Below are 57,671 nucleotides of genomic sequence, written 5' to 3' on the forward strand. Positions count from 1 at the left end.
CGCCACCTATGAGGTGACGGACAGTCAGATCGGTGCGGCCCTCAAGCAAGCCCCGGAAGTGCTGCGGGTGCTGCGGGACACCGACTGGTCCGACCTGGAGATGGTCCGCGACCTCGCGGGCCGGGACGACAGCGTCGGCGACCGCGCGACGCGACTGCTCGACAACGTACGGCGGGCCGCGAACGCCCATGAGGAGGACGAGTCGCTGATCCCCGTGCTGGGCTCGCTGCAGGAGTCCGCCGTGGCCCTGATGAGGGAGGCCACCCGGCTCGCCCAGGCCGCCCGGCCCGTCGAGCCCGCCCCGCGCGCCGAGCCGACCGCGGAGGACGTACGTCTCACCGAGCACGGCACACCTCCGGTGGCCGCAGGTGCGGGCGCATCCTCGAGCGCCACGTCCGTGGAGCCGGTCCGGAACCCGAGCCACGACCCGGTGACGCGGGACCCACGGCTGCTCTTCTCGGCCGAGCCGGCCGTCGCCGCTGCCGCGTACGTCGTCGAACCCACCCGGCTCGAGGCCACGCTGGCCGCGACCGTCGACGGGCTCAGCGGTGAGATCCGCCGCTTCCTGGCCGCGAACCCCGGCACCCGTGTTCAGGTCACCTGGCGGGCCGTCGAAAACGCTCCGGACGGGCTCGCCACGGAGGAGTCCAATGCAGACAGCGACGACGAGACGGGGACCGGACACTGATGGCACAACTGCCGCAGGTGGGTCGGCGCACCGTCGAGGCGCTGCTCGACCGGCACGCCAAGAAACTGGCCGACCACAGCCTCATGCTGGTCCACGGGCGGTACGCGGCCGGCTCGGCCACCACCTTCACCGCTGAAGTCGGCAAGCAGACCCGGCGCGTCACCGTACGCGACGAGTCCTCCGTCCTCGGCATCCTCGCCACCTGGCACAGCCACCGCGACGAGGCCGCGCCAGGCGACCTGCTGGTCGTCACGACCGGCGTCGACGACGACCAGCTCGGCTGGGACGTGCGAGGACACGCGGTGCACCGGCGCACCCTCACCGTCGAGAAAGCCGAGATCGTGATGCAGCGGTTCGGGGCGACGGGGTTGGACGTGCGCATGTACCGCGAGGACTGGCTGCTCCAGGCCCTCGTCGACGCCGAACCCACCGGACAGGGATGGCCGCGCATCGCAGGCGTGCTCACCCGGGACGCCGCGCTGCGCGCCCTGGTCGTCGAGCGCCTCGGCCTCGATCACCCGGACGTCTCGCCCAACTCGACGGTGGAACCCGCCGTCGACGCCGACGCGCTGCTCGCCTGGTCGCGCACCCCGGCAGGACCCCGGCGCTTCGCCGAACTCGCCGACACCGAACGCGCGGAGCTGAAGAAGTGGCTCGGCGAGGTCGCCGGTCCCGCCGTGTCCGTCCTGCTCTCCCTCGCCGAGACCGGGCGAGGACACGACGCCATGGCACTCGGCCTGCTCGGCGCCGCGCTGCGCGACCCGGGGGCAGGCCCCGACGTGGTCCTGGCCGTCGGTGGGCTGTTCGGCCAGGCAGGGCCCCGCAGAGGCGAACTCGGCGCCTTCACCGATGCGGTGGAGGGCACTCTCCTGCGCTGGATCGGCGAGGCCACGGGGTCCGTCGACGCACGGCACAAGGTCTTCGCCGTGCTGCAGCGCGCCGACGAACTCGCCCACGACGCCGGGCTCACCGGGGGCCTCGTCGGTAGCCGCTTCCTCCCGTCCAGCTTCGCCGCCCAGCTCTCCACCGTCGTCGAGGCCGCCCGCACGTCGCCCGCCCAGGGCGAGGCCGCGCTCGCCGATCTGGCCGGGCACGCGCTGGTGGGACTCTTCCGCGACCGCGTGCGCGTCGCGGAGATGGCCGTGCGCCTCGCACGGTGGCTGCGTCAGGGAGCGCCCGCCGTGACTTCCGTGGCCGCGGGCGTGCGCGAGCACGCCGCCGAGTGGGGATGGGCCGACCGGGCACTCTCCGTACTCTGGGCCGGCGACCCAGGCGGCGACCCGGCCGCCGCGCAGAGCCTGCGCGAGCTCTACGAGGACGGGCGGGCACAGCGCGACCACCTGGACGAGCAGTTCGCCCGGTACCTGGCCAAGTGGGTCCCGAACGCCACGGCCCAACAGCCCGGAGGCTGCCTGGTCGTCGAGAACGTCCTCGACACCGTCGTACGTCCCCTGACAACCAGCGGGGCGCCCCTGGTGATCGTCCTCGACGGAATGAGCAGCGCCGTCGCCGCGCAACTCGGCGAAGAGGCCGAACGCGAAGGCTGGCGGGAGATCGTGCCGCGGCCCGCCGCAGGCGAACGGCCCACACGCCTCGCAGCCGTCTCCATGCTGCCCTCGGTCACCCGGACAAGCCGGGCGTCCCTGCTCACCGGTACGGCGGTCCAGGGAGGGCAATCCACGGAAGCCTCCGGATTCGCCGCGTTCTGGAAGAAGCGGCGCAAGGACGCGGCCCTCTTCCACAAGGCCTCGATAGGGGGCGACGCCGGCCACTTCCTCGCCCAGGAACTGACCGCCGCACTCGCCTCCGACGCGGTCGTCGGCGTCGTCCTCAACACCATCGACGACGCCCTCGATTCCGGCCAGCAGGGACAGCGCACTGTGTGGTCCCTCGGCGACATCACCTACCTGCGCGAAATGCTGGCCGCCGCCCGCAGCTACGCACGTCCCGTCGTACTCGTCGCCGACCACGGCCACATCATCGACCGCGGTCGCGGCGAAGCGACCCCTGCCGCCGACGGTGGCGGATCGGCGCGCTGGCAGCCGGGCAGCCATGCCGACGAGGGCGAAGTGGTCCTGAGCGGACCCCGCGTCCTCGAAGGGAACGGCAGCATCACCACGCCATGGCGCGAGGACATCCGCTACGCCGCACGCCGCGCCGGCTACCACGGTGGTGCTGCCCTCGCCGAGGTCACCGTTCCCGTCCTCGTCCTTGTTCCCTCGACGGAGCTCGCCCCGCGCGACTGGGAACCGCTGCCCCGCGAACAGGCCGCGCCCTCCTGGTGGCAGGCCACCGCCGCCGGCCTTGTGGAGGCGGGAGAACCGGAGCAGGAGAACACCACGCAGCCCAAGCGCAGGCAGGCGAAGCCCGCCCGCCAGCAGGGCGAGGGCCTGTTCGGCAACGAGGACGTCATGGGGCCCGAGCCGGCGCCGGAGACACCCACCGCGCCTGCCACCCTCGGCGGACGCGTGGTCGCGAGCGAGGTGTACGAGGCGCAGAAGGAGTACGTCCGTAAGGCGCCCGAGAGCAAGGTCGTCGCAGCAGTCATCGACGCGCTCGCCGCTGCCGGGGGCACCATGTCGCCGGCCGCCCTGGCCGCCGCGATCTCGGCGACCGGCCGGGTGCGACGTAACATCGAGGGCTTCGTCGCCACCGTGCAGCGCCTGCTCAATGTCGAGGGATACCCGGTACTGGGCTTCGTCGACGCCGGGCACGCCGTGAAACTCGACATCGCTCTGCTCCGGGACCAGTTCCTGTCCAACAAGGAGACACCATGACCGCGGCGGCTTCGGCCAGCGCCGTCCGGCTGCGCGAGGTGATCGACGCACTGCGGCGCGGCACGGTCCCACAGTCAGGTCTCGACCTGCTCGCCGTGGGCCTCGGCCGGTTCGAGGCCGCGCTCGACGACGACCTGGCCGCCACCGCACGAGGCGGCGCGGCCTTCCACGCCATCCGTGGCGAGTATGGATCCGGCAAGACCTTCTTCGCACGGTGGCTCGCGGAACGGGCCAAACGGTCCGGGCTGGCCACCGCCGAGGTTCAGATCTCAGAAACCGAAACCCCCCTGCACAGGCTGGAGACGGTCTACCGGAGGCTCACCGAACGCCTGACGACCGCCACGCACCAGCCCAGCGCCCTACGGCCGGTCATCGACTCCTGGTTCTACACCCTGGAGGAGGAGGTCCTCGACGCCGGTGAGACGGACGAGGACGACGAGGCGTCGCTCGCCGCCGCCGTCGATGTGCTGATGGAACGCAGACTCGCCGACGTCGCCAGGACCACCCCCGCCTTCGCCGCCGCACTGCGGGGCTACCGACGGGCCGTGACCGCCGGGGACGGGGCGACCGCCGAAGCGCTCATCGCCTGGCTCGGCGGCCAGAAGTCGGTCGCGGCCTCCGCCCGCCGCAGCGCGGGCGTCCGCGGCGACCTCGACCACTTCGCGGCCCTCGGTTTCCTGCAAGGGCTGCTCACCGTGCTCCGCGACTGCGGCCACCCCGGTCTCCTCCTCGTCCTCGACGAGATCGAGACCCTGCAACGGGTTCGCGGCGACGTCCGTGAGAAGGGCCTCAACGCACTGAGGCAACTCCTGGACGAAATCGACGCGGGCCGCTTCCCGGGGCTCTTCCTGGTCATCACGGGAACTCCGGCGTTCTACGAGGGCCAGCAGGGCGCGCAGCGGCTGCCACCGCTCGCCCAACGCCTCGCCACCGACTTCACGACCGACCCGCGCTTCGACTCCCCGCGCGCGGTCCAACTGCGACTGGCGGGCTTCGACCTGCCGCAGCTCGGCGAACTCGGCCGTACCGTACGGGACTTGTACGTGCAGATCGCCCACAGCCCGGGGCGCGTCGCCGACCGGGTCGACGACACGTACCTGATGGAGCTGGCCGAGGCCGTCACCGGCGGACTCGGCGGAAACGTCGGCATCGCGCCCCGCGTGTTCCTGCGCAAGCTGGTCGCCGACGTCCTCGACCGGGTCGACGAGTTCGACGACTTCGACCCGCGCAAGCACTACGCACTCACCGTCACCGCCTCCGAACTCACCGAAACCGAGCGCAACGCGGCCGCGGCCGGGGCCGGCGACGCAGGCGCCATCGAACTGGAGCTGCCGTGAGCGCCGGGAATCTGGATCCGGCGCTCATTCACCACATCGTCAACACCCTGGGCTGGCGGAGCCTGCGCACGCTCCAGGAAGAAGCCGTCACCCCGCTGGTCTGCGGAGACGACGCCATCCTGCTCGCGCCCACCGCAGGCGGCAAGACCGAGGCGGCTGCCTTTCCGCTGCTGACCCGGATGATCGGCGAACGGTGGAGCGGCACCTCCGTGCTCTACGTCTGCCCGCTGAAGGCCCTGCTCAACAACCTGCTGCCGAGGCTGGAGACCTACACTTCCTGGCTCGGTCGCAGCGCGGCCCTGTGGCACGGGGACACCACGGCCGGTGCCCGCAAACGGATCCTCTCCGCTCGGCCCGATGTACTGCTCACCACACCGGAATCGCTCGAAGCAATGCTGGTGAGCGTCAACGTCGACCACACCTCGTTCTTCTCGGGACTGCAGGCCGTTGTCGTCGACGAGGTGCATGCCTTCGCCGGAGACGACAGGGGCTGGCATCTCCTCGCCGTACTGGAAAGACTGCAGCGCGTAGCGGGCCGCCCGGTTCAGAGGGTCGGCCTGTCGGCGACTGTCGGCAACCCGGACGCACTGCTCGAATGGCTACAGGGCTCGGGGGCGGCCAAACGGCCGGGGCAGGTGATCGCTCCGCACCTTGCCGAGCCCACACCCGCGACAACCAGTGCCGCAACGTCCGTACCGCCGGGAGACATCCAGCTCGACCATGTCGGCTCGCTCGACAACGCGGCCACCGTCATCGCCGCCCTGCACCGCGGTGAGAAGCGGCTCGTCTTCTGCGAATCACGGCGATTTGTCGAGGAGCTGGGAGAGAAGCTGCGGGCGAAGGGTGTAACGACGTTCCTCTCCCACGCCTCGCTGTCGCTCGACGAACGCAGGCGCGCCGAAGCGGCCTTCGCCGAGGCCCGTGACTGCGTCATCATCTCCACAAGCACCCTGGAACTCGGGATCGACGTCGGTGACCTGGACCGCGTCATCCAGATTGACGCACCCGCCTCGGTCGCCTCTTTCCTCCAACGCCTCGGCCGCTCCGGACGACGCGAGGGAACCGCACGCAACTGCCTCTTCCTCGCGCTCGACGAGGACGGGTTGCTGGAGGCCGCGGGGCTGCTTCTGCCATGGTCGCAGGGCTGGGTGGAGCCCGTCGTGGCACCGCCTGAGCCACGGCACATCGTCGCCCAGCAACTCCTTGCCCTGTGTCTGCAGGAGCATCGTGTCGGTGAGCACCTATGGCAGGAATGGTGGAACGGACTCGGCCCGTTCGGCACGTCCGCCGAACCGATCGTGCGCCACCTTGTCGACTCGGGGTACCTGGAGCGGGACGGCGGCATGCTGTTCATCGGCCCGGAAGCCGAACGACGCTTCGGGCACCGCCACTTCATGAACCTCACCGCCGTGTTCACTGCGCCACCGCAGTTCACCGTCCTGCAGGGGCGCTCCGAGATCGGCCGCACAGACCCCAGCCTGCTCACCGAACGGGTCGACGGCCCGCGACGTCTGCTGCTGGCCGGGCGGAGCTGGCAGGTCACCTACATCGACTGGCGTCGCAGGCGTTGCTTCGTCGAACCCGTCGACGGTGGCGGCAAGGCGAAGTGGAGCGGGGCCGGGTTCGGCCTGGCCGGGTCCTACGAACTCACTCGCGCGGAACGCCGGGTCCTCCTGGGCGAGGAGCCGCCCGTCAACCTGACGCAGAGGGCGAGCAACGCACTGCGGAAGGCACGCGAGGAGTACATCGAGCGGGTTCACCCCGGCGGCACTTTGATCATCCGTGATGCGGGCGGCCACCTGCGCTGGTGGACCTGGGCCGGGCACCGCACGAACGCCACGCTCGCCGCGACCCTCGACGAGATCACCGTCCCGGCGCAGCACATCAACGACCGCTGGATCCGCCTCCGGGAGGACGTGACCGCGCGCAGCTGGAGCGAGGCGACGAGAGACGCGACGGACCGCCTGTGCCTCCCGTCCGTTGATGAACGGGCACTGCGCGGCATGAAGTTCAGCGAGGCCCTTCCACCACGCCTCGCCGAGGCGACGTTGGCGGCCCGCCTGGCCGATACGGAATCCGCCGCTGCTGTGCTTGCCGAGCCCGTGCGCTTCCTCTCGTACGACCGCTGACATCATAGTTTCGCTTCGGCTTTGCACTATATGACCCTCCGGCTGAGCGTCAAGCTTGGCGTAGTGACGCTCGTTTGACGCTTTCGGCTGTCCGAGGCTTATGGCGAGTGCTGTAAAAGGGTTCTTGACCTGCGAATTCGCTTCAGGAGGGTTGGCCGACACCTTTCCGATGACGCATCATGTGGAGTGTGTCGCCATCCTCGAGCCGGTGGCAAAGGGTGTCTGACCTGCTGTTTTAGTCGAAGTCGTACACCGTGAAGTCAGTCACCGGGCGGTAGCCGATCCGCTGGTACAGGCTGTTGCTGGTGGGGTTGGACAGGTCCGTGAACAGCAGCACCTCCGTTGCGCCCGCCGCCAGTGCCGCCCGGCTCACCTCGATCGTCGCGGCGCCCGCGTAGCCGTGGCCGCGCAGGTGGGCCGGGGTGTAGACGGGGGTCACCCGGATCTGGCCGGCGACCATCGGGGTGACGCCCGCCATGGAGACGGCTGTGCCGTCCGGGGTTTCCCAGAACGTGACGCGTCCGTGGGCGATGCGCGTGTCCGCCCATGAGCCGCTGTCCTCTGCGGGAGTTCCTCCGATGTCGGCGACGAACTCGCGTTTCCAGCGCATGAGTTGCTCGCGGTCCTGCTCACCCGCGATTCGACCTCGGCCCTCCGGGAACCGCTCCGGTGGTGTGAGCCTGCCGAGTCGGTACAGGCGCTCCCGCTTGTGGAGCGTCGGTGTCGCGCCGGTGTGCCGCTGCCAAGCCTCGGCGAAGGCGGTGGCGGTGTCGTGGTCCGCCATGACGCCGGGGAGGGGGCGGCCCAGGCCGGCGAGGTGGGCGGCGAGGGTGTCGGCCTCCTCGGGAGTGAGGGGGGTCGGATTCAGACGCTGGGGCGGGGTGCGGAAGAAGGTCGCCCGGACCTGGCCCGCCCGCTCCAGCAGGCCGAGGACGGGGGCTTTGGCGCCGTACGCGTCCGACCCGCGCGTGCGTAGCGTCTCGGTCACCGTCAGTGGGAGGGTATGCAGGGCGGGGCGCGAGTGCAGGAAGTCTCCTGCGCGGGCTAGGAATTGGTCGACGTCATCGGTGAGGTGCCAGGCATCCGGGCGCATGCCTCATGATTCCGCGCGTTCACGGACTGCGCCCGTGGGTTTCCGGCGGTGGCGATGTTGGAGTCGCCGACGTCTTCCGTCCGCGTCCCGCTCCGGTTGGTGGCCGGTGCGGGGCGTGGACCAAGGGATCGCCGTGGCGCGGCAAAAGGCTCGCCGTGTCACAGAGAGTGGTGGACGGCCACCGCCAACTGGGCGTCGATGGCCTCCAGCGTCCAGAGGTGGCCGTCGCCGATGGGGTAGTTCGGGGCCCGGTGATTGTGGGTCGCGTTCTGGGCGGCCCTGGAGATGCCGTCCCAGTTGTTCTCGAGCTGGATGCCCGTCACGTCGATGCCGCTGCCGCTCGACCCGTTGCTGCTGATCCTCGACGACGTTCCCGGGTACCACTTGGAGCTGCCCCTGATCGCCTGGCTGATGCGGTAGGAGATGAAGTCGAAGCGGGCGCCCTCGGCGAGGGCCTGGGTGAGGATCAGCAGGGAGCGCGCCTCGTTCCGGCCGGCTGACGTGCTGTTGGGGCTGCCCAGGTCACTGATCGCGCCCTGGATGGTGCCCATGGAGATGCCCAGGCTGTCCCGGCCGACACCTGCGGCCCTCTCCATGTCGTTGTAGTTGACCCACTCGAGGTTCCGGGTGCGCGCACCGGCATAGGTCTCCGGCCCTGTGCGCAGCCGCCCGTACGTGTCCGTGCTGTCATTGCGCCAGCCGACGACGTACAGGTTCCTCGCGTTGATCACCAGGGTGACCTGGCTGTTGCCCATGGCCAGGGTGACCGGGAAGTAGTCGTCCGCAGGCCTGGTCAGGATGATGTTGCGGTAGAGGTGGGTGCCCCTGAGTCGTCCCCGGATGTCGTTGATGATGGCGTCGAAGCGGTTGGCGAAGTCCCTGTGGACGCCGACCGTCATGTCGTAGCTCATACCGTCGGTCGGAACCTCCTTGTCGACCAGCTTGACCTGCGAACCCAGGGGAGACGAGTGGTTCGCTGACGTGAGCCCGCTCACGCCGGTGACGGCGACCGCGACGAGCGCGGCCGACGTGACGGCCGTGGTGGACAGCTTGCGGATCGCGTGGAATCGGGACATGGCGCTGTTCTCTCCAGGGGGTCGGCATTGAGTGGTGGGCGTGCCGGGATCCGGCCTTGCCCCGACGAGATTCGCAACCGGCAAGTTGATAGGCACCCCCCTTTCCTCACCTCGATCAACCCTCGCGAGCGTCGGTGGATCGACGGCTTCACCTGGTCGTCATCCGGGGGCAATCCGGACGTCGCCGGGCGACTCGTATGGTCATCGCTCCTGATGTCTCTTTTCGCCAGGTGTACGGAGGTACGAGTAGATGGGGCGTCCCGAGAGACCCTTGGACCCGGCGGCCGGTCCCGTGCAGCGGCTCGCCTGCGAGTTGCGGGAGCTGCGCAGGGGCGCGGGCAGTCCCTCCTACCGGACGATGGCGGCGCTGGCGGGGTTCTCCTCGACAACGTTGTCTCAGGCCGCCGCCGGCGAACGACTGCCCTCGCTCGCCGTCGTCCTCGGGTTCGCGCGCGCCTGCGGGGGCGAACCCGAGGAGTGGGAGATCCGGTGGAAGGAGGCCGAGGCGGAGCTGGAACGGGACCCCGCCGGACTTCCCGAGGACGTTCCGTCGCCGTATCGCGGTCTGACGCGGTTCGAGCCGTCCGACCGGCATCTGTTCTTCGGGCGGGACCGGGTGGTGAGTGAGGTCGAGGACCTGCTGGTCCGGCACCGGTTCGCGGTGCTGTTCGGTCCCTCGGGGAGCGGCAAGTCGTCCCTGCTGCGGGCCGGCCTGATCCCCCGGCTGCAGGAGATGAGCGCGGCGCGCCACGACCCCGTCAAGCTGCGGATCCTGACCCCCGGGCCCACGCCCGCCACGACCTACGGCCACCTCTTCACCCCGGCCGAGGGCGAGCCGGAGAGCTGGGTCGTCGTAGCCAGTTCGAGGAGGTCTTCACCCTCTGCCGTGACCCGCACGAGCGCACCCGCTTCATCGATCTGCTGCTCGCCGCACGCGACCCGGCCAGCAGACTCCGGGTACTGGTCGCCGTACGCGCCGACTTCTACGCCCGTTGCGCCGAGCACCGGGACCTGGCGGACGCCCTGCGAGATGCCGCGCTGCTGCTCGGGCCGATGGTGGCCGCCGAGCTGCGGGAGGCGGTGGTCGGCCCGGCCCAGGCGGTCGGCTGCCTCGTCGAACGGACACTCACCGCCCGGCTGATCGACGAGGTCCAGGGCGAACCCGGCGGACTGCCGATGCTCTCCCACGCCCTGCTGGAGACCTGGCGCCGGCGCAGGGGCCGCACGCTCACGCTCGCCGCCTACGAGGCCGCCGGCGGGGTGCGCGGCGCGATCGCGGCGAGCGCCGAGAGGGTGTACGGCGACCTGTCGCCGGAGCAGGCCCGCACCGCACGGCACCTGATGCTGCGGATGGTCGAGCCAGGCCAGGGCACCCCCGACACCCGCCGCCCCCTCACCCGCGCCGAACTGGGGGAGTGGGCGGTCCCGGACGCGACGGTCGTGGTGGAGCGGCTGACCCGTGCCCGGCTGCTGACCGCCGACGAGGAGGGCGTCCAACTCGCCCACGAGGCGCTCATCACCTGCTGGCCCCGGCTGCACGCCTGGATCGAGCAGGACCGCGAACGGCTGCGCCACCACCGGATGCTCGCCGACGCGGCCCGCTCCTGGCTGGAGCACGACAGCGACCCCGGCGCCCTGTACCGGGGCACCCGGTTGACCCGCGCCGAGGAGCTGTTCCCCGACCACGAGCGGGACCAGGCGTTGACGGCATCGGAGCGGAAGTTCCTCACCCGCGCGATCGAGGCCCGCGAGTCGGAGCGCCGGGCAGCCGCCCGCGCCGGCCGCAGGCACCGTTTCCTGACCGTGTCGCTGTCCACCGTCCTGGCCGTGGCCCTCCTGACGGGCCTCGCCGTCTGGCGCGAGTACGACGACAACAGGACCCGGCGCACCCGGGACGCGGCCCGCCACATCGCCGATGTCGCCGACGCGCTGCGCACGACCGACCCGCGTGCCGCGCTGCTGCTCGGGGTGGCCGCCTGGCGGACGGCCGAGCTGCCCGAGACCCACCGCGCCCTGCTCGGCGCCCTCTCCCAGCCGGAGGCGGACGCCTTCACCGACCCCGAACCCGGCGACGACTCCGGTCGCTTTCTCACCGGCTCCGGCCGGACACTGCTCAGCGTCGAGGGCCGCACCTGGCGCACCTGGAACGTGGTCACCCACCGCCGCACCGCCTCAGGGCGCATCCCCGCCGGGGAGACGGTGGTCGCGGTGAGCGAGGACGCGCGCGTGCTGGCGCTCTCCGCCAGCGACGGCATACGGCTGTGGGACACGGCCACCGGAGGATGGACCGGTGACCGGGCCCGTCCGGAGGAGATCTTCTCCACCGTCGACATCACCGGCGTCGGGTATCTGGTGTCCTCCGTGGACGGCGGCAACCAGGCTTCGCTGCGTTCCGTACGGGACGGCCGTCTGCTGTTCGCCACGCGGTCGGCCGGTGCCGACGCGGCCGCCGCTCAGGGCCCCGACGGTCCGCTGATGGCCGTCTGCCCCTCGGCGTCAGCCGCACCGCAGGTATGGGACACCGTCCACCACCGCGCCCTGCCCGGAGACTGGACGAAGGCCACGGACGTCTGCGGCGACGACGAGTCCTCGCCGGTGCTGGGCTCGGGGCGGCTCGCCGTGGTCACGGCGAACGGCGTCCGCGTCTGGGACCTCCGGTCGGGACACCAGCTGGCCGAGCTCTACCAGCCGGACGTGGAGTACACCTCCTTCAGCGACGAAGGGGAGTTCCTGGCGACGGCCGACAGCACAGAGGTCACGGTGTGGCGGCTGTCCTCCCCCGACGCCCCCGTCTTCCGGCACGCACTCAACGGGCAGCACCTGTACCGGGGCCTGTACTGGGACCCGGGCCACCCGACCCTGCGCTACCTCGAGGGCGGCACCGTCCACTCCCTCGACCTGACCCGGGCCCTCACCCCCGCCTGGCGCGGGCACTCCCTGGACGACGTGCTGCTCAGCCCGGACGGCCGCACCCTGGCCACCGCCGAACGCGTCGGCAAGGGCGGCAAGGGCAAGGGCGACAGCCCCGGCTTCCGCTTCCAGCTCCGGGACACCATCGACGGCCACGTCGTACGGACGCTGCCGTCCCCTCCTCTTCCCGTCTCCCGTGATCCCGCGCGCCCGGTCGTCTTCGGCGACATCACGCCCCTGATGGCGTTCGACCCGGACAGCGGCACACTCGCCTACGGCGTCTACATCGCCGGTTATGAGGCCGCTCCCCAGCTGATCACGCTCTGGGACGTGTCCCGCCGACGCGCACGTACCAGCCTCGATCTGGCGACCCGCGACTCCGCCGAGGCCGTCATCAGCCTGGCCCTGGACTCCGGCGGGCGCAGGCTGTACGCCGTTCGCACGCCCGGTGTCGGTGAGCTGCGCGACGAGGTGTGGGACACCGGCCGCCGCCGGCGGCTCTCGACCCTGCCCGGTCTGGGCGGCGGCGACCGGGCCGTGCGCCCCGACGGCCGGCTCCTGGCCGGGGACAACCGCCTCGCGCGTCTTCCGGGCGGTTCCGTCACCGGACGCAATCTCGTCCAGGGCGACGAGATCGGCGCCTTCGCCTTCGACACCGACGGCTCGCTGCTGGCTGTGGGCGACCAGACCGGCCGGGTCGCGCTGTGGGACGGGAACGCTTGGCACCGGGTCGGTGTGCTGCGCAACGTCTTCCCCGCCGTGCACGGCACCACCCCCGAGGCGGTCTCCGCTCTGGCCGTGAGTCCGGACGGCCGCATCCTCGCCGTCGGTGGTGACGCGGGCAGCCTCCAGCTGTGGGACGTGGTCGCCCAGCAGCCGCTGGGCGGACCGCTGACCACGGCGGGCGAACATCTCGACTCGCTCGCTTTCGGCCCGGACGGCACGACCCTGTACGCGGGCAGCACGCATGTCCCGCTCCAGCGGTACGTCGTCGATCCCGAGCGGGTCGTGGCGCAGGCGTGCGCGCGGGCGGGCGGCACCGGCCTGACGCGGGGGCAGTGGCGGACGTACGTTCCGAACGCCCCGTACCGGAGGGTGTGCGGTTGATCGGGTTGATCGGGTTGATTCGCCTCCCCGGAGGATTGATAGCCCTGATGAAACGGGTGGTCGATCAACTTTTGGGCTCTGAGGATCAACCTGTCGCCGAGTCGACCGACCCGATGGGAGAAACCCCTGTGAACCCCAAGAAGACCGGCCGCGGAACACTGGCCGTCCTCACCTCCGCCCTCGCCCTCCTCCTGGTGCCCGTCTCCGCGGGATCGGCCAGTGCCAACTCCAGCCCCGGCTGGGGTGACGACCGGCCGGACGTGGTCTGGGACTGCAACCACGGCAAGGCCAAGTGCTGGTACCACGAGGTCAACGCGTGGACGGCGCTGGGCAAGCGCCGGGAGGTGGGAAACCCGGTCTACAACTGCTCCGGCAGCCAGACCGTCGACCAGACCCTCACGTGGCGGACCGACCGCACCACGTCGTACTCCTTCGAGCAGTCGACGTCGGTGGAGGTCTCCGCCGGCCTCGAGAAGCAGATCGAGGCGGGCATGTCCGCCAGCTCGACGCAGACGGAGACCTGGACGGTGGGGAGCACCCTCAGCGCCACCCAGTCGCTCGAGAGCCATGTCGGTCCTCATGAGGCCGGCGGCTGGTGGTTCGCGCCGTACTGGCGTCACTCCCAGGGCTGGATCGAGGCCCACTACGGCAAGCGCAACCACGGCCACTACTACTGGTACTACCCGGGCCAGGGCTCCACGGGCGTCCAGACCACCACGCCGGTGAGGCTGTCGGACGGCCAGATGAAGGGGAAGTGGTACTGGGCGACCTGGAAGTGCTGAATGCGGCGCGGTGCTGACCGCGCATGAGCTCGCTGTAACCGTCACCCCGCCCGCTGAGACCCTGCGAAGGCACGGGTCTCAGCGGGGCCCCATGCGGATGGCGCCGTCGAGGCGGACGACCTCGCCGTTGAGCATCGGGTTTTCCGTGATGTGCCGTACCAGGGCGGCGAATTCGGCCGGGTCGCCCAGGCGGGCGGGGTGCGGGACCTGTTGCGCGAGCGAGTCCCGGGCCTCCTGGGGCAGTCCCGCCATGAGGGGGGTGTCGAACAGGCCCGGTGCGATCGAGACCACGCGGATGAGGTGCTGGGCGAGCTCACGGGCGGCGGGGAGGGTGAGCGCGGCCACGCCACCCTTGGACGCGGCGTAGGCGGCCTGGCCGATCTGGCCGTCGTAGGCGGCGACCGAGGAGGTGGCGACGAGGACGCCCCGCTCGCCGTCCACGGGATCGGACTCGGCGATGCGCTGGGCGGCGAGGCGGAACACGTTGAACGTGCCGACGAGGTTGACGCCGACCACTCGGGCGAAGGCGTCCAGGGAGAGGGGGCCGCTGCGGGAGAGCATGCGGCCGGGTGTCGCGACCCCCGCGCAGCTGACCGCCACGCGCAGGGGACCCTGTTCGCTCGCCGCGTCCACCGCCGCCTGCACGGTGTCGGGGTCGGTGACGTCACAGGGGACGAAGCGGACGCGAGGGCCGGTGCCGTCGGCCGCCAGCTCCTCGGCGACAGCGGCCCCCGGTGAGGACGGCAGGTCGGCGATGACCACATGGGCGCCGGCCTGGAACAGCGCGGTGGCGCTGGCGCGGCCGAGACCGCTGGCGCCGCCGGTGACCAGGGCCGCGGATCCGGTGAGTTTCATGCCTGGGGCTCCTCGGTCGCGGTGTGCAGCACGTGGTGGGAGGGTTCGGTGCGGGCGCGGACCAGATCGCGGCTGATGACGAGGCGCTGGATCTGGTTGGTGCCCTCGAAGATCTGCATGACCTTGGCCTCGCGCATATAGCGCTCGACGGGGAAGTCCCGGGTGTAGCCCGCACCGCCGAGGACCTGGACGGCGTCGGTGGTGACCCGCATGGCCGCCTCGGTGGCGACGAGCTTGGCGATACTCGCCTGACGGCCGTACGACAGTCCCGCGTCCTTGCGCCGGCCGCCGCCAGCATGGTGGCCCGGGCGGAGTCCACGGCGGCCTCCATGTCGGCCAGCAGAAACGCGACTCCCTGATGGGCGGCGATCGGTTGCCCGAAGGTCTCCCGCTGTTTCGCGTACGCGAGCGCGTCGTCGAGGGCTCCCTGGGCCAGGCCGACGGCGACCGCCGCGATACCGAGCCGTCCCGCGTCCAGCCCGGCGAGGGCGATCGGCAGACCCTGCCCCTCCTCGCCGAGACGCCGGTCCTCGGGGACCCGGACGTCGTCGAACCGTACGGTCGCCGTGGCCGATCCGGTCAGCCCCATCTTGCGCTCGGGCGGGTCGGCCGACAGCCCGGTCGACTCGGCGGGGACGAGGAGACACGAGATGCCGCGGGTGCGGTCGTCGGAGGTGCGGGCCATCACCTGGTAGAAGTCCGCGTGACCGCCGTGGGTCGTCCATGCCTTCTCGCCGCGCACGACGTAGGCGTCACCGTCCCGCCGGGCGCGGGTGCGCATCGCGGCGGGGTCGGAGCCGGCGTGCGACTCCGACAGGCAGTAGGCGCCGAGCAGTTCACCGCCGAGCATGTCGGGCAGCCACTTCTCGCGCTGCTCCTCGGTGCCGTACTCGGCCAGCGCGAAGCAGGACAGCGTGTGCACGCTCAGTCCGACGCCCACGCTCGCCCAGCGGGCCGAGATCTCCTCGACGACCTGGAGGTAGACCTCGTACGGCTGGGCGCTGCCCCCGTACTGCTCGGGATAGGGGAGGCCGAGCAGTCCGGCCCGGCCGAGTGTGCGGAAGACGTCGCGCGGGAAGCGTTCGGCCCGCTCGTCGGCGGAGGCCCGTGGCGCGAGGGTTCCGTCGGCGATCTCCCGGGTCAGGTCGAGCAGTTCGGCCGCCTCCTGGCTGGGGAGCAGGCGGGACACGTGCGCCGTCATGAGTTTGTCTCCCGGGTCCGGGCGGTCGTCTGCGCACGCTGTCTGCGCAGGAGGAAGCGCTGGGTCTTGCCGCTGGGTGTCTTGGGCAGCCGGTCGGTGAAGTGCACCGTCCGCGGGTAGGCGTGGGCGGCGAACTTCCGCTTGACAAGCTGCTGGAGTTCCGCGACCAGGGCATCGTCGGGCGGTGTCCCGGGGCGCAGGACGACGAACGCCTCCAGCACCTCGCCGCGCAGGGAGTCGGGGACGCCGATGACGGCCGCCTCCAGCACCCGTTCGTGCTGTACGAGCACGCTCTCGACGTCGAAGGGGCCGATGCGGTACCCGGCCATGATGATCACGTCGTCGTCGCGGGACGAGAAGAAGAAGGAGCCGTTCCTGTCCCTGAGGCCGGCGTCGCCGGTGAGGTACCAGTGGCCGTCGGCGGTGAACCGCTCGGCGGTTTTCTCCGGCGCTCCCGCGTAGCCGGTGAACCACAGCAGCGGGCTGTCCGGCACGCTGAGGGCCACCCGGCCGAGGGTGCCGGGCGGGGCGGGTTCGTCCCGCTCCTCGTACAGCACCTCGGCCGACCAGCCCGGCAGCGGGCGGCCCATGGAGCCGGGCGGCACGGGCGTCCGTACGGCATCGGCCCAGGCGGCCGCGACGACCATGCCGTGCTCGGTCTGCCCGTAGTGGTCGCGTACGGCCACTCCGAGGGCCTGCTCCGACCAGGCGACGACCTCCGGGGTGAGCGGCTCGCCGGCGGAGGAGGCCCGGCGCAGCCGCACCCCGTCGGGGACCGGACCGGGCGCGGCCAGCAGGCTGCGGTAGACGGTCGGGGCGGCGGCGAAGTTGCTGACACCGAAAGCCTTTATGACCTGCCAGGTCAGGGCGGGGTCGAAACCGGCGTGCAGCAGCAGGCTGCGGCGTCCGGCCGCCAGCGGGCCGAGGATCGCGTAGTAGAGGCCGTACGCCCAGCCGGGGTCGGCCGCGTTCCAGAACACGTCGTCCTCGCGCACGTCGAGGCCGAACTCCAGGTACGCCTGGAACGACGCCAGCGCCCGGACGGGAACCGGGACGCCCTTGGGCGCGCCGGTGGTGCCGGAGGTGAACAACAGGACGAGCGGAGCGTCCGCGCCGGTGGCGACCGGGCGGCCTTCAGGCTCGTCGCCGGAGTACCGGGAGAGCAGCTCTCCGAAGGACAGTTCCGCGCCCTCGGGAGCACCCCCGGCGACCACGGTCGCCCACGGCCGGTCTGCGGGCATGTCCTCCCCGGGCGCCAGCTTTCCCCGCTGGTCCGCGTCGACCACGACGGCCTTCGCCGCACTCGCGCCGAGGCGCAGGGCAACGGCGGAGGGTGCGAAGGCCGTGAACAGCGGTACATGCACGGACCCCCGGCGCCAGATGCCCAGCAGGGCCACGACCAGATCGGCGGACTTGCCCATCAGGGTGGCGACCGCGTCCCCCGGCCCGATCCCGAGATCGGCGAGTGCGGCGGCGAAACGGGCCGAGTCGCGGCGCAGGTCCCCGTACGTGAGGTCCGTGGCCGTCAGGTCCTTCTCGACCACCGTGAAGGCCACCGCGTCCGCGGGATGCCGGTCGCAGAGCAGTTCGGCGGCGCAGGCGTCCGGAGCACCGAAAAGGCCGAGCAACTCCCGCACCCGCACTTCCGGCGGTCCGTCGACGGTGTTGGTCCCCACCGAAGCCGATGAATCGTTCATGGTCGCGTCGTCCCCTCTTCGATTCCGCTCTTCGATCACGCTCTTCGATTCAGAGCTGCCCTATGGCGGGAGTGTTACGGCGGTTTATGCTCCGGGTCACGACGACGGCGGACTACCCCCGGAAAGGGGTACGGGTATGCCCTCCCAACCCGGCGCCCTTCTGCGGCCCGACGACGGCGACGCGCTCCGGCAGGTTCTCCGTCAGGTCCACGACAGCTCGGGCATTCCCGTCCTGTTCGGCGGCCAGGTGGAGAACGCGCTGCTGAGGCTGTCGCAGCACATCGGCCTGCGGACGGCAGGTCTGCGCGGTCTCCGGGTGCGCGCCGAGACGGGTCTTGGCGGCCAGGTCCTCACCACGGGCCGGCCGGCCGGGGTGACGGACTACAGGTCGGCGCGCTCGATCACCCACGACTACGACCGGCCCGTGTTGACGGAGGGCATCCGTTCCGTCGTCGCCGTGCCCGTCGTGGTGTCCGGTGTGGTGCGCGCGGTGCTCTACGGGGCCAGCCGCGGGCCCGCCCCGCTCGGGGACCGGGCTGCCGACGCGGTCGCCGACGCCTCCCGGCGACTGGCCGCCGAACTGGTCATCCGCGACGAGGTCGACCACCGTCTGCGCCTGCTGGAGGCCGCGCAGGGTGGCCCGGTCGCCGGGTCACAGGGCGTGCCGCTGGAGGAACTCCGGCAGGTCCACGCCGAGTTGCGCCGGATAGCCCAGCAGGTGCCCGACGGCGATCTGCGCGGTCAGCTGCTCGACGCGGCACAGCGGCTGGCCAGGCCGCCCGCCGCCGACTCGGCACCGGGGCCGCGGCTGGCGCCCCGCGAGCTCGACGTCCTGACGCAGGTGGCACTGGGCTGCAACAACGCCGAAGCGGGTCGCAGGCTGTCGCTGCTGCCGGAGACGGTCAAGTCGTACCTGCGCAGCGCGATGCGCAAGCTGGGAGCGAGCACCCGCTTCGAGGCGGTCGTCACCGCACGCCGACAGGGGTTGCTTCCCTAGTTTTCCCTGGTTTCCCCCGCCGGTCGTCCCGGTTTCCCGGTCCCCGGTCTCCTCGGGCGGCTCAGGCGCCTCAGGCGGCTCCAGACCAACCTCCGATGGCTGCGACGCAATCGTCTGCGCGCCCATCCGTCCTACGACCGCTCAGGCCCGGCCCCGGGCAACCCCCCGCTTGCCGTCTGGAAACCGATCGGTGTAACGTACGTAAAAACCGATCGGTTTCCGCGTGAATCCGGATCGGATCCGACCGCGCCCCTCTGGAGTCAACGACGATGTCTTCTCACACCACCTCCACCATCTTCGTCATCGGCGGTACGGGGGCCCAGGGGATGCCCATCGTCCGCGCTCTTGTCGCCGACAAGAAATACTCGGTCCGCGTTCTCACCCGGGATGCGAACTCCCCTCGGGCCCAGGCTCTTCTCGCGCTCGGCAATGTCGAAATCGTCGAAGGCTCGTTCGCCGACGAGGACGTGCTGCGTGAGGGATTTCGCAGCTGCGACGGTGCCTTCGTCAATATCGACGGGTTCAACACCGGCGAGAAGACCGAGACCTACTGGGCCTTCCGCAGCTATGAGATCGCCATCGAGGAAGGAGTCAAGTTCTTCGTCTACGGAAACCTCGACTACGCCCTCAAGAAGTCCGGCTACGACTCCAGGTTCCGCACCGGCCACTATGACGGCAAGGGCCGCATGGCCGAGTGGGTGCTGTTCCAGAACGAGAAGAACAGGGACCGGATGGGAGCGGCGGTCTTCACGTCGGGTCCCTATATCGAGATGGTGATCTCACCGCTGACGCCCATGACGCCCAGCGTCGAGGACGGAGTCGTCACGTGGCGTGTCCCGCTCGGCGACGGAGCTGTTCCGCATGTGGCTCTCGACGACTGCGGATTCTATGTCCGCTGGCTCTTCGACAATCCGGAGCGGGCCAACGGCATGGACCTGGAAGTCGCCATCGAGCACATGACCTATGCCGATATGGCTGCGGCGTTCGAGAAGGTCACCGGACATCCGGCGCAGTACATCGACACGGATCTGGAAACTTACTGGAATCATCCGGACCTCACGGGAATCGCCGATCACCCGGCCGGATACAACGCCGACCCCAACGACAAAAGCACCATGAGCTTCCGCGACAATTTCACGGGCTTCTGGAACGTGTGGAAGCACGGAATCATCACCAGGGACTACGCCCTCCTCGACGAAATTCACCCCAACCGGATCAAGACCGCTGAGGAATGGTTCCGTCGGGAAGACCAGCTGGGACGGGAACTCGGCAAGGGAAGCCTCTGGGAAAGGGTCCAGCCGGAGAACTGGACCATGGAATCCGCGGTCCTCAAGAGCAGCGCGGATTTCCGGACGGGCACGCTGTAGACGGACAGAGGGCATGACGTAAGAGCGACACGGTCAGCCGGCGATCACACCGGCAACACGGACGGGGCGGACGAGGTGTCCGCCCCGATGTGATCGACCACAACCCCACTTCCGACGCCACCTCGGGCGTCGATGATTTTCTGGAGGGAGCGGCTAAGTCGTCTCCCGCTGGACAAGGGCGAGGATCTCGCCCGCACTCGGAAGGTTCGGTGCTGCCGGGGCCGGAGCGCCGACCGTCGCGAGGATGCGGGCGGTGAGATTGCGGGCCGCCGCGGTGAGGTCCATCCCGATGGTGGTCAGGGCCGGTACGGCGAGTGAGCTGATGGGGAGGTCGTCGACGCCGATGAGCGCCAGGTCGTCCGGGACACCGACGTGCTGCGTGCGGCAGCTCGCCAGGACGGCGAGAGCGATGAGATCGTTGAACGCGGCGACTGCGGTGACCGGCGTGGCGGCCTGTGTCCACTCCGCGACGGCGTCCCGAGCGCCGGCCCGCGAGTAGCGCATGGTGACCACCTGCGGCGCGGGCAGCCCCAGATCACGGCAGGCCTGGGTGGCTCCTTCCAGGCGCGGCAGGCAGAAGGGCCGCTCCCGGGGGTCGTCGAGCGCGGCGTAGCCGATGTGCCGGTGCCCTTGCGCGGCAAGATGCTCGATCTGCAGGCGCCCGATGTCCTCCTGGTTCAGCCCGGTCAGGCCGGTGCCGTCCGGAGTGAACACGCCGTCGAGCAGGGGGATTTCCGCCTGCCGCAGAGACTGCGCGTCGGTGGGTGGCAGGCTGCCGAACGCGAGGACCACCGCCGGCTGGACGTGCTGCCACAGCTCGGACAGAGGTGTGGTCGTCCCGGCGTGGTGCAGGTAGACGCAGGTGTACCCGGCCTCGCCCAGCGAGCGGCCGAGGGCCAGCTTGAACTGCTCCATGGCCTCCGCGACGGGGAGGTCAGGAACCACGCAGAACACGACGTTGCTGCGGCCCTTGCGCAGGGCGCGGCCCGCCCCCGACGGCACGTAGCCGAGGCGCTTCGCCGTCTCCAGCACACGACGGCGGGTCTCGGCGGAGAGGCCGTGCTCGTCCCTGCCGTTCAGCACGAAACTCACGGTCGTCTGTGAGACGCCCGCCTCTCGCCCGCGCAGGTCGCCCAGCTCGCGCCCGACCACAAGGTCGGAGAACTGGCGCTGCTGACGACGCTGGGCGCGGTGGCCTCGATGATCGCCCTGCCCGCCGGCGGAGCGCTGTCGGACCGCACGCGGTCCCGGTTCGGAAGACGCACCCCCTGGCTGCTGGCGATGGCCGGCGCGTCAGCGCTGCTGACCGTCGCCATGGGCCTGAGCACCGGACTGACGGCACTCGCCATCCTGGTCCCGATCCTCTGGTTCAGAGCTGCTGCGGCACGTTCGGCTCCACGGGAGACTTCTACCCGATGGCGAACGAGGCCGACGACGCCCAGGACGCCGTGGCCTGGCTGCGCACCCAGCCGTGGTTCGACGGGCGGCTCGCGACCTCCGGCGGTTCCTATGTGGGCTGGACCCAGTGGGCACTGCTGATGGACCCGCCCCCCGAACTGCGCACATCCCTGATCGCCGTGGCCCCGCACGACATGCACGAGGGGGTGTACGGAGGCGGAGCGTTCCATCTGAACGACTTCCTTGCCTTCGCGGAGATCGTGGTCGACCAGGAGAAGTACACCGGGCTGCGGGGCGTGCCCCGGCTGCTCAACGTGAAGCGGCGGCTGGCGCCGGTCTTCGGCGCCCTCCCGCTGGCCGACGCGGCCGACGCGGCGACCGGGCACCGTACGCCGTGGTTCCGGGAATGGCTGACCACTCCGGAGCGCGACGACGCCGTGTGGGACCGGCTCAAACTCGACGACGCCCTCGAGCGGGTGAACGTCCCGGTGCGGCTCACCGCATGCTGGCAGGACCTCTTTCTCGACCAGACCCTGCACCAGTACGAGTCGCTGCGTGCCCGTGGAATCGACGTCTCCCTCACCGTCGGCCCCTGGACCCACCAGGAACAGGGCCAGAAGGACATGGGACGCCTGCTCCGCGACAATCTCGCCTGGCTGGAGACGCACCTCGCGGACGAAGCGCCTGCACAGGCACGGTCCGCCTTGCCAGTCGAGGTGTACGTCACCGGACTGGGCGCCTGGCGACAGCTGGCCGAGTGGCCACCGGTAGGAGGTGAAACCGTGCGCTACCTGCAACCGGACGGCAGGCTCCTGGCCGACGAGCCGACCGGCGGCCCGCCCTCCACATACGTGTACGACCCGGCGAACCCCACCCCCACCCTCGGCGGCCCCCTGCTCACCCTCGACGGCGGAAGCAAGGACAACGCGAAGCTGGAGAGCCGCTCCGATGTACTCACCTTCACCACCGAACCGCTGACCGCCCCGCTGGAGATCATGGGAACACCGGTCGTCGACCTGGCCCACACCAGGAACAACCCGTACGCCGATGTCTTCGTACGGCTCTGCGACGTCGACCCCGAAGGCGTCTCCCGCAACTTCGCCGAAGGACTCCTCCGACTGGATCCCGCCTCGCCCCTCGACCAGGTGCAGACCGTACGCGTACGCCTCAACGCCTGCGCACACCAGGTCAAGGCCGGACACCGCATCCGCCTGCTGATCGCCGGCGGCTCCCACCCCCGGTACGCACGCAACGAGGGCACCAGTGCCACGCCCGGCACCGGAACCGAGTTGCGGCCGTGCACCCACACCGTCCACCACGCCCCCGGCGCGGTGTCCCGCGTGGTGCTGCCGACACCGTCCGAGTGAGGAACTAGCAAGCCGGAAACCGATCGGTTTACGATGTGGGAGACCGATCGGTTTTCGTCGTGGAGGTGGCCATGAGTGCAAGCTCGCAGGAGAAGAAGTTCTACGCCCTGAACATGTTCGACGTGGTCGACGTGGAGAAGTACCTCGCGTATTTCAGTCGGCTGCCCGAAGTGGCCCCGCAATACGGTGGGCGCATGGTGGCGTTCGGCCGCTTCCGGGACAACGTGGCCGGTGACCTCACGCCACGGCAGGTGCTGTTCCTCGTTGAATGGGACTCCGAGGAGGCGTTCAACAGCTTCCGGGACGACCCGGAGTTGGCCGACCTGCATCCGCTGAGGGAGGACGGGACGGCGTCCTATGTCTGGCAGACGTTCGATGGAGCCGACATGAGTGACCCCACCACCGTTTCGATCGACGATGTACTGGCGGTGCTCAGGCCATAGGGCGAGGGAGGCTAGGGCGCTTTCTGGCCCGAACTGAGCCCGTCCAGCAGAAGGTCACCGAGTTCGGAGAAGGCGTCGCCGGCGGTCAGTCCGGTGCTCTCCAGGAGGGCCCCGGACTGGACCGCGTCGATGGTGACCGCCACGACCTGGGCGGCGAATTGCCCGTTGAGCGCGCGGAAGACGCCGGCCCGCACGCCCTCCTCGATCAGCTGGTGCACCCGGTGCGCCGCGGCGGCCGAGTTCTTGCGGTAGATCTGCGCCGTCGGTTCGTAGCCGACCATGTCGTCGTAGAAGGCGTTGGAGTGGCGGCGCATGGCGGTGCCGACGCCGGTGAGGTAGACCCGGATGCGCTGCCGGGGGTCGGGCTCGGCCTGGACGGCCTGCTCGATCTCGGCGGTCGCATCCCGGAAGAAGGCGCGCGTGACGGCCAGTACCAACTGTTCCTTCGTGGAGGCCAGGCTGTACAGCGTCGCCTTTGAGCAGCCCAGCCGCTGGGTGAGCTCGTCCATGGTCACCGCGGTGAAGCCGTCGGCCAGGATGATCGCCTCGGCCTGACGCAGGAGTTCGTCCCGGCGACGGGTGTCGACCACCCGCTTGCGTGGGGTTCGGCGCGGGCGTCGGTCGCGCGAGTCAGTTGGGGCCGTCACCGCAGCAGTCTCCCATGGTGTCGCCACCGGTAACGGCGGGCGGTCAGAGATCGATACCGGCCAGCCACTGGCTCGTGGTCCGCGGTGTCACCCCTATGCGCTTCTGGGCGGAGCGTTCGGCGGTGATCGAGTGGTCGGGCTGTGTGCCGACGGCCCGGTACATGTTCACGTTGTCGGCCGTGGCTGAACGCCTCGGCCAGTTCCTCTCCGCTGACTCCCGGGTACTGGCCGACGGAGACCACGCCGGCGATGTCCGGGCGCTCGAACGGCACGGTGGCGGCGTCGGCGATGTCCAGGTGCGAGGCCCACGAGGTGGGGAAGCCGCTGGGCAGCGAGTAGTGCAGTACGCCCTCCTCGCGGACGCCCGCGATCACGTGCGGCAGCAGCAGGTTCTCCAGATAGAAACGGGGCTCGATCACCGCGTGGGAGACCGCGCTGTCCGCCGGTCCGGCGGCGAGCACCGAGACGGTGGTCCCGGCCGAGTCGTCCCGTCGACTGTCGCCGTCGGGGTGGACGAGGGCGCCGCTGGTGGAGAACACCACACGGGCGGGCCGGGCCTCGCGGACGGCGGTCACGACGTTGCGTGCGAAGGTCAGGCGGTCCTCCTCCGGGGTCACCGGCAGGTGGACGAACACCCCCTCGGCGCCGCGGTGGGCATCGGTCAGGTTTGTCGTGGAGGAGTAGTCGACGGCCAGCACGCGGGCACCGTCCACGACAATGCCCGCGTTGCGGGTCAGAGCGGTCACGGGCCTGCCCGCGGCGGTGAGGGACCGAGTTGCGCGATGCTCTGCCCGGCATCAGCCCGCACACTCTGACCAGCGGGCTGCGCCGGTTCGAGAGGCACGGCATCGTCGTCCGCACCGCCTGTGCGGAGATCCCGCCACGGGTCGAGTACCGGCTCACCCCTCTCGGCGAGGGGCTGCGCGCTGTCCTCGACACCATGGCCGCCTGGGCCGTGACAGTGCCGGACGGCGAGTCCACCGTCACCGCCTGACCGTCGAAGCGGCCCTACCGGATCGAGGAGCCGATGGAGATGCCGCCGTCCACGTCCAGGACGACGCCGGTGATGTAGCCGGCGGCCTCGCCGGCGAGGAAGGCCGCGGCTTCGGCGATGTCCTCGGGGCGACCGGTGTGGCGCATGGGGACCTTCGCGGTCAGCTTGTCGCGTGCCGGGCCGTTCATCGAGGCGAGCATGGGGGTTTCGATGAGGCCGGGCGCGATGGCGTTGGCGGTGATGCCGTGGCGGGCGCCTTCGAGCGCGAGGGTGCGGGTCATGCCGACGATGCCCGCCTTGGCGGCCACGTAGTTGGTCTGGCCGAAGTTCCCGCGCCAGGACATGGAGGAGAAGCTGACGATACGGCCGTAGCCCTGCCGTTTCATCGGGCCGAACGCGGCGCGGGCGCAGTGGAATCCGCCGGTGAGGCTGACGCCGACGACGGCGTGCCAGTCTTCGTCGGTGATGTCCTCGACGCGGTTGTCGCGGATGATGCCGGCGTTGTTGACCAGCACGTCGAGGCGGCCGAGGTCGGCGGTGACGCCGTCGATCCAGGCGTTGACCTGGGCCGAGTCGGTCACGTCCACCACGTCGGTGCGGTGTTTCGCGTCGTGGGCGTCGGTGATCGTGCCGGCGGCCTGGGTGAGGGCCTGTTCGTTGACGTCGGCCAGGGCGACGGTGGCGCCCTCGGCGGCGAACCGGGTCGCCATGGCGAGGCCGAGGCCCTGTGCGGCGCCGGTGATGGCGACGACTCGTCCCTGATAGCGATTCACGTGTTGTCCGCCTTGGTGGTGGGGGGAGTGAGGAAGTCCCGCAGGGCGTCGGCCACCGAGCTGGCCGACCAGTTGTCGGCGAAGGTGGCCAGTTCCTCGCGCAGGGCCTGCTCGGGGGGCATGCTGTCGATCCGGTGCAGCAGCGTTTTGAGGTGCTGCTGGGCCGGGCTGCTGCGGTCGGCCAGTTGCCGGCAGACGCGGGTGGCGGTGGCCTCGAGGTCGGCCTCGGGCACGATCGCGTGGATCCAGCCGGTGTCTGCGAAAGCGGGCGCGGGCAACAGTTCGCCGGTGAGGAGGAGCCAGCGGGACAGGCCCCGTCCGACCGCGTCGGGCAGTCGGACGCTGGACCCTCCGGCCGGTACCAGGCGCCGGCCCAGGTGGCCGTCGCCGATGAGCGTGCTGTCGGCGGCGACGACGACATCGCAGGCCAGGGCGAGTTCGAGGCCCCCGGCGACGGCGTGACCGTGCAGGACGGCGACCCATGGTTTCGGGCTGGCCGCGATACGGCTGAAGCATGCCGACACGTCGGTCAGGAAGTCGACCGGGTTGTGGCCCGCGTCGTGCAGCTGAAGGAACTGGTGGAAGTCTCCTCCGGCGCAGAAGCTCGGGCCCCTGCCCGCCACCGCGACGACCGCTGTGCCGGGGTCGGCCTCGGCGCTGGTGATCTGCTTGTCCAGGGCTTCGACGAGGGCGATGTCGAGGGCGTTGCGTCGCTCGGGGCGGTTGAGCAACAGCCATCGGACGGGGCCGCGTTGCTCGACGAGGAGAGGTTCGGTCAGGGCAGGTTCGTGGAGGGGAGGTTCGGTAAGGAGAGGTTCGGTGCGGAGAGGTTGGTTGAGGAGAGGTTCCGTGCCGGTCAACGTGACTCCGGGGTGGTGGCGAGTTCGGTGCGGCGGCGGTCGCGCAGCAGGTAGCGCTGCGTTTTGCCGCTGGGGGTCTTCGGCAGGGCGTCGATGAAGTGGATCGAGCGCGGGTAGGCGTGCGCCGCGTAGCGGGTCTTGACCAACTGCTGGAGCTCGGCGGCCAGTTCCGGCGAGCCGGCACCGCCGTCGCGCAGGACGACGTACGCCTCGATGACCTCGCCGCGTACCTCGTCGGGTGCGCCGATGACGGTGCACTCGGCGACAGCGGGGTGCTGGGCGAGGACGCTCTCGATCTCGAACGGGCCGATCCGGTAGCCGGCCATGATGATGACGTCGTCGTCGCGGGAGGAGAAGAAGAAGTCGCCGTCCGCGTCGACCCGTCCGGCGTCGCCGGTGAGGTAATAGCGGCCGTCGGGGGTGAACTTGGAGCCGCTCTGCCCGGGGATCTGGTAGTCGCGGAACGTCATCAGAGCGCTTCCGGCGACGTCGATCGCGACCCGGCCGAGCACGCCCGGTCCGGCGGGCTCGTCCTTGTCGTCGGCCAGGACGGTCAGGCTCCAGCCGGGTACCGGCCGGCCCATCGATCCCGTCTTGAGCGGACGGGCGAGTTCGGGGTGGTGGTGGTTGGCCAGGGGCATGCCCAGCTCGGTCTGGCCGAAGTGGTCGTGCACGGCCAGGCCGAGCGCGGTGGCGGCCCATTCGTTGACCTCGGGGGTCAGTGGTTCGCCCGCGCTGGAGGCCCTCCGCAGGTGCAGGCCGTGTGGCACGGGTACCGGAGCGGAGCGCAGTCCCCGGTACACGGTGGGGGCGGCGGTGAAGTCGGTGACCCGGTGGTCGAGGAGGGTGCGCCAGGTCGTCTCGGCGGAGAAGCCGCCGGTCAGCAGGAGGCTGGGGAGGCCGGCGGCCAGCGGGGCGACGATCGCGGAGTACAGGCCGTAGGCCCAGCCGGGGTCGGCGGCGCACCAGTAGCTGCTGTCCCGGGTGACACCGAGACCGTACTCCAGATAGATCTGCCAGCCCGCGATGTAGGAGACGGGGTGGATGACGCCCTTGGGCTTGCCGGTGGTGCCGGAGGTGAACATGTGCACCAGCGGGCCGTCCCCGCTCGTGGCGACGGCGGGCACCGGCTCCGGGGACGCGGCCGTGACGAGGTCGATCAGGGGCGTGTCCTCGCTGGACGCGGCCGTTTTGGTGACGACGACGCGGCGCCGGGGGTCGTCCGGCAGGTCGGGGCCCGGGTCGAGTTTGTGGCGCTGGTCCGGGTCGACGACCACGACATGCGCACCCGCCCCTTCCAGGCGCAGGGCGATGGCCTGGGGCGCGAACGCGGTGAACAGCGGGACGTAGACCGCGCCGAGCCGCCAGATCGCCAGGATGACGGTGACCAGGTCGGTGCCCTTGCCCATCAGGGTCGCCACCCTGTCGCCCGGACCCACCCCGAGCCCCTGCAACGCCCGCGCACAGCGGTGCGAGTTCGCGGCGAGCTCGCCGTAGGTCAATGTCGAAGCCGTGACGGCGTCGTCGACGACGGTGAACGCGACGCGGTCGGCGGGGTGCCGGTCGCACAGCAGCCCGGCCACGTCGAGGGAAGGTGCCGCGAAGGTCCCGGTCAGCTCGGCGACCCGGTCGGCGGCGCTCACGACTGGTCCTTGCGGTCGATGACCGGCAGGACCAGACGGCTGGGGTGATTCGGTCCGTGGTGGATGTGGTTGATCGCGGGGATCATCTGCTCCTCGCCCTCTCGGGCGATGACGCCGCCGGTGTTCGTGTTGCGGTCGTAGCGGGGGAAGTTGCTGCTGGAGACGTCCACGCGGATGCGGTGACCGGGCAGGAAGACGTTGGAGGTGCCGGTCATGTCGACGGTGATCTCGTGGACCGCGCCGGGCTCCATCAGCTCTTCCGTGGCCAGGCCGTTCCGATAGCGGGTGCGCAGGATCCCGTCGCACAGGTTGATCGCCTTGCCGTCGGGGAAGACGTCGACGAGCTTGGCGGTGAAGTCGGTGTCCACCGCCGAGGAGGAGACGTACAGGGTCAGGCCGACCGGGCCGGTGACCTCGACGGCCTCCTCGAGTACGGGGGTCGCGAAGCACAGGACGTCCTCGCGGGCGGCGACCGTCCGCTGGTCGACCGGGCCGCAGAACCCCGGCGTCGTCGGCATCGACGCCCCGCCGGCCGAGGGAACCGGACGGCGCGGGTCGTAGAGGTAGGTCTCGTGCCCGGCGTCGGCAGGCGCCTCGGTGGTCAACACTCCGTCACCGTCAGCGGTGTTGGCGCGACCGGTGCTCGTGAGGTGGAAGTCGGTCCACCTCGTGTCGGGCAGCGGCCACTCCTGCTCGTCCCGCCACTGGTCGATGCCCATCACGAAGAGCTTCACCGGCGCCACGCCGTCCAGCGCGGTGGTGTCACCGCGCAGCCAGCGGTCGTAGAACTTCACATGCAGGTCCGTCAGGCCCATCAGGCGGGCACTGGCCAGCGGGCCGAAGGAGCGGTCGCGATAGACGCCATCCGCGGAGGTGTGGTCCCACGGACCGATGATCAGTCGCTGCCCGTCGCGCGCCTCCGCGCTGCCGGCTTTCTGACGGGCGGTTACGTAGGTGCGCAGGGTCTGCCCGATGTAGAGGTCGTACCAGCCACCGATGTTCAGCGCCGGGACGGTGACGTTCTTGAGTTCGGGCGTGAGCTCCATGGCGTCCCAGTACCCGTCGTGGGACGGGTGGGCCATCCAGTCGTCCCACCACTTGCCGTACGCCTTCAGGACCGGCACCTCGGCCGTCGGCAGCACCTCGTTGAGACGCTCCGGGAACAGTACCGCCGTACCGAGCTCCTGCAGCTGGGGCAGGGTGTCCTCGCCGAGGGCCAGGGCGCGCTGCGCGTCGGCCGCGTACATCATGGCGTTCCACAGCGTGACCAGGCTCAGTGAGAGGGCGCCGCCCGGGCCGTACCAGGGCGCCTCGTAGTTGTCGATCGAGGTGAAGGTCGGCGCGATCGCCTTGAGGGCAGGGGCGCCGGTCGCGGCGGTCTCCCACTGGACCATCCCGAGGTAGGACGCCCCGTACATGCCCACCGTGCCGTCCGACCACGGCTGGTCGGCGATCCAGGCGACGGTGTCCTCGCCGTCGGTCCGGTCGGCCATATGAGGAACGAACTCGCCTTCCGAGCGGTGGGTGCCCCGGCAGTCCTGCACCACCAGCGCGTAACCGGCCTCCAGGAGAGCGAGGAAGTCGGGCATGCCCTCCAGGGTGATGCCCATGACGTCCTTGCCGTACGGCAGGCGCACGAGCAGCGCCGGAGCCCGGCCCTCGGTCGGATGCCACACGTTGGCGGCGAGGGCCACGCCGTCACGCATCGGAACCTTGACGTCTATGTCGTACAGGTGCTGCATCGGTGCTCCTCGTTGAGCCGACGGTGGACCTCGATTGCGGGTACGTTAGAGGGTACTTTCGTACCCTGTCAATTACCGCAGGCGCTCGGCCTAGCGCCGCGCATGCGTGCTGACCTCGTGCGATCGGGTGTGCGGGAGGCGGGAGGTCACATCGGGGGCGAGGGGAGGCCGTGCGGGGGAGATCGCCGACGTTCAGGCAGCCGGGGCGGGTCGGGACATGACACTGCGGGCCACTCCTGCCGCCGGAGGCGGAGAGTGGCCCGCAGAGTGCAATGCGCTTCGGAAGCCTGTCTGGAGAAGCGGAACGCGTCAGCGCATGCCCGCCGACTCGAGCAGGCTGCGTACGGTGGGGGTGATGAGGCCGGTCAGGTTGTCGGCCTGGATTCCCGCTCGGGCGCTGGCGCCGTCGAAGACGAGGCTGAGCTGCCGGGCCAGGAGGGCGGGGTCGCTCGCGCCGCCCTGTTCGGCCTCGGAGCGGAAGAAGCCCATCAGGTTCCCCTTGACCTCGTGGGCCACCCGGCTCGCCGGATGGCTCTGGTCCTTGAGCTCGATCTGTACGGCCAGATATCGGCAGCCCTGGAACTCGGGCGCGCCCGCCTGCTGTTCCAGCTGCTCGAAGACGTACGTGATGCGCTCGCGGGTCGAGCGGCCGTCGTGCGCCGGGGGCAGGAGCCCGGCGACGAAGGCGGCGGCGCGCTCCTGCAGGCTTGCCGCCAGCAGCTCGTCCTTGCTCTCGAAGAGCTGGTACATGGAGCGCTTCGACACTCGCGCCGCCTTGCACAGTGCGTCGACGCCGATGCCGACACCATCTCGGTAGGTGAGCGTGGCCGCCGCCTCCAGCAGTCGCTCCCTGGAACTTGACTTTGCCTCGGTGGTCATACCGCGAGGTTAACTCGAATTCAACCAAATGAAAACCGATCGGTTTACGGCGGTTGTCGAGATGACTGGCGGGATGGCTGTCGGGGTGACGGTCGAGACGGCCGTCGGGGCGATCTTCGGCGCCGCCCCGTCACGTCGGCCCAGCAGCGGGTTGGCTCAGTGGGCGATCACCGGCTCGCCCTCCGACGGCGCCAGGGCCCGGTTCGGAATCAGGAGCGCCGAGAGCGCCGCACCGACCACGAAGATGCCGGCGCCCCACGCCAGGGTGGCCGTGTAGCTCTCGACCCCGGCCTGCGCCATGGTCAGCGCGCCCGGCTTGTGCGAGGACAGGTAGTCGGTCGCGGCCGACGAGGCGACCGTGGTCAGCAGGGCCGTACTGATCGAGCCGCCCACCTGCTGGCTGGTGTTGATCAGCGCCGAGGCGACGCCCGTGTCCTCGTGGTGCACGCCCGAGGTCGCACCCTGGAACGCGGTGGTCATCACCGCCCCGATGCCGAGGCCCAGCAGGATCATGCCGGGCATGATGTGGGCGACGTAGGTGCTGTCCAGCGTGAGCCGGGTCAGCAGGGCCATACCGGAGGCGGCGACCAGGAAGCCGGCGGTGATCACGACCTTCGGACCGACCCTGGGCAGCAGCAGTGAGGGCGTCGTGGTCGAGGAGGCGACGATGCCGAGGACCATCGGCAGGAACGCCAGGCCCGCCTGGATCGGCGAGTAGCCGATGCTGGCCTCGAGGTAGTAGGTCAGGAACAGGAAGATCGAGAACATCCCCATGCCCAGGACGAACACCGCGGCGAACGACCCACCGCGGGTCCGGTCCAGTACGAGGCGCAGCGGCAGCAGTGGGTGCGCGACCCTGGACTCCAGCCAGACGAACACCGCGAGCAGTACCACGCCGCCGGCCAGGAAGCCGAGGGTGACGGGGTTGGTCCAGCTGGTGGACTCGACGTGCGCGAACCCGTAGACGATGGCGAACAGCGCGGCGCTCACCGTGAGGGTGCCCGGGATGTCGATCTTGGGCCGCTCGGTGATCTCGGGCTTGGCCAGCAGAAACAGCGCACCGACCAGCGCGACGGCCGCGAAGATGACGTTCACGTACATCACCCAGCGCCACGACGTCCATTCGGTGAGCATGCCGCCGAGCAGCAGTCCGACCGCCGCGCCCGCGCCGGCCAGGGCACTGAAGATGCCGAAGGCCTTCGGCCTCTCGGACGGCTGGGTGAAGGTCACGCTGAGCAGGGAGAGTGCCGCGGGCGCGAGCAGCGCGGCGAAGAGGCCCTGGGCCACACGTGCCCCGACGAGGACTTCGAAGCTGCCGGCCGCGCCGCCGACGACGGAGGCGCCCGCGAAGCCGACCAGGCCGGCCACGAAGGTGGTGCGCCGGCCGAACAGGTCACCGAGTCGGCCACCGAGCAGCAGGAGGCTGCCGAACGCCAGCGCGTAACCCGTGACGACCCACTGCCGACTGCCGTCGCTGAAACCGAGGTCGTGCTGCGCCGCGGGCAGGGCGATGTTCACGACGGTCGCGTCGAGCGTGACCATGAGTTGCGCCGTGCCCAGCACGACAAGCACCCACCAGCGCATGGCATGGGAGCCGCGGCGGCCCGAGTTCGTCTTGCCGGAGGCGGGCGCCCCACGGTCCAAGGTGGTAGTCATTTCTTCCCTTTGTCGCTCGCTGGTGATAACTCGCCACATCGGCTGGAAACCGATCTGTTTCCGGACCAGGAAAACAGATCGGTTTCCGCGATGCAAGTGAGCGCTCTGGGCTTGCGCGTGGAAACCGTTCGGTTTACTCTTCTCGAAACCGATCGGTTTCCCGCCCTCGGTTCACACCCAAGGAGTCCACGAGATGTCCAGCCAAGCCGCCCGCCCCACCATTCAGGTCCCCGGCACCACCAGCCACACCCTCGCCCCCCGTGCGGGACACGAAGGGCACGAGGGAACGCTGAGATACCTCAAGGCGGGCACCGGCGCTCCCCTGGTCCTGCTGCACACGGTGCGTACGCAGGCCGAGCACTACCGCTCGCTCATCCCGCTGGTCTCCGACCACTACACCGTGTACGCCCTGGACCTGCCGGGGATGGGCTACTCCGAGATCGTGCCCGGCGCGTCGTACGACGAGCCGGCGATGCGCGCCGGTGTCGAACGCCTCCTCACCGAACTCGACCTGCGTGACGTGACGTTGGTGGGGGAGTCCATGGGCGCGGTGCTCGCCCTGACCACTGCGGCCGATCTGCCGGAGCGGGTACGGCGGGTCGTCGCGGTGAACACCTACGACTTCAAGGACGGCATCGCCCGCTCCAGCCTTCTGGCGCGTCTGGTGGTCACCGGTGTCCTCGCGCCGGGTGTGGGCCCGACGGTCGCCGGGGTGGAGCCCAAGCCGATCCTGCGCAAGGTGCTGCAGGGCGGCCTGGGCGACAAGAGCGCGCTGCGTGACGACTACATGGACGAGCTGCTCCAGGTGGGCACCCGCCCCGGCTACCCGACCGTCGCCCGGGCGGTCTACCAGGCCCTGCCCAGCCTCATCGCGGCCCGCCCGCGCTACACGGACGTCAAGGCGCCCGTCCACCTGGTCTACGGCGAGAAGGACTGGTCCCGCCCCTCGGACCGGGAGGCCAACAAGCGGCTGCTGCCGGCCGCCGATTTCACCCAGGTGGCGGGAGCCGGCCACTTCATCGCACTGGAAAGGCCGGACGTGGTCGCCGACCTGCTGAACTCCGTGGCGTGACCGCCCCGGGACCACACACTCGGCCCCCGCCGCTCCTCCTTGTGAGCGACGGGGGCCGAGTGTGTGGTGTGGGTGGGCGAGACGTTTCCGGTCGGCCGGTCCTCGCGGGGACCGGCCGACCGGGTTTATCGCGTCAGCGTGCCGCCGCCGGTCCGTTCAGGAACCCCGCGAGCGTGCGCGTCAGGGTGTTGTGGGCCGGGGCGGCGAAGAGCGGGTCGAGATGGTTCATGCCCGTGTCGGTCTCGTAAGTGGCGTACGGGATACGGGAGTTGGACACCACCTTGCGCGCCGACTCCTCGATCGTGCCCTTGGCGTAGCTCGTCCCGAAGGCGTACAGCGGTATGTCGAGACGGTCGGCGTGGAGCAGGCGCAGGCCCAGGGAACGGGCCGGCGCGGAGTCCGTGTAGGCGTCCGTGACGTCGAGGTCGACGGAGAGCCGGGCCGGCCAGTACCACTCCCACACCGCCGGCACCGGACCGGCGTACGCGGCCGCGACCCGGCTGAGCGGCGTGATCCCGGTGTCGACCCAGCCGCGTACGTCCCCGCTGTCGGCGAGGTGCCCCGAGTGCACGGTGATGGAGTTCGGCCAGCCGAAACCGGCGTCGACCAGCACGCCCAGCAGGCCCGCGTTGGTGACGGTGTACGGCAGGGCCAGGGCGTCGGGCAGACGGGGCTGGAGGAGGGAGGGGCCGTCGGGGTCGCGCAGGGCGTAGTGGCCGGCGAGCTGGTACCAGATCTGGGTGCTCTCCGCGCGGCTGCCGAGGCCCACGCCGCTCAGGGTCAGGTCGAAGACCGCCCCGGCGTCGATCGCCGCCAGCCGTTGCCTTATCTCCTCCGGCGAGTCGAGAACCGGGTCGCCCGTTCCGTCGAACGCCCCGAGGACACCGCCGTCGACGACCACCAGCCCCGCGAGGTCCCGGTGGCCGGGGCAGCCGTCGAAGTCCCAGGCCGCGTACGCCATCGCGGTCGTCGCTCCCCAGGAGTGCCCGCCGAGCACCACGCGCCGGCCACCGCGTCCCGCCGCCCGGACGACGGCCCGCAGATCGGTGAGGGTCAGGGGCAGGCCCCAGTGCGCGGCGAACGGGGAGGCGGCCGGGTCCTGGCTGCGGTAGTGGCCGTCCAGGTAGTAGGCGAGGGGGTCCGGGCCCGTGAAGCCCGTGCGGTCGGCGAGGTTCTCCTCCCGCCGGTCGAGGGCCCACACCTGCAGGCCGGGTACGGCCGCGACCAGGTCACGGGCCAGCAGCCGGAAGTCGTTCGCGGCCCCGAACATGCCGGGCACCAGCACGAGGACGGTGCCCGCCGTGGCGGGGCCGACCTTGAGGACGTGCACCCGGTCCGTCCCGGCGGGCCCGCCCCCGCCGCCCACGGCGACGGGCACGTACGGCTCCGGGCCGACGGCACCTCGGCCGGTGGGCCCTTGTCCGGTGGCGTCCGGTGCGCGTCCTGCGGCCACCGCGGTTCCGGCCCCCGTACCGGCCGCGGCCAGTGCCAGACCGCCGATCATTCCGCCCAGCACCGTACGGCGCGGCAGACGGCTCGTCATCTCAGGTACCTCCAGGGAGAGTTGATCGGAACCAGCTTCCCCCTCGCCCTCGACGGGACGTACACCAGGGGTCACTTGCGCACCGCGTCGGCGGCGCGCTGACAGGACCTGTGGATTCGATCTGAGTCGAGGGAACCTGGTTCGGCGGTGAGACGTTCCACGTCATGCTTCCGGCGAGCGGTCGATCGGCAACTCGCTCACGTACCAGTGACGTTCGAGCCTCGGATGGGAGAATGAGGGCCGTCATGACTGCCGGACGGGGTGCACGCACGCTGCGGGCCGCGGTGTTCGCGGCCGTCTGCGTGCTGCTCGCCGCTCTCGGTCACGTGCTGATGTCCGGCTCGACCGTCGCCTGGTGGACCCTGGCGGCAGGGGCCCTGGCGACGGGCGGCGCGGGCTGGTGCCTTACCGGCCGCGAGCGTGGACTCCCGCTGGTCGTGGGTGTGGTGGTCGTCGCCCAGGGCGCGCTCCACTCGGCCTTCTCGTTCACGCAGGGCGTGGGCCTGGGAGCGGGCATGGGCATGGGACCCGATGCCGCCGGCATGCCGATGGACGCCATGGACATGGCCCACGCCGGAAACGGCATGGGCATGGGCATGGGTGCGGGTGCGGATCACCCGGCCCACCTCGGCCACGGCCTGGACGTCCTTTCGTCCTCGTACGGCATGCTCGCCGCACACACGCTCGCCGCACTGCTGTGCGGTCTGTGGCTGGCGTACGGCGAGCGGGCCGCGTTCCGCATTCTGCGGGCGGCGGCCGGCCGGCTGGCCGCCCCGCTGCGGACGGCGCTCGCGCTGCCCGCGCTGCCGGACCGTCCCCGTCCCCGCCCGCGTCGCGGGCGCTCGGACCGGGCGCCACGACTGCTTCCGCTCGTCCACACGATCACCTCCCGGGGCCCGCCGACGGCGACCGCTGTCGTCTGAGACAGCAGGCTCCCCGGGCCCGCTCCAGGTCGCGCCGACGCACATCGACGTCGGCGTCACCCCGTAGGCGTCTCGGGCCACGGTCGTACCCCGCGTCGCACGCGCGTACGACCACTCCTCCCTCTGCCGGTAGCGGCTCGCGCCCATGTCACGCAGCCACGTCGCGGCCCGCCGCGCTGCCGGATGCCGGATGATCCGAGAAGGACACCAGGTGATCACTCCTTTACCGCCCGCGCCGATCCTCGAGGCCCCAGCGGCTTCCGCACCCTCCGCCGCGGCCTCCTCGGCGGTTCCGATGGACGAGTCGATAACCGCCTGGGCGCTCGCCGCCCGCGGTGGCGACCAGGCCGCCGTCGAACGCTTCGTCGGCGCCCTGCACCGCGATGTGGTGCGGTACGTCGCCCATCTCTCCGCCGATCCACAGGCCGCCGACGACCTCGCCCAGGACACGTTCCTACGGGCGCTCGGCAGTCTGCACCGGTTCGAGGGGCGCTCCTCGGCGCGCTCCCGGCTGATGGCCATCGCCCGGCGCGCGGTGATCGACAGCTTCCGGCACGCCGCCGCCCGGCCCCGGCTGTGCGACACGGAGGACTGGCGGGTGACCGTCGAACGGGCCCAGCCGCGCGGGCTGCCCGGCTTCGACGACGGCATCGCGCTGCTCGACCTGCTGGCCGCGCTGCCCGACGAACGGCGCGAGGCGTTCGTCCTCACGCAACTGATGGGGCTGCCCTACGCGGAGGCGGCCGAGGTCGGCGACTGCCCTGTGGGGACGGTTCGTTCACGTGTGGCCAGGGCCCGCGCGACCCTGGTCGACCTGCTGGCGGCAGCCGAGGCGGAGCCGGAGCCAGCGCCGGAGACGGAGTCGCAACCGGCGGCCCTGGTCGCCTAGTCAGCGCTTCTCCCCGTCCGCCTCCTCGGGCAGCATCCCGCACAACGTCTCGCGCTCCTCGGGACCGATCTCCGTGAGCCCCGAGACGACGACGTCGGCCAGGGCCGGCGAGGACTCCGTGAACAGGCGGCGCCCCTTGCCGGTGAGGGCCACCTCGACGCCCCGTTTGTCACCGCACACGGGGCGCCGGGTGACCAGCCCGGCGTGTGCGAGACAGGCGATCTGATAGGTGAGCCGGGTCTTGGGGCGGCCGAGCAGCTCCGCGATCCGGGTCATCCGCAGACCGCCGTCGGGCCGGTCCGCGAGCAGGCACAGGACGAGGAACTCGTCGTGGGAGATCCCGAGCGTCTCTTTGAGGACGGGCCCGAGCCGCTGCTCGATCGCCCCGGTCGCGGCCAGCAGGACCATCCAGTTCCGTAGCTCGGTCGGGAGCAGGCCGCCCTCCTGTGCGGCGGGACATTCGGGCGTCTCGGCAGGGTGTTCGGAGGTGGCGGCCATTCGTCGATTCTACCGGTTGTCCAAATTTGCACGAGGGGTTGTCCAGATTTGGATAACAGGCTAATTTGGCGTCGTCGCCCCATCGTCCAAATTTGGATGACCTGGGTTCCGGATGTTCCCGTACCTCGCACCAGCCTCGTTCCTGTCAGGAGACAGCTCATGACCGTTGCCGTGGAAACCGGCCTGTGGCAGCTCGACCGGACGGCGTCCACCGTCGCCATCAAGCACAAGACGATGTGGAACCTGGTCACCGTGAAGGGCACGTTCGCCATCACCGGCGGCGGTGGCGAGGTCCTCCCCGACGGCACCGCCACGGGCACCCTGACCCTGGACGCCGCCTCCCTGGACACCAACCACGCCAAGCGCGACAAGCACCTGCACGGACCCGACTTCTTCGACGCCGAGAACCACCCCGAGATCACCTTCGCGGTGCGCGGCGCCGAACTCCGCGACGGCGACACCGTCCACGTCACCGGTCAGCTGACCGTGCGCGGCATCAGCCGCCCCACCAGCCTCACCGCGCGCCTCACCCACGCGGGCGGCGACGCGCTCACCCTCGACGCGGAGTTCAGCGTGGACCGGGACCAGTTCGGCCTGGGCTGGAACCAGCTGGGCATGATCCGCGGCCGTACGGCGGTCACGACCAGCCTCCGCTTCACCCGCGCCAAGGCCTAGGTTGCCGGGGTCCGAAGCCACCGGGCCCGAGGCTGCCGAGACCTAGCGCGCGGGCCGGACGGCGGGGTGGTCCTTCACGTTCTGCCGCCCGCCCGGCAGCCGGATGTCCATGCTCGACAGGGTGTCCGGCGACGCCGTGAAGACACGCAGCCGGATGCGCGTACCCGGGCGCCGGGGCACCCGGAACACCGGTCCGGGCGGCTGGAGCCGGTAGACGGCGCTCGTGTGCGCGGGCAGCGTGGCCGGCCCCTGGACCGCCGTCCACCAGCGGGTCATGCCCTGGCCGGTGGTGAGCGTGAAGTGGGGGGTGAGGGCGCTGTCGTCCCTGTTGGTCACCCGGACGGTCAGCTCCGACACGGCCGTCGGCCCGGTCGTGAGCGCCCTCGTCACCCGCATGGCCAGCGGCGGTGACCCGGTCGCCGCCACGGCGGTACACGCCAGCGCCGGTACGAGGAGCAGCGCGGCCGTCGCGACCAGCGCAGCGCGCCGACGCGGGCCCGACAGGAAACGCGGCCGGGGCTGCCACGCCCGGGCGAAGGACGTGGCCGGTGTCGTTACCGCGGCCGCCAGCCACAGCGGCGTCATCAGCAGGTAGTAGCCGTCCTGCGAACGCGTCGCCAGGAAGAAGGCGCACCACGGCAGCACCGTCGTCGCCGGACCGAGTCGCCGCACGAACAGGACGAGCAGCGCCAGCAGCGCCCCCGCCAGCAGCATGCTCGCGTGCGAGTACCAGGCCAGCCGGTCGCTGCCGTCGGTGTAGTAGAGCGCCAACCCCACCAGGCCCTGCCCGTGGATCGTCGCGTTCTGCGTCAGCGGCAGCGCGACCCCGCTCGCCCAGGTGCGTGGCTCGCTGACCATGAAGTACGTGTTGATCAGCAGCCATACGGTGACCGCCGCGCCGGTGATCCGCAGCACCACCCAGGCCGCGGTACGGGCGCCCAGCTCCCCACGGCGCACCGCGTAGATCCCGGCCAGCAGGAACGGCACGAGGAACCATGGCAGCTGCTGCGCCGCGCAGGCCGCGCCCAGACAGGCGGCCCGCGCGAAACCGCCCCACCCCAGCCGCCCGCCCGCCCCGATCCGGGGCCAGCGCACCACCACCGGGATGAGCAGCGCGAGCGCGACGATCGCCGGGTAACCGAGCCGCGCGTAACTCGGCAGGAAACCGAAGCCCAGGCACACCATGGTCGCCGCCGACCGCCACGGCACCGGCAGCAGCCGCCACAGCGTCACCGCGCCGACGAGCAGCGCCCCGGTCGTCACGACGGTCGCGGCCAGCGCGCCGTGCCCGAGCCACAGCAACGGCGCCGTCAGCAGCGGGACGAGGGGCGGGTAGCCGTAGGTGAGGTCGTAGCCGCCGTTCATCGTCGGGGTCAGGGCGACATCGGGGTTGTGCTGGAAGAGCCACGGCCAGGGCTGCCCGTACACGGGGTGCCCGGCGGCCAGTTCACGGGCCGCCTGCGCGGTGAGGACGCCCTCGTCGCCACCCGCGTGGTTCAGGGCGAACGTGCACAGGGTCAGCGTCATGGCCGTCAGCAGGACGCACAGGTCGAGGCGGGCGAGTGTCCGGGTCCGGCGCGCGGTCAGCGCCAGCACCCCGCTGACCAGGATCGACAGATAGCAGAGCGAGATCACGGCGGCGATGACGAGCTCGCGACTGGCGGCCTGCGTCCACACCGCGCGCGTGCCGATGAACAGGCTGACGGTCGCGAGGAGCGTCAGGACGCGATGCCACTGCGCGGGGGCGTCGGCCTCCGGCGCCACCGCCACCGGGATCCGGGGCCAAGGCCGGCTCCGGATGCCCAGGGGGTTCGTCTTCGCCGCGGCTTCAGGCGCTGTTTCTGCCAAGTGCACGACATCGGAAGGTAATCCTGCCCGGTGTGCCGCGTGCGGTCGGACGTGAAGCTTCCGGTGTGAGACCGGTAAGAATGTCCGCCAGTAGTTATTTATCAGCTATTGATGCGGATTCAGTAGACATCTCGCACATAGCGCTTCGCCGCCATGAGCTGCTTCACGTACGCGCCCGCCTCGTCCTCGCTCAGACCACCGTGGGCCACCGCGATGTCCCGCAGCGCCCGGTCCACGTCCTTGGCCATGCGCGAGGCGTCACCGCAGACGTAGAAGTGGGCACCATCCTGCAGCCAGTGCCACAACTCCGGTCCGTGCTCGCGCATCCGGTCCTGCACATAGACCTTGTTGCGCTGGTCGCGGGAGAACGCCGTGTCCAGCCGGGTCAGCGTGCCCTCGGCCACCAGCTCGGCCAGCTCGTCCTCGTAGTAGAAGTCCGTGGCGCGGTGCTGCTCACCGAAGAACAGCCAGTTCGGCGCCGAGTGCCCGAGCGCCCGCCGCTCCTCCAGGAACCCCACGAACGGCGCCACCCCGGTGCCCGGCCCGACCATCACCATCGGCGTCGAGGCGTCGGCGGGCGGCCTGAAGTGCGGCGAACGCTGTACGAAGACGGGTACCGCCGTGTCCGGCCCGGCGTCCGCGAGGAAGGGCGAGCAGACCCCGCCGCGCGGTCGGCCGTGCAGGTTCTCGTACCGCACCACGGACACCGTCAGCGACACCCGCGCCGGGTCGACGAGCGGGCTCGACGATATGGAGTACAGCCGGGGCTGAAGCCGCCGCAGCACCTTCGCCCACTCCTGCGCGGACGCTCGTACCCCGTACTCGGTCACCACGTCGACGGCCTGGCGCCCCCACGACCAGCGGGCCAGCCCGTCCTTGTTGTCGGACCGCATCAGCTTCTTCAACTCACGGTTGTCCCGCGCCCGTTCGGCGACGAAGCGCAGCAGGTCGGGAGTGATCCGGGTGATGTCGAGCTGCCGGTGCAGTGCCTCGGAGAGGGTGAACTCGCCAACTCCGTCCACTTCCACACCGGTTGAGGCGTCCAGCCCGGTCACGGCCAGCCATTCCTCCACCAGGGACGTGGAGTTGACGGGCCGCACCCCGAGCGCGTCACCCGCTTCGTACGTCAGGCCCGTACCGCTGGTGTCGAAGGTGAACCGGCGCACTTCCTTGGTCGCCCCTGCCAGACTGAGCAGCCGGTTGCCGACGAGCCGGGCGGGGGAGGGGGCGGGCTTGGCGGACCGCACGGCGGGAGCGGGCGCAGGAGAGACGGTGGGAGCGGAGACCTGGGCGCCCTCACCCTCCTTGATGCCCATGCCGATCTTGCCGACCGCGCTGTCCCCGCCGTCCCCGCCGTCCGCGCCGACGGCGCTGTCCGTGCCGTTCGTCGTGTCCAGTACGTCGAGCACCTGGTCGAGCCACGCGTCCGCCGACGGTTCGAAGTCGGGCTCGCAGTCGGTGCGCGGCGCGATCCGCACCGCGCCCAACTCGTCCAGCCGCGCGTCCAGTCGGCGCCCGTGCCCGCAGAAGTCGTCGTACGAGGAGTCACCGAGGGCGAGTACGGCGTACCGCACGCCGTCCAGCCGAGGCGCCTGCTCCCCGGAGAGCGTGTCCCAGAAGCCGGAGCCGTTGTCGGGGGCGTCGCCGTCGCCGAACGTGCTGGTGATGAAGAGGAGATCGGCGCTGCGCGCGAGGGTGGCCACATCGGCCTCGTCCATGCCGACGAGCTTCGCCCGGTGCCCGCCCGCGTTCAGCCGCTCGGCCGCCGCGCCGGCGAGTTCCTCGGCGTTGCCGGTCTGCGAGGCCCACAGCACGACGACATCGCGCCCGTCGACCTCGACTTCGACCCCGACCCGTTCCCGTGGCGGAGCTTCCACGGTCCTGGAGTACATGCCGGCGAGCATCCCGTTCACCCAGTCGGCGTGTTCGGCGCTGAAGGGAGCGGAGGCGGGCAGCACGGGAATCCCCACGGCGCCGGTGGGCAGACCGGCGAGGAAACCCGAGAGGTACTGGCGTTCCTGTGCGCTGAGCACGGGCGGGGGAGCGGGCGTGAACGCCAACTCCGGCACGGTGACCGGCACTTGGGGGAGCACTTGGGGGAGAGCGGCTGGTGGGGCGGCAGGGGGTGGCAGCTGCGGCTCGGGGCGGTGCACCTTCACCAGGGACACCGCGCACACCTTGAACTCGGGCTGCAGGGACAGCGGATCGACCGCGTCGCTCGTCACCGCGTTGATGCTGAGGTACTCCCCGAAGAGGTCGTTCCAGTGGAAGGGCGCGAAGACGCATCCCGGCCGCACCCGGTCCGTGACGACCGCCGGCAGCACGGCCCGCCCGCGCCGCGACGCGACCTCGACCGAGTCGCCGTCCTCGACCCCCAACTCCCGTGCGTCCTCGGGATGCACCTCCACGAACGGGCCGGAGTTCAGCTTGTTGAGCTTGGCGACCTTCCCCGTCTTCGTCAGCGTGTGCCACTGGTGCTGCACACGTCCGGTGTTGAGGACGAACGGGAAGTCGTCGTCGGGCAGTTCGGCGGCGGGCAGATACGGCCGGCCGTAGAACACACCCCGTCCACTGGCGGTGGGGAACCGCAGCCCCGCACCCCCCGCATCCCGGTACCGGATGGGGTTGCGCGCGGGCCCGTCCACCGAGGCGGCCGGCCACTGCACGGGAGTCTCCCGCAGCCGCTCGTAGGTGACGCCCCGCAGATCCCACCCGGTCTTCGGGTTCCACGCCTGCTTGAGCTCCTCGAAGACGTCCTGGGCGCTCTCGTACGCGAACCCCTCGAACCCCATCGCGCGGGCCACGGCCGCGATGATCTGCCAGTCGGCCATGGCGTCGCCGGGCGGGTCGACGGCTGCCCGGGCGAGGGTGAGATTGCGCTCGCTGTTGACGAGGACGCCCTCCGCCTCGGTCCACATCGCGCCGGGCAGGACGACATCGGCGTACGCGTTGGTCTCGGTCTCGGCGAAGACGTCCTGCGTGACGACGAACTCGGCGGCCTCCAGGCCCTCGATGACGGTCCGGCGGTTGGCGACCGAGGCGACCGGATTCGTGCAGATGATCCAGCAGGCCTTGATGTGGCCCTCGGCCATCCGCCGGAACATCTCGATCGTGCCGAGCCCGGCGCCGTCCTTGCGCAGCGTGCCCGCGGGCAGCTCCCACAGGTCCTCGACGAACGCCCGCTCCTCGTCGACGAGCACGGACCGCTGGCCTGGCAGCCCCGGGCCCATGTACCCCATCTCCCGGCCGCCCATCGCGTTGGGCTGCCCGGTGAGGGAGAACGGGCCGCTGCCGGGACGGCAGATAGCGCCGGTGGCAAGATGCAGGTTGACCAGGGCGTTCGTGTTCCAGGTGCCGTGCGTGGACTGGTTGAGCCCCATCGTCCAGCAGCTCATCCACTCACCGGAAGCGCTGGCCTCACCGATGATCCGGGCCGCTTCGCGGATGTCGTCCTCGGGGATGCCGGTGATCGCGGAGACGGCGTCCGGCGGATAGTCGGCGAGGAAGGCCGGCATCTCCTCCCAGCCGTCGGTGTGGGCGGCGATGAACTCCGGATCCGTGTAACCGCCGGCGTGCAGGAGATGGAGGAGACCGTTGAGGAAGGCCAGGTCCGTACCGGGCTTGATCTGGAGGAACAGGTCGGCCTTCGCGGCGGTGGCGGTCCGCCGGGGGTCGACGACGATCAGCTTGGCCCCCGCCTTGACCCGTTCCATCATCCGCAGATACAGGATCGGATGGCAGTCGGCCATGTTCGACCCGATGACCAGGAACGCGTCGGCGAGGTCGAAGTCGTCGTACGACCCAGGCGGCCCGTCGGCGCCCAGCGACAGCTTGTATCCGGTGCCCGCGCTCGCCATGCACAGCCGGGAGTTCGACTCGATCTGGTTCGTGCCCACGAACCCCTTCGCCAGCTTGTTCGCCAGGTACTGGGCCTCCAGGCCCATCTGCCCGGAGACATAGAAGGCGACGGCGTCCGGCCCGTGCTCGTCGACGATCGCCCGCAGGCGGCGCGCGGTCTCCGCGATGGCGTCGGCGACGGGCGCGGGGACCAGCTCCTCGCCCCGGTCGTCGTGGCCGCCCCGGACCAGCGCGGTGGTCAGCCGGCCGGGTGCGCCGAGCATGTCGGCGGTGGTCGCGCCCTTGGTGCACAGCCGCCCGGCGTTCGCGGGGTGTGCCTTGTCCCCGGAGGCCTTGAAGACCGTACGCCGTCCGTCGGGTCCGAGCCCGACGTCCAGCACGATTCCGCAGCCCACCCCGCAGTACGAGCACACGGTGCGCACCTGCGTTGTCGTGGGGGTTGTGGTCACGTGCTGCCTTTCTCGTCTTCCGCTGTCCTGCTCCGCTGTCCTGCGCCAAGCCGGGCCTGCTACCGCGAGCGTACGAATTGCCCGTTACGTCGATGTCACGTGATCCGATCATGAGCGGTTACGCCCGCTGCACAGCCAGAGTGTCAGTGCTGTGAGGTACGTATGGGTGTTCGGATATTTCTCACACAGGGGGTCGCTGAGCGTGTCGTATTGGGCCGATCGGGTGACCATGAGTAAGAATTGGCTGATGCAGACTGTCAGCGCGAGCCAGGACGGAGTGCGCCGATGAACAGCCACGATGTCACCGACGAACAGTGGGAGGGGCTCGCCCAGGTCGTACCGCTGAGAGGCCGGGACGCATGGCCGTCCGCGGTGGGCCACCGGTCGATACCCGAGGCGGAAACCGAGGCCAGGCGGCGTTTCGTCGTCCTCCGCGTCAATGTCTTCGCGGACGCCCGCGAGGTCGCCGAGACGCTGATGGCGGGCATCCCGGTACTCCTGGACCTCACCGGCGCCGAGACGGACACCGCCAAACGGGTCCTCGACTTCAGTACGGGTGTCGTCTTCGGCCTCGCGAGCGGGATGCACCGGGTCGACCGGAACGTGTTCCTTCTCACCCCGCCCGGCACCGAGGTCGGCGGGCTCATGGGTGGAGCCGGGGTGCCGGAGAACTGAGAGCGGGCTCACAGCGAAATCCGGTGGTCCCCCGTTCGTAGGAAGGTGCGGCGGACGGAACGGTTCGCCTCGCGGCGGAGCCCTACGGTCCGGATATGACCCTGTCACTGGACTCACCGCCCTCCCCGGCCACCGCAGCGCAGAGGGCGGCGCGTCCCGACCGGCCGAGCCTCACCGAACTGAGACTGTCCGCCTACGCGGGACACCGCCGGGCCGGGTTCCCGCTCGGGCGGCTCACCCTCCTCGCCGGGCCGAGCGGCAGCGGCAAGTCGACCGCCCTCAGGGCGTACGAGTCGCTGGCCCGCCTCGGCTCCGGTGTCACCGTCGGGGAGGCGTTCCCGGACCCCGCCGCCTGCGTCCCGGAACGCGCCCGCCCCGACGCCCAGCGCCGGCGCGGCTTCCGCATCGGCTGTACGGCGGACGGCCCCGAAGGTCCCGTACGGCTCGACGTCGCCGTCCAGGCCGAGCCCGAACTGCGCATCGTGGGCGAGCGGTTGAGCGCCGGCGGGGTGGTCCTGCTGGAGACGGCACTGGTCGATCCCAGCAGGCGCACCGTCCAGGCCGCCTGGCACACGGCCGGTTCGGCGTCGGTCACCCGCGCCCCGATGCCCGACGACCGGCTCGGCACGACCCTGCTGCCGCTGCGGGTCGCCGGGAAGACGGACGGGCAGCGCCAAGTCATCGCCGCCGCCGAGCAGATGGTGGTCGCCCTGCGGTCCGTCTTCGCGTGTGATCCCCTGCCCGACCGGATGCGCGCCGCGGTCCCGGTGCGCAGCGGACGGCTCCTGCCGGGGTGCGACAACCTGGCCGAGGTCCTGTGGCGCACCCGGTCCGAATGCTCCATCCGACACGGGCTGTTGGTCGCCGCCGTCCGCGAGGGCTGCGCGGGCCCGGTCACGGACGTACGGGCGGACCGGGTCGCCGACGGTCGTGTGCGGGCCGTACTCGACCGGGGTGACGGTCTGCTCACCGCCTTCGGCAGGCTGGGTGACGGCGAGTTGAGGTACGCGGGCCTGGCGCTGGTCCTGCTGACCGGCCCCGGAGTCCTGATGGTCGACCGGCCCGGCGAGGTGCCCGATGCCCTCCAGGCACTCACCGTCCTGGCCGACGGCTTCGACCGGTCCCTGGACGTATCGCAGCGCGAGCAACTCCTTCGCCTGGCGGCCCGGATGTGCGACCGCGGGCACATCCGCCTCCTCGGCACGGTGAGCGACGCGTCCTGGGCGGAGGAGGTGGCGGGGGTGACGGTGGTACACCTGAAGCCGTGACAGATCAGGAACACGCCGAAGAACCCGGCCAGTTGGACGTGGCGGAACTCCAGCGCAGGCTGGCCGACTTCGCTGCGGCACGGAACTGGCAGCCGTTCCACACCCCCAAGAACCTCGTCAGCGCGCTCAGTGTCGAGGCGTCCGAACTGGTCGAGATCTTCCAGTGGTTGACGCCCGGGGAGTCGGCCCGGGTAATGGACGACCCGGACACCGCCCACCGGGTGACGGACGAGGTCGCGGATGTGCTCGCGTATCTGCTCCAGCTGTGCGAGGTGCTCGGGATCGACGCGCTGGCCGCCCTCGCGGCGAAGATCGACCGCAACGAACGGAGGTTCCCCGTGCCGGAATAGTCACTCTCCGAAGTCAAAATGCGATCTGTTGCTCATTTCGTGTCCGCAGATTTCCGCCTTCCTCTGGCTTTTCGTCCCATTGCCCTTCACTCTGGGTAGTGGACGGTGGAGTTCGGGCGGACGTGCGAAAAGCGCGTCGGGGACAGACGGGGGCAGCGCATGGACGCTGTGCGGCTCATCCTGACGAGCAGACATGCCCTGGCGATCAGCGAGGGTGTGCGGCAGACCCTGATGGAGGTGTGGCAGGCGCAGGCCCTGGCGCAGGCGATCGGCAGCCGCCTCGCGGTCACCGGACCGCCCGAACTGCGGGGCGAGGCACTGGGGTTGACGGAACTGGCGGGCCGGGGCTGCGGCGTACTGGACGAACCGTGCCTCGCCGTGGGCGACTTACGCGCGGCCCAGCTCACCGAGCTGGGCGACGCCCACCAAGCCCTCGTCTGCCTCGGCAACCTCCTCGGCGAGGCCGGTATAGCCCTGGTCGGCATCGCCAGCGCGGCGGCCGACGAGACGACGTACTGGCAGTGCATGGAATCCATCGACGCGGCGGACGAGTCCCGCGACCGGGTCCTGGAGATGCTCCGCAAGCTCGCGGCCAGGGAGGCGGCGGGAGGTGCGGAGCGGGTGCCTGGGTAGGGCGGTAGGGCGATTGCGCCCTGTCGGGCAGAGGGCCGAGCCTTGCAGCTCGGCCCGGGCGATCTCAGCCTGTCCGGGGGTTCCCCCTCCGGAGGAGTTCGAGGACAAGGCCGTTCAGGCCGGACGGGGACCCGGCGGCGAAGCCCCCAGCCGGGGCCGGCCTCAGCCCGCCTCGGTCTCCTCCACGGGCGCCGACGACACTCCCGCCGACTGAAGATCAGCGTCGAGCGCCGACAGATCCGCGTTCAGCGCGGCCATCAGCTCCTCCATCTGCTGCAGCAGCCCCTTCGGCTGTGCGGGCCCCGCCTGCTGCGGCACGACTTCTTCGGACAATGACGGCCTCCTCGGCCCCTGGCTCCCAGCGGAGCCGACACGGGTGCGCGCCGGAAACGAGTGGGCCGGCAATCGAACTGGCCGGCCGGTCGACGCCGGCGCGGGCGCCGGTCGGGCCGGCTCCGCCCGAGCCAACGATCATCGCCGTGCGGGGTCACTGGTCCGGAGCCGCAGCTCGTACGGGGTTGACGGCTTTTCACTCGCCCGGGGAAGCGTGGGGCGGGGGACACCGGTGGGGTTGACCGCTGTTCGACCGTGCAGGATGGGGGCATGGATCTTCGCATCTTCACCGAACCCCAGCAAGGCGCGACCTACGACACCCTGCTCGCCGTGGCGAAGGCCACCGAGGACCTGGGCTTCGACGCATTTTTCCGCTCCGACCACTATCTCCGCATGGGTGACGGGGACGGCCTGCCCGGCCCCACCGACGCCTGGATCACCCTCGCCGGACTCGCCCGCGAGACCAAGCGCATCCGCCTGGGCACCCTGATGACCGCCGCCACCTTCCGTCTCCCCGGCGTCCTCGCGATCCAGGTCGCGCAGGTCGACCAGATGTCCGGCGGCCGGGTCGAACTCGGCCTGGGCGCGGGCTGGTTCGAGCAGGAGCACAAGGCATACGGCATCCCGTTCCCGCAGGAGAAGTTCGCCCGTCTCGAGGAGCAGCTGGCGATCGTCACCGGCCTCTGGGAGACGAAGACCGGCGAAACGTTCAGCCACCACGGCACGCACTACGAACTCACCGACTCGCCGGCCCTCCCCAAGCCGGCGCAGGCGAAGATACCCGTGCTCATCGGCGGCCACGGCGCGACCCGTACCCCGCGGCTGACCGCCCAGTACGCCGACGAGTTCAACATGCCGTTCGGGTCGATCGAGGACACCGAGCGCCAGTTCGGCCGGGTACGCGCGGCGGTCGAGCAGGCCGGTCGCCGGGCCGATGAGCTGACGTACTCGAACGCCCTCGTGGTGTGCGTCGGCAGGGACGACCAGGAGGTGGCCCGGCGGGCCGCCGCGATCGGCCGCGAGGTCGACGAACTGAAGGCCAACGGACTGGCGGGTTCCCCGGCCGAGGTCGTGGAGAAGATCGGCCGGTACGCGGAGATCGGCTCCCAGCGGCTCTACCTCCAGATCCTCGACCTCGACGACCTGGACCACTTGGAGCTGATCTCCTCGCAGGTGCAGGCGCAGCTGTCGTAATCCGTGGCGCGTGGCCGGGGTGTACCCCGTCGGGCGTCTTTCTGTGGGTCGGACATCGGCTCGGCCTTCGGGGCGACCTCGGGTCGGGCTTCCTGCCCGGCTTCCTGTCCGGACGGGGTACGTCCCGGGGGCGTGCGCCGGTGTGCGGGCTACCGGGCGGCCACCACCGGCAGCCCCGGCCCCGCGCACCGCACATCCTCCGGCGGCACCCGCCCGTCGACGAGGTAGGCGGCGGCCGTCGAGTCCACGCACGCGTTGCCCCGGCTCGCGAACACGCCGTGGGAGTAGTCGCTGTCGAGGGTGACGAGGCGGGAGCCGGGCAGCAGGCGGCGCAGTTCGCGGGCGCCCTCGATCGGGGTGACCGGGTCGTGGGCGGAGGCGATCAGCAGTACGGGCGGGGCGGCGGGGCTGCCCAGGGTCGTACGGCGGCCGGGCCGGTGGTGCCAGAAGGCGCAGGTCGACGCCTCCATGCCGGTCAGCACGGGCTGCGGGTCCAGCCGTCGTGTGCGGTGGAGGTCGGCCAGGACGCGTCCGGGTGCCGGACCGGGTCCGTCCGCGCACTTCACGGTCCGGTTCGCCGCCTCGAAGACGCGTGAGTCCGGGGAGTCGAGGGCGGTCGCGGGGCGGAGCGTACCCGGCGTGCCGTCCCGCAGATACGTTCGCAGCCCGTCGGCCAGGCCCTCCCAGCGTTCGGTGCGGCCGAGGGCGCGGTACACGGCCCGGTCGAAGGCCGCCGCCCCGAAACCGTCCACGGGCCGCGCGCGAAGCCCGTCCCGCACTCGCAGATACGCGGCACGCACAGCCGGGGCGCCGTGGCCCAGCCCGAAGCGGTCCGGGTAACGAGCGGCCCAGTCGAAGAAGGTGTCCCGCTGGCGCAGCAGCGCCCGGCTCTGGATGACGTCGAAGTCGTACCACCCCCACGGTCCGACCACGCTGTCCAGCACCATCTTCCCTACCCGGTGCGGGAATCGGGCCGCGTAGGCGGCGCCCAGACAACTCCCGTACGAGACACCGAGGAAGCTCGTCCGGTGCTCGCCGAGGGCGGCACGGATCGTGTCCATGTCCCGCGCAGTCCGCTCCGTGGAGAAGTACGGCAGCGCCCCGTCCCCGACGCCCGCCGCACAGTCGTCCGCGAGGACACGCAGCGAGTGGAGGTACGTCAACTCGGCGCGGGGGCCCATGGGTACGGGGTCGGCTCCCGGCCGGTCGCGGTCGAACAGGCCACCCATCGCACCGCAGTCGAGGGGTGAACTCAGGCCGGTGCCACGCGGATCGAAGCCGATCACGTCGTACGCCCGCCGCACGCTCTCGGGCAGCTTGGCCCGCTTCGTGACCGCGTACGGCAGCCCGGAACCGCCCGGCCCACCCGGGTTCACCAGGAGGATCCCGCGTCGCTCGGCGGCCGTACCGGAGGCGCGGACCCGGGATACGGCGATCCGCAGCCGGGGGCCGCCCGTCGCCGGAGCGTCCCAGTTCAGGGGTACGTCGAGCCGGCCGCACTCGACGGTCTCGGGTGCCGCCGGTTCCGGCACGGAGTCGGGACAGGGGCCGAAGTGGATGCGGGTGGGGGTGAGAGCAGGGGTGGCGTGCGCTGTCGGTGCGGGGAGGAGGGTTGCTGCGCCGGTCAGGAGGGCGCAGAGCAGGGCCGTACCGCGTGGGGGACGGGTCACGGATCTCGCAATCTCGGTATCGGTGTCGACTTCGGTAATCGTCCGGTCATCAGATGACAATGAAAACGATTGTCGATAACGTGTCCACGGTCAAGTCTGGAGCCCTCCCTGGCGGGGGTGCCTTCGCGCTGCCCTGACGGCTCTGACCGCCGGGGTGGAAAGGGGAGTTGTGGCTCATTTGCTGGTGGTCGAGAGCTGGGTCGGATCGATGAGCAGACTGCTGCCACGGGCGATCCGGGAGAGCGGGCACGAGTTCACCTTCCTCACCCGTGACCTGCACCACTACCTGCGCAGCGCCCCCGAGGGGGCGGCGCATCCACTGCTCGGTGCCCGCAACGTGGTCACCGCCGACACCAACGACCTCGACGAACTGCTGCCGTACGTCGAGCGGCTGCACGGGGTGCTCCGCTTCGACGGGGTGATCACCTCGTGCGACTACTACCTGCCCACGGTCGCCCGGATCGCCGGGCACCTCGGGCTGCCGGGCTCCGGCCCCGAAGCCGTGGAGAACGCCTGCCGCAAGGACGCCACCCGCCGGGTACTGGCGGACGCCGGGGTGCCGGGGCCGCGTTTCGCCGTGTGCGAGGAATGGGCCGACATCGTGCGCGAGGCCGCCGGCATCGGCTATCCCCTGGTCGTCAAGCCGGTCGACCTGTGCGCGGGGATGTACGTCCGACGCGTCGACGACGAGACCCAACTTGCCGAGGTCTGCCGGGCGTTGAGCGCCTTCCCGGTCAACGCGCGAGGGCAGCGGCGACCGCCCGTCGTACTCCTCGAAGAGCTCCTCGACGGGCCCGAGGTGAGTGTCGAGACCGTGTCCTGCGCGGGCGCGGTGCAGGTCGTCGGGGTGACCGACAAGAGCATCGGCGGAGCGCCGGCCTTCATCGAGACCGGCCATATGTTCCCGGCCGCGCTCACGGCCGCCGACACCGAGGCCGCCGAGCAGACCGCACTGGGCGCCCTGAAGGCGCTCGGACTGGTGGAGGGGGTCGTGGCCCACACCGAGATCAAACTGACCTCCGCCGGGCCGCGCGTCGTCGAGGTCAACCCCCGTCCGGCCGGCAACCGGATCACCGAACTCGTCCGCCATGTCACCGGTATCGACCTCGCCGCCGCCTTCGTGGACGTCTCCCTCGGTCGGGCACCCGACCTGCGCCGCACGGACACGGGACTGCGCAGTGCGGCCATCGGCTTCCTCGTCCCCGAGACGGAGGGCACGTTGGAGGCACTGCCCGGAGGCGACCAACTCCGAGACCAGCAAGGTGTGTTGGAGGTCCAGCTCGCCGAGCCGGGAACCGTAGTCAAGGCGGCGGGCAGCAACAACGAGTACCTGGGACACGTCATGGCGGCCGACCCGGACGGTCTCGGCGCCCGCGCCCGCGTCGACTCCCTGCTGGGCGAACTCCGCGCGGGACTGGTGATCCGGTGAACGCCGCAGCGCCCACCACGACCCCTGCCCCGGCGGATTCCTGTGAGGAGTTGGTGGCCCGCGCCCTCGCCGGTGACCTCGGGCCGGATCCGAAGGAGCTGTGCGTCTCCGTCTCCTTCGCCACCCGGCAGGCCGTACGGCACGACGGGCGGGGCAGCGGATACCGCAACGAGGTGCTCAGCCTGCGACTTGGCGCGGCCGTCGGTTCCTGCGCTGTCGAACCCGGACAACTCCCGGACGACGCGATCGACACCTGCGTCGGCGCGGACGTCTCCCGGCTCCTCCAACACCCCCTGCTGCCCATACGCGTGGCCGCTCTCGACGCCTACCTCATGCACATCACCCCGCACCTCCCGGAGCACGGCGCCCGCACGGTCCACCTCCCGGCCGGGTCCTCGCTGATGAAGTCGCAGGCGCGCGCGAAGACCGTCGTGTCGCTGCTCGACCTGCCCGCCGGGGCCACGGTCCTGGTCGTCGGGGTCGTCAACTCCCTTCTGGAGGAGCTGCGTTCACGGGGCCTGAACTACATTCCGTGCGATCTCAAGGGCGGTACGACGGAGTGGGGCGAGCCGGTGGTGACCGACGCCCTCGCCGAGGTGGAGAGCGGGCGCTGTGACGCCGTACTCGCTTCAGGGATGACCCTCGGCAACGGCACCTTCGAGCCCCTGCGGCGCCATGCGCTGGCGCACGGACGGCAGTTGGTGATGTTCGCCCAGACCGGCAGTGCCATCCTGCCCCGCTTCCTCGGACACGGGGTGAGCGCGGTCTGCGCGGAACCGTACCCCTTCTTCTGGCTGGACGGCGGCCCCGGCGCCATCCACTGCTACGGCGGGAGCGGCCCCCGATGACAACGACCGCCGTACGGTCCACCCCAGCCGCACGTCACGAGCTGCTGGCGCTCCTCGGCCGCACCCCGCTCGCCCGGATCACCGCCCAACTCCCGGGGCCGCAGCCGGGGTTCTGGGCCAAGCTCGAAGGACTCGGCGCGGGCGGCATGAAAGCACGCGCCGCCGTGTCCATGTTGCTCGGCGCCCGTGAACGGGGCGAACTGCGTCCCGGCGCACCGGTGGTGGAGTCCACCTCCGGCACCCTCGGAGTCGGACTCGCCTTCGCCGGACAGGCCCTCGGCCATCCCATCGTGCTGGTCGGCGACAGCGAACTCGAGCCTTCCATGCGGCAGTTGCTGCGCTCGCACGGAGTACGGCTGGAGATCGTCGACCGGCCGGCAGCACAGGGCGGCTGGCAGGCGGCCCGCCTCACCCGCCTCCGTGAACTTCTCGCCGCGCTCCCCGACGCCTACTGGCCCGACCAGTACAACAACCCCGACAACATCGCCGGATACGCCTCTCTGGCGGCCGAACTCACCGCCCAGCTCGACCACTTGGACGTCCTGGTGTGCAGCGTGGGCACCGGCGGACACAGCGCCGGAATCACCGGACCCCTGCGCAGGCGCTGGCCCGCGCTGCGGCTCATCGGGGTCGACGCGACCGGCTCCACCATTTTCGGCCAGCCGGCCCGACCTCGCCTGATGCGCGGCCTCGGCAGCAGCATCCACCCGCGAAACGTCGCCTACGAGGCCTTCGACGAGGTCCACTGGGTCGGCCCCGCCGAAGCCGTGGACAGCTGCCGCAGACTCGCCCGCGAGAGCTTCGTCAGCGGCGGCTGGAGCACCGGCGCAGTCGCCCGCGTCGCCGCCTGGGCGGCCCGTGTCCACCCCGGCGCCGTCGTCGCGACCGTCTTCCCCGACGGCCCGCACCGCTACCTCGGCACCGTCTACGACGACGACTTCGCCCTCGCCCACGGCCTCGACCCGGCCACCGCGGCCACCCGTCCGGTCGAGATTCCGCACCCCCGCGCCGCCGAGGCCACCGGCTGGGTCCGTTGCACCCGTGTCACCGACCCGCTCTCTCCGCAGGAAAGGAACCAGTGAAGGCCAGCCTGCGCACCGCCCGCCTCGAACTCACCGAGCCGCTGCGCATCTCCCGCTCCACCATGGCCGCCCGCGACGCCGTGTGGCTCACCATCGAACACGAGGGGTCGTACGGGCACGGCGAGGCCGTCACCAGCCTCTACTACGGACTCGACACCCGCACACTCCAACGGCACTTCCGTGACATGGAGTTGAGCCGTTTCGCCTCTCCGGAAGACGCTTTGGAGGCCCTGCGTGAGGGACAGGGAGGGCTTGGAGGGTCGGGCGGGCCGCGTGGAGGGTCGGCGAGCGGTGACAGCACGCCCGCCGCCGTCGTCGCAGCCGTCGAGGCCGCTCTCCTCGACCTCGTCGGCAAGCGCGCCGGGGTGCCCGTGCACCGGCTGCTGGGGGCGTCTGCCGCGCCTGTCGCCGACACCGCCCGCACGATCGGCATCACCTCCTCCCGCCGCGCGGCCGACGAGGCCCGACGGCTCGCCGCGAGCGGCTTCCGGATCGTCAAGGTCAAGGCGGGGACGCCGGACCCGGAGGACGACGTGGAACGCGTACGCGTCATCCGCGACGCCGTCCCCGGCGTACGACTGCTCCTCGATCCCAACGGGGCCTGGAACATCGCCCAGGCACGGGAGTTGCTGCCCCGGTTCGCCGAACTCGGCGTCGAGGCGGTGGAACAGCCCGTCGTCCCTGGCGACCCGGAGGCCTTCGCGGCCCTGGCCGAGCGATCGCCGTTGCCGCTGATCGCCGACGAGGACGCGGTGGACCTGGAGGACGCGCGACGACTCGCCGGACGCGTGCACGGCATCAACGTCAAGCTCGCCAAGTGCGGCGGGGTGCACGCGGCCCTGCGTATCGCCGGGCTGATCGAGGGCAGCGGTACGGAGTTGATGCTCGGCTGCCTCACCGCCAGCACCCTCGGCATCGCACCCGCCGTCCACCTCGCCGACCGCGCCCGCTGGACCGACCTCGACGGACATCTGCTGCTGGCCAGGGACCCGTGGTCCGGAATCGGCGGTGCCGACGGGGTCGTACGGGCAAGTGACCTGCCTGGTCTGGGAGTTCAGGAGCGCGGGATCGACGAGTCCGGTGCCGAGGGCGACGGGGGCAACGGGAGCGACGGGGGCATCGAGAGCGACGAGGCCGACGCGGGGGGCGAGTATGAAGACGTGGCGTGAGATGCGGCGCTTCCCGGTCGCCATCCAACTGCTCCTCGTCAACCAGCTCGGCGTCAACACCGGCTTCTACCTCCTCATCCCCTACCTCGCGACCCACCTCAGCGAGGACCTGGGGATGTCGGCGGCCGTCGTCGGGATCGTCCTCGGGGTGCGCAACCTCAGTCAGCAGGGCCTGTTCATCATCGGGGGATCCGCCGCCGACCGGCTCGGCGCACGCGGAGTGATCATCGCCGGGTGCGGGCTGCGGACGGTCGGGTTCGGACTGTTCGCCCTCGGCGACGGGCTGCCGGTACTACTGGCCGCATCCGTGCTGAGCGGGCTCGCCGGGGCGCTGTTCAACCCGGCGGTACGGGCTTACCTCGCGCAGGAGGCCGGGGGCCGGAAGGCCGAGGCGTTCGCGCTGTTCAACGTGTTCGCCACCACCGGCGCGCTGGTCGGGCCACTGCTCGGCAGCGCACTTCTCCTGGTGGACTTCCGGGCGTCCGCGCTCACCGCCGCCGCGATCTTCGCGGTGCTCACGGTCGCCCAGGCCCTGGTGCTGCCCGCCCGAGAGGTCGAACCCGCGAAGAGCGGGCTCCTCGCGGACTGGCGCGAGGTGGTGGGCAACCGCGCCTTCGTGGCGTTCGCGCTCGCCATGGTCGGCATGTTCACCCTGGAGAACCAGCTCTATCTGCTCCTCCCCGACGGCGCCCGCCGGGCCACCGGCTGGGACGGCGCGGCCGGCCTCGTCTTCGTCGTGGGCACCCTCTCCAACCTCGCCTTCCAGCTCAGGATCACCCGTTCGCTCAAGTCGCGTGGTGTGCGGGCCCGTTGGATCGCGGCGGGGCTGGCACTGATGGGGCTGGCGTTTCTCCCGCCGATGCTCGTGGCGGGGGAGGGGGAGGCGTCGTGGTGGGCTGCCGTACCCGTCCTGGTGGGCGCGCTGATCCTCTACGTCGGGGTGATGGTCGCCTCGCCGTTCGTCATGGAGCTGATACCGGGCTTCGGGCGGCCCGAGCTGACGGGCACCTACTTCGGCATCTTCTACGTCGTCTCCGGCATCGCCGCGGCTGTCGGCAACACGGTCGTCGGCTGGGCCATGGACGCGGGTGACCGGGGCGGCGCCGAGTGGCTGCCGTGGGCGTTCTGCGCGGTGTTCGGCCTGGCGTCGGCAGGGGGAGTGGCTTGGCTGCACAGGCTGGGGGCACTGCCGACGACCCCGGCGCCGGTGCGGGAGAGGAGCACGGTGTGAACAGGGCGGGAGAGGAGCACGGTGTGAACAGGGCGGGAGAGGGACGGGGTGTGAACGACCTGGGCGACGAGCTGGCTGTGAACAGGGCGAGTGGCGAGCGTGCTGTGAACCGTCGTGGCGGCGGCCCTGCTGTGAACAGGGCCGGCAATGATCCCGCTGTGAACGGCGCCAGCGAAGGCCCGTCTGTGAACAGACCCGGCGGCGATTCGGCTGTGAACCCCCGTGCCGAGGAACCCCCTGTGAACAGCGGCAACCTGCTCACCGACCACCCCGAGCTGTACGAGGCCCGCTTCCCCGACCTCCACCGGCTTGCCGGGCGCTGGGTCGAGGACTGTCTGCGTCGGCACGGGGGCGGGGCGCGGGTGCTCGACCTCGGGTGCGGTACCGGGCGTGACGCCGAGTATCTGCAGCGCGCCGGGCGTACCGTCACCGGAGCCGACACCTCCGGGGCGATGCTCGCGCACGCCCGCGCGAAGCATCCCGGGCCCGAGTACGTCAGCGCCGATCTCACCTGGTTCGAACTGGGCGCCGGTGCCTTCGACGCCGTGGTCTGTCTCGACAGCGCGCTGCTGTACTGCCACACCAACGACCAGCTCGACGGGTTCCTCGCCTCCTGTCGGCGCGCGCTCACCCCCGGTGGGCTCCTCGTCGCCGAGATGCGCAACGGGGCCTACTTCCTCGGCCGCACCGACCTGCTCGACACCCCTGCCGTCGGAGGTTTCACCTGGCGGGGCACCTCCTACCGGTCCGTCACCACGCTCACCGTCGACCGGACGGCCGGGCTGCTGCGGCGGGTACGGGACTGGACGGCCGACGACGGTACGCCCCCCGTCCAACAGCGCTCCGCCTGGCGGCTGTTGTTCCCGCAGGAGCTGCGTCACGTACTCGCCGCGCACGGATTCGAGGTACTCGAACTGCACGACGGTCCGGGACCGCGTACCGAACCCCCTTGGCAGGAGGGCGAGGTGCCCGGCGAGAGGGCCGACGCGGACCGACTGCACCTGGTCGCGCGCCGTCGGCACTGACACCCGACACGCACGCCGCGACACTCCACCACCCGCCCCACCCGCCCCACTCATCGCCAACCCAACGCACACCCCGTAGAGACCCGAAGGATTCCCATGAACGACTTCTCCGCCCTGCGCCGGCGCGGCTTCCTCACCGCCGTGGGCGGTACCGCCGCGCTCGGTGTGCTCGGCCTCGCGGGCTGCGCCGACTCCTCGGACGACACCTCCGAGGGCAGCGGCTCCGGCAGCGGTACGCCCAGACGGGGCGGGCGGCTGCGTGCCGCCTTCGCCGGCGGGGGTGCCAGCGAGACCCTTGACCCGCATCTGGCCAGCCTGTTCGCCGACGCGGCCCGCGCCAAGGCGCTGTACGACAAGCTCGCCGACTACGGCGCCGACCTCTCCGCGCAGCCCCGCCTCGCTCAGAAGTGGGAGGCCAACAAGACCCTGGACCGCTGGCAGGTCACCCTGCGCCGGGCCACCTTCCACAATGGCAAGCCGGTCACCGCCGAGGACGTGCTGTACAGCTACCGCCGGATCGCCGACCCCGACCAGACGTTCCGCGCGAAGGCCTCCCTCGAGCCGATCGACCTCGACGCCAGCCGGGCCACG

Annotated in this window: 46 protein-coding genes and 2 pseudogenes (2 of these 48 running past the window's edge); 28 read left to right on the forward strand and 20 right to left on the reverse strand. The window is 71.0% G+C overall.

Annotated elements, in window-relative coordinates; genetic code table 11:
• The 4 genes in view from PV396_RS02675 to PV396_RS02690 are tightly spaced (each overlapping or abutting the next) and all read left to right on the forward strand, a layout consistent with a single transcriptional unit that may run on beyond the window.
• On the forward strand, positions 1–688 hold the 3' portion of the coding sequence (locus PV396_RS02675; protein ID WP_319199934.1) for a PglY protein. Its footprint begins 3,305 nt before the window's first position; only the last 688 of its 3,993 coding nucleotides appear in the window; its start codon lies off the left edge, out of view; the stop codon is at positions 686–688.
• The gene (gene pglZ, locus PV396_RS02680; protein WP_319199935.1) at positions 688–3,465 is read left to right on the forward strand and encodes a BREX-2 system phosphatase PglZ; all 2,778 of its coding nucleotides are present in this window, start codon (positions 688–690) and stop codon (positions 3,463–3,465) included. Before PV396_RS02675 ends, pglZ begins: the two co-directional genes overlap by 1 nt.
• Positions 3,462–4,802 carry a BREX system ATP-binding protein BrxD gene (gene brxD, locus PV396_RS02685; RefSeq protein ID WP_319199936.1) on the forward strand — a complete coding sequence of 447 codons (1,341 nt, stop codon included), beginning with the start codon at positions 3,462–3,464 and terminating at the stop codon, positions 4,800–4,802. Before pglZ ends, brxD begins: the two co-directional genes overlap by 4 nt.
• Positions 4,799–6,931 (forward strand): DEAD/DEAH box helicase, encoded by a 2,133-nt coding sequence (locus tag PV396_RS02690; RefSeq protein WP_319199937.1) that lies wholly within the window; start codon positions 4,799–4,801, stop codon positions 6,929–6,931. Before brxD ends, PV396_RS02690 begins: the two co-directional genes overlap by 4 nt.
• Positions 6,932–7,166: 235 nt before the next feature.
• On the opposite strand, the gene PV396_RS02695 is transcribed toward PV396_RS02690, so the two are convergent.
• A complete protein-coding gene (locus PV396_RS02695; RefSeq protein ID WP_319199938.1) occupies positions 7,167–8,024 on the reverse strand; it encodes a GNAT family N-acetyltransferase in 858 nt (285 codons plus the stop codon).
• Between the two features lie 158 nt (positions 8,025–8,182).
• On the reverse strand, positions 8,183–9,100 hold the full coding sequence (locus PV396_RS02700; RefSeq protein WP_319199939.1) for a ribosome-inactivating family protein: 918 nt from the start codon (positions 9,098–9,100) through the stop codon (positions 8,183–8,185).
• Between the two features lie 358 nt (positions 9,101–9,458).
• On the opposite strand from PV396_RS02700, the pseudogene PV396_RS44980 reads away from it, so the two are divergent.
• The 3 genes and pseudogenes from PV396_RS44980 to PV396_RS02715 form a co-directional block, all read left to right on the forward strand.
• Positions 9,459–9,866 (forward strand): annotated as a pseudogene (locus PV396_RS44980) (hypothetical protein); the annotation flags it as partial.
• A 152-nt stretch (positions 9,867–10,018) separates the two neighbouring features.
• Positions 10,019–13,117 (forward strand): WD40 repeat domain-containing protein, encoded by a 3,099-nt coding sequence (locus PV396_RS02710; protein ID WP_416071327.1) that lies wholly within the window; start codon positions 10,019–10,021, stop codon positions 13,115–13,117.
• A 128-nt stretch (positions 13,118–13,245) separates the two neighbouring features.
• Positions 13,246–13,899: a hypothetical protein gene (locus tag PV396_RS02715; protein ID WP_319199942.1), complete on the forward strand. Its 654-nt coding sequence runs from the start codon at positions 13,246–13,248 to the stop codon at positions 13,897–13,899.
• A gap of 78 nt (positions 13,900–13,977) precedes the next feature.
• Here the strand turns inward: PV396_RS02715 and PV396_RS02720 are convergent, their stop codons facing one another.
• From PV396_RS02720 to PV396_RS02730, 3 genes and pseudogenes are all read right to left on the reverse strand, one after another.
• Positions 13,978–14,754 carry an SDR family NAD(P)-dependent oxidoreductase gene (locus PV396_RS02720; protein WP_319199943.1) on the reverse strand — a complete coding sequence of 259 codons (777 nt, stop codon included), beginning with the start codon at positions 14,752–14,754 and terminating at the stop codon, positions 13,978–13,980.
• Positions 14,751–15,955 (reverse strand): annotated as a pseudogene (locus PV396_RS02725) (acyl-CoA dehydrogenase family protein). The gene PV396_RS02720 and the pseudogene PV396_RS02725 overlap by 4 nt, the downstream one beginning before the upstream one ends.
• Positions 15,952–17,652 (reverse strand): AMP-binding protein, encoded by a 1,701-nt coding sequence (locus tag PV396_RS02730; RefSeq protein ID WP_319199944.1) that lies wholly within the window; start codon positions 17,650–17,652, stop codon positions 15,952–15,954. Before PV396_RS02730 ends, PV396_RS02725 begins: the two are co-directional and overlap by 4 nt.
• 136 nt (positions 17,653–17,788) lie before the next feature.
• Here PV396_RS02730 and PV396_RS02735 point away from each other — a divergent pair, with 136 nt between their 5' ends.
• Together PV396_RS02735 and PV396_RS02740 are read left to right on the forward strand one after the other, a co-directional pair.
• Positions 17,789–18,649: a helix-turn-helix transcriptional regulator gene (locus tag PV396_RS02735; protein ID WP_319199945.1), complete on the forward strand. Its 861-nt coding sequence runs from the start codon at positions 17,789–17,791 to the stop codon at positions 18,647–18,649.
• Between the two features lie 269 nt (positions 18,650–18,918).
• The gene (locus PV396_RS02740; protein ID WP_319199946.1) at positions 18,919–20,016 is read left to right on the forward strand and encodes an NmrA family NAD(P)-binding protein; all 1,098 of its coding nucleotides are present in this window, start codon (positions 18,919–18,921) and stop codon (positions 20,014–20,016) included.
• A 153-nt stretch (positions 20,017–20,169) separates the two neighbouring features.
• Here the strand turns inward: PV396_RS02740 and PV396_RS02745 are convergent, their stop codons facing one another.
• Complete coding sequence (locus tag PV396_RS02745; RefSeq protein WP_416071318.1) at positions 20,170–21,099, reverse strand: LacI family DNA-binding transcriptional regulator; 930 nt, start codon at positions 21,097–21,099, stop codon at positions 20,170–20,172.
• Between the two features lie 17 nt (positions 21,100–21,116).
• Between PV396_RS02745 and PV396_RS02755 the strand changes: the two genes are divergently transcribed.
• Together PV396_RS02755 and PV396_RS02760 are read left to right on the forward strand one after the other, a co-directional pair.
• Positions 21,117–22,781, forward strand: a complete 1,665-nt coding sequence (locus PV396_RS02755; RefSeq protein ID WP_416071319.1) for a CocE/NonD family hydrolase — start codon at positions 21,117–21,119, stop codon at positions 22,779–22,781.
• A 71-nt stretch (positions 22,782–22,852) separates the two neighbouring features.
• Positions 22,853–23,224 (forward strand): DUF1330 domain-containing protein, encoded by a 372-nt coding sequence (locus tag PV396_RS02760; protein ID WP_319199948.1) that lies wholly within the window; start codon positions 22,853–22,855, stop codon positions 23,222–23,224.
• 11 nt (positions 23,225–23,235) lie between these two features.
• Here the strand turns inward: PV396_RS02760 and PV396_RS02765 are convergent, their stop codons facing one another.
• Positions 23,236–23,871 carry a TetR/AcrR family transcriptional regulator gene (locus PV396_RS02765; RefSeq protein ID WP_319199949.1) on the reverse strand — a complete coding sequence of 212 codons (636 nt, stop codon included), beginning with the start codon at positions 23,869–23,871 and terminating at the stop codon, positions 23,236–23,238.
• Positions 23,868–24,617: a hydroxylase gene (locus tag PV396_RS02770; RefSeq protein WP_319199950.1), complete on the reverse strand. Its 750-nt coding sequence runs from the start codon at positions 24,615–24,617 to the stop codon at positions 23,868–23,870. The genes PV396_RS02765 and PV396_RS02770 overlap by 4 nt, the downstream gene beginning before the upstream one ends.
• A gap of 29 nt (positions 24,618–24,646) precedes the next feature.
• On the opposite strand from PV396_RS02770, the gene PV396_RS02775 reads away from it, so the two are divergent.
• Positions 24,647–24,865: a winged helix-turn-helix transcriptional regulator gene (locus PV396_RS02775; RefSeq protein ID WP_416071320.1), complete on the forward strand. Its 219-nt coding sequence runs from the start codon at positions 24,647–24,649 to the stop codon at positions 24,863–24,865.
• Positions 24,866–24,879: 14 nt separating this feature from the next.
• Here the strand turns inward: PV396_RS02775 and PV396_RS02780 are convergent, their stop codons facing one another.
• From PV396_RS02780 to PV396_RS02805, 6 genes are all read right to left on the reverse strand, one after another.
• Complete coding sequence (locus PV396_RS02780) at positions 24,880–25,638, reverse strand: SDR family NAD(P)-dependent oxidoreductase (protein WP_319199951.1); 759 nt, start codon at positions 25,636–25,638, stop codon at positions 24,880–24,882.
• Complete coding sequence (locus tag PV396_RS02785; protein ID WP_319199952.1) at positions 25,635–26,498, reverse strand: enoyl-CoA hydratase/isomerase family protein; 864 nt, start codon at positions 26,496–26,498, stop codon at positions 25,635–25,637. Before PV396_RS02785 ends, PV396_RS02780 begins: the two co-directional genes overlap by 4 nt.
• Positions 26,495–28,141 carry an AMP-binding protein gene (locus PV396_RS02790; protein ID WP_319199953.1) on the reverse strand — a complete coding sequence of 549 codons (1,647 nt, stop codon included), beginning with the start codon at positions 28,139–28,141 and terminating at the stop codon, positions 26,495–26,497. The genes PV396_RS02785 and PV396_RS02790 overlap by 4 nt, the downstream gene beginning before the upstream one ends.
• On the reverse strand, positions 28,138–29,883 hold the full coding sequence (locus PV396_RS02795) for a CocE/NonD family hydrolase (protein ID WP_319199954.1): 1,746 nt from the start codon (positions 29,881–29,883) through the stop codon (positions 28,138–28,140). Before PV396_RS02795 ends, PV396_RS02790 begins: the two co-directional genes overlap by 4 nt.
• A 309-nt stretch (positions 29,884–30,192) precedes the next feature.
• On the reverse strand, positions 30,193–30,762 hold the full coding sequence (locus PV396_RS02800; protein ID WP_319199955.1) for a TetR/AcrR family transcriptional regulator: 570 nt from the start codon (positions 30,760–30,762) through the stop codon (positions 30,193–30,195).
• 156 nt (positions 30,763–30,918) lie between these two features.
• Positions 30,919–32,418 carry an MFS transporter gene (locus tag PV396_RS02805; protein WP_319199956.1) on the reverse strand — a complete coding sequence of 500 codons (1,500 nt, stop codon included), beginning with the start codon at positions 32,416–32,418 and terminating at the stop codon, positions 30,919–30,921.
• Between the two features lie 193 nt (positions 32,419–32,611).
• Here PV396_RS02805 and PV396_RS02810 point away from each other — a divergent pair, with 193 nt between their 5' ends.
• Positions 32,612–33,490 carry an alpha/beta hydrolase gene (locus PV396_RS02810; RefSeq protein WP_319199957.1) on the forward strand — a complete coding sequence of 293 codons (879 nt, stop codon included), beginning with the start codon at positions 32,612–32,614 and terminating at the stop codon, positions 33,488–33,490.
• Positions 33,491–33,623: 133 nt separating this feature from the next.
• Here PV396_RS02810 and PV396_RS02815 read toward each other — a convergent pair whose 3' ends face one another.
• Positions 33,624–35,033 (reverse strand): alpha/beta hydrolase, encoded by a 1,410-nt coding sequence (locus PV396_RS02815; protein ID WP_319199958.1) that lies wholly within the window; start codon positions 35,031–35,033, stop codon positions 33,624–33,626.
• Positions 35,034–35,278: 245 nt separating this feature from the next.
• On the opposite strand from PV396_RS02815, the gene PV396_RS02820 reads away from it, so the two are divergent.
• Together PV396_RS02820 and PV396_RS02825 are read left to right on the forward strand one after the other, a co-directional pair.
• On the forward strand, positions 35,279–35,956 hold the full coding sequence (locus PV396_RS02820) for a hypothetical protein (protein WP_319199959.1): 678 nt from the start codon (positions 35,279–35,281) through the stop codon (positions 35,954–35,956).
• Between the two features lie 211 nt (positions 35,957–36,167).
• A complete protein-coding gene (locus PV396_RS02825; protein ID WP_416071321.1) occupies positions 36,168–36,845 on the forward strand; it encodes a sigma-70 family RNA polymerase sigma factor in 678 nt (225 codons plus the stop codon).
• Here the strand turns inward: PV396_RS02825 and PV396_RS02830 are convergent, their stop codons facing one another.
• A complete protein-coding gene (locus PV396_RS02830; protein WP_319199961.1) occupies positions 36,846–37,343 on the reverse strand; it encodes a MarR family winged helix-turn-helix transcriptional regulator in 498 nt (165 codons plus the stop codon). It lies immediately after the preceding gene.
• A gap of 159 nt (positions 37,344–37,502) precedes the next feature.
• Here PV396_RS02830 and PV396_RS02835 point away from each other — a divergent pair, with 159 nt between their 5' ends.
• Positions 37,503–38,018: a YceI family protein gene (locus PV396_RS02835; RefSeq protein WP_319199962.1), complete on the forward strand. Its 516-nt coding sequence runs from the start codon at positions 37,503–37,505 to the stop codon at positions 38,016–38,018.
• 42 nt (positions 38,019–38,060) lie between these two features.
• Here the strand turns inward: PV396_RS02835 and PV396_RS02840 are convergent, their stop codons facing one another.
• Together PV396_RS02840 and PV396_RS02845 are read right to left on the reverse strand one after the other, a co-directional pair.
• The gene (locus PV396_RS02840; RefSeq protein ID WP_416071328.1) at positions 38,061–39,818 is read right to left on the reverse strand and encodes a hypothetical protein; all 1,758 of its coding nucleotides are present in this window, start codon (positions 39,816–39,818) and stop codon (positions 38,061–38,063) included.
• 167 nt (positions 39,819–39,985) lie between these two features.
• A complete protein-coding gene (locus PV396_RS02845) occupies positions 39,986–44,173 on the reverse strand; it encodes a bifunctional nitrate reductase/sulfite reductase flavoprotein subunit alpha (RefSeq protein ID WP_319199963.1) in 4,188 nt (1,395 codons plus the stop codon).
• 285 nt (positions 44,174–44,458) lie between these two features.
• Here PV396_RS02845 and PV396_RS02850 point away from each other — a divergent pair, with 285 nt between their 5' ends.
• The 4 genes from PV396_RS02850 (at position 44,459) to PV396_RS02865 (ending at position 47,099) form a co-directional block, all read left to right on the forward strand.
• Positions 44,459–44,848, forward strand: coding sequence for a cell division protein SepF (locus tag PV396_RS02850; protein WP_319199964.1), 390 nt, complete (start codon positions 44,459–44,461; stop codon positions 44,846–44,848).
• Positions 44,849–44,943: 95 nt separating this feature from the next.
• The gene (locus tag PV396_RS02855) at positions 44,944–46,116 is read left to right on the forward strand and encodes an ATP-binding protein (protein WP_319199965.1); all 1,173 of its coding nucleotides are present in this window, start codon (positions 44,944–44,946) and stop codon (positions 46,114–46,116) included.
• On the forward strand, positions 46,113–46,466 hold the full coding sequence (locus PV396_RS02860; protein ID WP_319199966.1) for a nucleotide pyrophosphohydrolase: 354 nt from the start codon (positions 46,113–46,115) through the stop codon (positions 46,464–46,466). The genes PV396_RS02855 and PV396_RS02860 overlap by 4 nt, the downstream gene beginning before the upstream one ends.
• 159 nt (positions 46,467–46,625) lie before the next feature.
• Positions 46,626–47,099 carry a DUF6099 family protein gene (locus tag PV396_RS02865; RefSeq protein ID WP_319199967.1) on the forward strand — a complete coding sequence of 158 codons (474 nt, stop codon included), beginning with the start codon at positions 46,626–46,628 and terminating at the stop codon, positions 47,097–47,099.
• 162 nt (positions 47,100–47,261) lie between these two features.
• Here PV396_RS02865 and PV396_RS02870 read toward each other — a convergent pair whose 3' ends face one another.
• Positions 47,262–47,432: a hypothetical protein gene (locus PV396_RS02870; RefSeq protein ID WP_319199968.1), complete on the reverse strand. Its 171-nt coding sequence runs from the start codon at positions 47,430–47,432 to the stop codon at positions 47,262–47,264.
• A gap of 270 nt (positions 47,433–47,702) precedes the next feature.
• Here PV396_RS02870 and PV396_RS02875 point away from each other — a divergent pair, with 270 nt between their 5' ends.
• Positions 47,703–48,626 (forward strand): LLM class F420-dependent oxidoreductase, encoded by a 924-nt coding sequence (locus tag PV396_RS02875; protein WP_319199969.1) that lies wholly within the window; start codon positions 47,703–47,705, stop codon positions 48,624–48,626.
• Between the two features lie 149 nt (positions 48,627–48,775).
• Here PV396_RS02875 and PV396_RS02880 read toward each other — a convergent pair whose 3' ends face one another.
• Complete coding sequence (locus tag PV396_RS02880; RefSeq protein WP_319199970.1) at positions 48,776–50,296, reverse strand: alpha/beta hydrolase; 1,521 nt, start codon at positions 50,294–50,296, stop codon at positions 48,776–48,778.
• Positions 50,297–50,465: 169 nt separating this feature from the next.
• Between PV396_RS02880 and PV396_RS02885 the strand changes: the two genes are divergently transcribed.
• The 7 genes from PV396_RS02885 to PV396_RS02915 form a co-directional block, all read left to right on the forward strand.
• Complete coding sequence (locus PV396_RS02885) at positions 50,466–51,725, forward strand: ATP-grasp domain-containing protein (RefSeq protein ID WP_319199971.1); 1,260 nt, start codon at positions 50,466–50,468, stop codon at positions 51,723–51,725.
• Positions 51,722–52,573 (forward strand): Rossmann-like domain-containing protein, encoded by an 852-nt coding sequence (locus tag PV396_RS02890; RefSeq protein WP_319199972.1) that lies wholly within the window; start codon positions 51,722–51,724, stop codon positions 52,571–52,573. Before PV396_RS02885 ends, PV396_RS02890 begins: the two co-directional genes overlap by 4 nt.
• Positions 52,570–53,655, forward strand: coding sequence for a PLP-dependent cysteine synthase family protein (locus PV396_RS02895; protein WP_319199973.1), 1,086 nt, complete (start codon positions 52,570–52,572; stop codon positions 53,653–53,655). The genes PV396_RS02890 and PV396_RS02895 overlap by 4 nt, the downstream gene beginning before the upstream one ends.
• On the forward strand, positions 53,652–54,824 hold the full coding sequence (locus PV396_RS02900) for a dipeptide epimerase (protein ID WP_319199974.1): 1,173 nt from the start codon (positions 53,652–53,654) through the stop codon (positions 54,822–54,824). Before PV396_RS02895 ends, PV396_RS02900 begins: the two co-directional genes overlap by 4 nt.
• Positions 54,808–56,055: an MFS transporter gene (locus PV396_RS02905; RefSeq protein WP_319199975.1), complete on the forward strand. Its 1,248-nt coding sequence runs from the start codon at positions 54,808–54,810 to the stop codon at positions 56,053–56,055. The genes PV396_RS02900 and PV396_RS02905 overlap by 17 nt, the downstream gene beginning before the upstream one ends.
• Before the next feature lie 239 nt (positions 56,056–56,294).
• The gene (locus PV396_RS02910) at positions 56,295–57,080 is read left to right on the forward strand and encodes a class I SAM-dependent methyltransferase (RefSeq protein WP_319199976.1); all 786 of its coding nucleotides are present in this window, start codon (positions 56,295–56,297) and stop codon (positions 57,078–57,080) included.
• 96 nt (positions 57,081–57,176) lie between these two features.
• Positions 57,177–57,671, forward strand: partial view of an ABC transporter substrate-binding protein gene (locus PV396_RS02915; RefSeq protein WP_319199977.1) — the start only. The gene runs 1,089 nt beyond the window's last position; the window shows 495 of its 1,584 coding nt (coding positions 1–495); its start codon is at positions 57,177–57,179; its stop codon lies beyond the right edge, outside the window.

It is taken from the genome of Streptomyces sp. ME02-8801-2C, assembly GCF_033793965.1.
Classification (GTDB): domain Bacteria; phylum Actinomycetota; class Actinomycetes; order Streptomycetales; family Streptomycetaceae; genus Streptomyces.

What these genes read in the sequence shown, in the direction of transcription:
- pglZ (WP_319199935.1), top strand. Translation starts at nt 688, where the DNA reads ATGGCACAACTGCCGCAGGTGGGTCGGCGCACCGTCGAGGCGCTGCTC.
- brxD (WP_319199936.1), top strand. Translation starts at nt 3,462, where the DNA reads ATGACCGCGGCGGCTTCGGCCAGCGCCGTCCGGCTGCGCGAGGTGATC.
- PV396_RS02695 (WP_319199938.1), bottom strand. Translation starts at nt 8,024, where the DNA reads ATGCGCCCGGATGCCTGGCACCTCACCGATGACGTCGACCAATTCCTA.
- PV396_RS02700 (WP_319199939.1), bottom strand. Translation starts at nt 9,100, where the DNA reads ATGTCCCGATTCCACGCGATCCGCAAGCTGTCCACCACGGCCGTCACG.
- PV396_RS02720 (WP_319199943.1), bottom strand. Translation starts at nt 14,754, where the DNA reads ATGAAACTCACCGGATCCGCGGCCCTGGTCACCGGCGGCGCCAGCGGT.
- PV396_RS02730 (WP_319199944.1), bottom strand. Translation starts at nt 17,652, where the DNA reads ATGAACGATTCATCGGCTTCGGTGGGGACCAACACCGTCGACGGACCG.
- PV396_RS02735 (WP_319199945.1), top strand. Translation starts at nt 17,789, where the DNA reads ATGCCCTCCCAACCCGGCGCCCTTCTGCGGCCCGACGACGGCGACGCG.
- PV396_RS02740 (WP_319199946.1), top strand. Translation starts at nt 18,919, where the DNA reads ATGTCTTCTCACACCACCTCCACCATCTTCGTCATCGGCGGTACGGGG.
- PV396_RS02760 (WP_319199948.1), top strand. Translation starts at nt 22,853, where the DNA reads ATGAGTGCAAGCTCGCAGGAGAAGAAGTTCTACGCCCTGAACATGTTC.
- PV396_RS02795 (WP_319199954.1), bottom strand. Translation starts at nt 29,883, where the DNA reads ATGCAGCACCTGTACGACATAGACGTCAAGGTTCCGATGCGTGACGGC.
- PV396_RS02800 (WP_319199955.1), bottom strand. Translation starts at nt 30,762, where the DNA reads ATGACCACCGAGGCAAAGTCAAGTTCCAGGGAGCGACTGCTGGAGGCG.
- PV396_RS02805 (WP_319199956.1), bottom strand. Translation starts at nt 32,418, where the DNA reads ATGACTACCACCTTGGACCGTGGGGCGCCCGCCTCCGGCAAGACGAAC.
- PV396_RS02810 (WP_319199957.1), top strand. Translation starts at nt 32,612, where the DNA reads ATGTCCAGCCAAGCCGCCCGCCCCACCATTCAGGTCCCCGGCACCACC.
- PV396_RS02815 (WP_319199958.1), bottom strand. Translation starts at nt 35,033, where the DNA reads ATGACGAGCCGTCTGCCGCGCCGTACGGTGCTGGGCGGAATGATCGGC.
- PV396_RS02820 (WP_319199959.1), top strand. Translation starts at nt 35,279, where the DNA reads ATGACTGCCGGACGGGGTGCACGCACGCTGCGGGCCGCGGTGTTCGCG.
- PV396_RS02830 (WP_319199961.1), bottom strand. Translation starts at nt 37,343, where the DNA reads ATGGCCGCCACCTCCGAACACCCTGCCGAGACGCCCGAATGTCCCGCC.
- PV396_RS02835 (WP_319199962.1), top strand. Translation starts at nt 37,503, where the DNA reads ATGACCGTTGCCGTGGAAACCGGCCTGTGGCAGCTCGACCGGACGGCG.
- PV396_RS02850 (WP_319199964.1), top strand. Translation starts at nt 44,459, where the DNA reads ATGAACAGCCACGATGTCACCGACGAACAGTGGGAGGGGCTCGCCCAG.
- PV396_RS02855 (WP_319199965.1), top strand. Translation starts at nt 44,944, where the DNA reads ATGACCCTGTCACTGGACTCACCGCCCTCCCCGGCCACCGCAGCGCAG.
- PV396_RS02865 (WP_319199967.1), top strand. Translation starts at nt 46,626, where the DNA reads ATGGACGCTGTGCGGCTCATCCTGACGAGCAGACATGCCCTGGCGATC.
- PV396_RS02875 (WP_319199969.1), top strand. Translation starts at nt 47,703, where the DNA reads ATGGATCTTCGCATCTTCACCGAACCCCAGCAAGGCGCGACCTACGAC.
- PV396_RS02895 (WP_319199973.1), top strand. Translation starts at nt 52,570, where the DNA reads ATGACAACGACCGCCGTACGGTCCACCCCAGCCGCACGTCACGAGCTG.
- PV396_RS02905 (WP_319199975.1), top strand. Translation starts at nt 54,808, where the DNA reads ATGAAGACGTGGCGTGAGATGCGGCGCTTCCCGGTCGCCATCCAACTG.